Raw genomic sequence first — 42,646 nt, 5'->3', positions numbered from 1 at the left:
TACGGGCAGGGCGACGCCGCTATCGGGTAAAACAACGGGTGTTGAAAGCGTGCAAGCGCTGCAGCCTCACGCATGGCAAATCCGGCATGCAGGAGACCATTTGGGGTGGACCGCAGGCCTGAGCCTTATTGGGGTTCTAGCGGGTAATCGTAACCGAAACGGTGTAAGCGGCCAGTGCCGCTGGTGATATCACGTTCCCTCATTGGGTTATCATATTAATAACCTGGTGAGGTAGGTGATTATTGAGGTTTATTATGAAATTGAGTTCGCATTTCCTTTTGGGAAGGATAATCGGATCCCATCGACAGTAGAAATATGGAGAAACAGGCTAACGCCCATATCGAACGCTGTTTTAAATCGCCACTCAGCATGTGCCTTATTGTTAACCAAAATAGATTACCCGATCTGCCGACGCAATGGTCGTTTCACGGTGGGCAATGATCACCTTCGTGATATTGAGCCTCTTGATTGCCTGATTCACGACCGCTTCGCTCTCCTTATCTAGCGCGCTGGTGGCCTCATCCAGGAACAAAATAGCCGGTTTTTTGTAGATTGCCCGGGCGATGAACAGGCGTTGCTTTTGCCCCCCGGACAATCCTTCCCCCAGTTCGCCGATCAAGGTTTCGTACCCCATCGGCATACGTATGAGCACGTCATGCAGATAGCTGGCCCGGGCGCACGCCTCCATCCATGCCTCGTCCACTTCGTGCGAAAAACCGCAGATATTTTCCCGGATCGAGCCGGAAAACAGCTTGTCGTCCTGCATCACGCAGGCGATCATCTTGTGGTAGTTGTTGATGCCAAGCTGCCGGATATCGACGCCGTTCACCTCAACCCGACCCGCATCGGGGGGAAACAACCCGCACAACACTTTCATCAACGTGGTTTTGCCGGCGCCGGACGGGCCTACAATGGCCACGCTCTCGCCCGGCGCCACAGTGATGTCCAGGCCATCAAAGATGGCAGGTGACTGGCTGTCGTAACGATAACTCAGGGCATGGGTCGTCAATCCAACAGGTTGCAGGCCCGCCGTGTAAGGATGGTCGGGTTTACGCTCCTCCCGCGGATGCAGGGCGATATCGGCAATGCGCTCGTTATGCAGGCTCATCATGCGCAGCTGTAGCAAAAACTCTGTCAGCGACCCGATGCGGTCGGAGAACTGCCCGCGAAAGGCACCGAACGCGACGAACATGCCGATGGTCATCTGATTATCGATCACCAGGCTGGCTCCCAGCCATAGAATAGCCACCTGGTCACAGGCGGCTATGAAGCTATTGATCCCGCCAAATAGCATGTCCATTCTGGTGACCCGGAGACCCGTATTGATGGTGTCAATTTCAAGGTTGAGCCAGTGGGCTATGCGACGTTCCGCCATACCCTGCATCTTGACGGTGGCAATACCGTACAGCGTTTCCATAAAATACGAGTCGGCCCGGGCCTCCCTGACCAGCGCTTCTTCGGAAAGCTGGCGGTAATGCCTATAGGTCAGCAGACGCATCAGCACGTAGAGCGCGGTGAACACGAGCACCACCCAAGTCAGCCAGCCGCCATAAAGCATCATCATCACCAGTACGCCAATCACCATGATGCCGTCCATGATGGCTCCAACGATACTGGTAGTGAAGGTGCTGCGCAGCGTATCCAGTGAGCCGAAACGCGACTGAATGTCACCCAGCTTACGCCGTTCAAAGTAGCCCAGCGGCAGGCGCAACAAGTGGGTAAACAACCCGGACTGCCACTGTACGTTGATAAGCGTCGACATGACCAACCCGGACCATGCCCGCACCATGCCAATGGTGGCCCGCAATAGGATGAACATCATCAGTCCGGCACAGATGAGCGTCAGCAATCCGCGATCCCCGGCGGGAATAGCGTGATCCATCACCAATTGCGTGCCGATCGGCATCACCAGGTTGATGGTTTCGAACACCAGAGACAGGCAAAAGATCTTGCCGAGCGCCCCCTTGAGACCATGCACGCTGCCGATCAGCGTGCGAAAGCGAATTTGATTGCGGATGCTGTCAGCAGTGAATTCGCTGCCAGGCCAGGCCTCGAGCGCCACCCCGGTGAAACTGTTCGACAACTCTGTCAGGCTGACGCTCCGGCGTCCGCGCGCCGGATCATGCAGCACTACGTGGTTGCGTTTAACACTGACCAGCACCACGAAGTGGTTGAATTCCCAGTGCAGCAGACAGGGCATTTTCAGGGCGCTGAGTTCGTTGAGATCCAGCGATAGAGCGCGAGTGGCCAGCCCCAGTTGTTCGGCGATACCGGTCAGTCCAACCAGCGTGGCACCGCGTGTCGACAGGTTAAATTGCCGACGCAACGCGATAAGGTCAATGTTTTTGCCATAGTGGCCACAAATCATCGCCAGGCAGGCCAGCCCGCACTCCGATGACTCGGTCTGGTGCACCATCGGGACCCGGTGGCGCAGCCGAAAATCCAGCTGTCTAACCCGCTGTCTGAACGTGGGCTTACTCATTGGCCGGCCCCGTCGCGCTGTGCTTCATGTCGTAAAACGGTGACAGCATCCACTGATAAATCGTCCTTTTTTCCAGAAACAAAGTACTTTGCGCTGTCATGCCGTTTTCCAGGCTCAGACGTTTACCGTCGTAGGCAATGGCCTGTTTCTCCGGCATGACAATCACCTTGTAGTACGGCACGGCGGCGGTCAGTGCCGCTTTGGGAGCCCCTTGGTAGGTCAGCATTTCCTGAGGCGAGGCCGGGACTTTGGAGATAACGGACACGGTGCCGGCGAACTGGCCAAATTTTTCCGCCGGAAAGGCGTCATAGCGCACATTGACCTTATCTCCGGTGGTAATATAGGGGATGGCGTCGTTGGGCACCCAAAGCACCAGAGCATAGTGTTCAATATCTTGGGGAAGTAGCTGCAGCAGGCTGTCGCCTATGTTGACCATCTGACCGACAGTGACGCTCAGAGAGTCGACTCGACCGTCGGCCAGTGCGCGGATGACGATCGCCCCGCCGGCATCGATGTTCAGTAGCTCTTTTTGCAACTCGTAGCGCTGCAACTCCATCTGGTAAATCTGGTTGTCGAATTCGGCGGCCTGGGTTTGAATCCGGCTTTCCAGCGCGGTGATCTGCAGCGCATTCTGTTCGTTCTGGCCAGACAGACTCAGCAGATTATTGTGCTGCTGGTAATACAGTGCCACCTGGTTGGTGAGCTGATCCTTGTTGATCAGCCCCTTGGTCTGATAGTGCCGGTAGTTCTCCATGTTTTCCTTTGCGATACGTATCCCTTCCTGGGCGCGTTCGAGGATGACGGTGGAGCGGGAGAACGCGGCGGTATATTGCGCCTTTTGTTTTTCCAGCATGGTGAGCGTGGCCTGCTTGCTGCTTTCCAGTCGGCTGATAATTTGTGCAATGCGCGCCTGTTGGCTATTGATGTCCCGACGCTGGTTGTCGCTGACCACACCGCTATGGGTACTCTTGCTGACGTCGATCTGGTAAATGGGCGCGCCGGTGGTGATCACCTGCCCTTCGGTGACAAACTGTTTGACCACCACCCCCTGGACGGCGGAATAGACGTTAGCAGCGCGCGGATAGGTGCTGATCTCTCCGGTCACGTTGACCCGTCGGGTATAGGTTCCGGCGATTGCGAAGGTGAGAAAGGCAATGAAAAAAAACAGGCAGAGCCCTGCAGTGAACCAAAAGGGAATACCGGGCAACAGCAATGCCCGCCCACGCCATTTCATTTTCTGATTATCGATCGCTTCCTGGCGAAACATGCTCAGCGTCCCTTAGTGAAGTATAATGAAAAAATTCACACGCTATTAGATTGACAATAAACAATCGAAACTTAAACCTCCTTATTTCCAAAGCTATTTTTTATTTATTTTCGCCATGTTGAATAGGCGCCATCAGGTGTGTCTATGTTGTGTTGGAATAGTGCAATTCCAAAATCAGAATCTTGCATGTATTCTGCTATAACATATGGCTCAACTGAACATTCAATATTGAATACTTTATAAGCCAACCCCAATAAAACCTCGACAATTAATCCCGGACCGGTTAAGACCGAAGTTACGCAATAGTCCCTTGTTATTAACTCGGTCCTCCACGTTAATATTCTGGTTAGATAACACTTGGGCTTGCCACCAAAATAACTTTCAAATATGCAATTATTTTTTTCCAAAAAGCGATACCTTTTCTTCATAGTCCTAAGGATGATCCTTATCGCTTTTGATTTTTGATGAGAAGATATGAAATTATTAAAATAAACACCTTTAAATCTTCTGAGTGATCCTAGCGCCAATAAATTTTTATGAACGTATATTTCACCCAATGGCAATATCATACCCATAGAAAAATCATAGAGATCCAGTTCGATAAGCCTTTTTATTTTTCAAATCCAACCGCATCTACTCCTAACTCATTTTCATCGCAGCTAATCACTGCTTCAGACGGAAGCTCTTCTGAATTTATCTTTTTTAAAAAACACATGGTCTTAAACAATAGAAACGAGTCACTCTCGATAATACCCTCTTCTTCTATATATTTGTTTAATCCATGATATATGTTGTCAGTGTATGGGAGTGTATCAACATCTACATAAGTTCCACCATGTTGGTAGATAATTAAAAGCCTGATTATGTCACTTGCACTGGCAAGATTACATCTTAATATAATTTCATAATAGTAATACTTAATGAAATCGTCAGAATCGTTGCAGAAAAGTTCCGTTATACTCTTTTTTATAAAACCTCTACAATCAAACCATGAGTCTTCTATAGCCATTGGCTGCCCCTGATAAGGGATCTCATTTTTTATCAAAAAATCAATAACTAGCTCATCAAAAGAAAAGCCCTCCTTTATTTTTGGGTATATATAATTAAAAGCTGAGTTTTTTATTTTTAACTCAGCACTTACTTTATTATTGATTTTTTTGGCGATGACAAAGTCTTGTATGGCGTTGCTCAGAAAATGGCACAATGAAGAGCCTTTTTCATACCAAAAGAAGATCTCCTTATCTTTATTTGTCTTTTTCCATATATCGATATAATGAGTATTCACTTCATTTAAGTCACCGATCCATACAAAATGCAGGATATTTGGAACTGATAACCTTTCTATCTTTGACAAATCGACACCCAATATTCCATGGCCCATTTAAATCACCACGCAAAATATAGTATAAAAGAATTGAATGATTCAATACTGGACTATGGCTCAGCTAAATAAATAAACCATGACCATAACAATGACACAAATAGAGCAAAACAGTAAATCACCGGAAAAATTTCTCAATGAGTCCAAATAGTCATTGCTGTTCTTATTTAGTTTGTTAATGGCATCGTTTTCGTTCTCAGCTTCTACTTCAACATGATGCTTTCTGAACCCCTTCTGCTTCATATCTTTAATTATTTCTCGTGTAACCACTTCCTTTCTCAGCACCCTTGATTCATCGCTCTTTATAAAAACAACATATTTATTCATCATATACCCCATAAAAGCACAGAATTTTACTTCTGTGCTGGGATTGCAGCTGTTAATTAGCGTTTGGTTCCGGATTCTCTGGCCTCACTCGGGCCAGTGCCATTGCCGCCATAACCATTTCCTGTAGAACTGCCATTCCCCCAGAAACCGCTGGCGCCGGAACCGCTGCCATAAGGGCTGTTTTTTGACAAGAATGACTGGAGCCCGCGGTCACCGCCGTTCTTTCCACCACGACCAGAAGAACCAGAGCCTCCGTTATCAGACGATCTTTTTCCACTCCCATCACGATCCTGCCATCCACCCGACACCGCATCGAATTGGCTGCTTAAAATTTCCTTCATAAATATTCTCCTATGGGTTTACTGGTTTTACAGTCATTAAAAATAGCTGTAGTGGCAAAAGTAAAACACACTAATAACAATCCATAACCATCCTGTATTTCATGAAAAAAACCAATAAGCAAAGTGCATTCTAAATATTGCAACCAATCATATTAGAATAAAATCCAGAATAATATACCTAACCTAATTACACGCAGATATAATCGATTTAATTAATTGAACGCCAAACAATCTCAACGCCCAAGATTAATAACCCGATAAAGAAAAGGCGGCGAAACCGCTGCGGGCTGCAGTGACGGCGCACGATCCCGCCCAGCCACATGCCGCCCATCGCCGGCAACAGCGCCAGCAGCGAACCGCCAAGCAGCGCGCCGGGCAGAGCCTGATGCCAGGCTAATCCGGCGGCCAGCGCCAGCGTCGACACGGTGAACGACAGCCCCAGCGCCTGCACCAGCTCATCGCGCGCCAGGCCCAATGCGTTCAGGTAAGGTACCGCCGGTATGACGAACACCCCGGTAGCGCCGGTCAGTGCGCCGGTCAACAGACCGCACGGCGGCCCCAACCAAGGTTCTGCCACCGCGGAGATACGCCAGTCGAGACGGGTAAAGCCCAGCAGCGCGTAGCCGACCAGGCAAGCGCCCAGCGCCAGCGGCGCCAGGCGGCCGTCGTTGGCGGCGATCGCGCCCGCGCTCAGCAAGGTGCCCGCCGTGACGCACAGCATCATCGGCCAGAGCCGACGCCACAGCGCGCCCAACCGCGGCCCGCACAGCAACTGCCACAGGTTGGTGATCAGCGAAGGCAACAGCAGCAGTGCTGCGGCCTGCCCCGGCGGCATCATCAGGCTGAGCAGCCCCATCGACACCGTCGGCAACCCCAGGCCGATCGCCCCTTTGACCGTGCCAGCCAGCGTAAAAACGCCCGTCAGGGCGATAATCTCGAGTAACGTCAGCGACATGCGTCTATCCTTATGGCGAATCTACGGCCCGATTGTGGCCAGTGCCGCATCGCGGCACAATGCGGCAATGGCAGAGCCTGCCTGCGGCAAAGACAGAGGAAGAACGCATGCATTTTGACTTTATCGATCTGCGGCTATTGGTGGCGGTGCTTGAAACCGGCAGCATCACCGCCGGCGCTGAGCGCATCGGGCTATCGCTGGCCGCCGCCAGCGCACGCATGCGCGGGTTGGAGCAACAGGCCGGCGTTGCGCTGCTGACGCGAAATCCGCGCGGCGTCCAGGCGACGCCGGCCGGTGAACGCCTGTTGCAACACGCGCGTTTGCTGTTGCAGCAGCGCGACCGGCTGCGGGGTGACATGGCCGAGTTCGCGCCGGGCCAGCGCAGCCAATTGCGTATCGTCGCCAATACCGTCGCCGCCGACGCGTTTTTACCGGAGCTGCTGGCGGATTTTCTGGTGCTGCACCCGTACACCGACATCGCGCTGGAGGAGCTGCCCAGCCCGGCCATCGCGCAGGCGATCGCCGAACAGGCGGCGGATATCGGCATCGTGGCCGATCACGCCGATCTGCGCGGGCTGACGAGCTACCCTTTTCGTCAGGATCGTCTGGTGCTGGCGCTGCCGCCGGGGCATGCGCTCGGCGGTCGCCACCGGGTCAGTTTCGCGGATACCCTGCCTTATGATTTTATCGGCCTGCCGGAAGAGAGCGCGCTGCAACAGCATCTGGAGCAACTGGCGATGCGCAGCGGCGGCCCGATGCGGCTGCGGGCGCGCGCCGGTCATTTCGACGCCATCTGCCGTATGGTGCTGCGCGGCGCCGGGTTGGCGGTGGTACCGGAAGAGAGCGCCCGGCGGCTGCCGGAGATCCAGCGCAACGCACTCGCGCTGACGGACGATTGGGCGACCCGGCGTCTGTCGCTTGTCGTGCGTGAACTGGCGCAACTGCCGTTGCCTGCGCAGCGGCTGGTGGCGTTCCTGTGCCAGGAGGGAGAATGACCTTACCGACGATCTGACAACTGACTCGCGATCGGCACCTCTGCTGCGCCATTTGGCGTTTCGATGCCAACAACGACGAAGGGCGCATCACGCGCCCTTTTAGTTGATTAGCGGGAGTGGCTGAACTTATTCGTCCTTCAGCCCGCGGTTGATCAGCATCGGCTCGATGCTCGGCTCTTTGCCGCGCCAGTCGATGTACAGCTTTTCCAGATCCTGGCTGTTGCCGCGCGACAGGATCATGTCGCGGAAGCGCTGGCCGTTCTCGGCGGTCAGGCCACCGTGTTCGGTGAACCACTGGAAGGCGTCGTCCGCCAGCATTTCCGTCCACAGATAGGCATAGTAGCCCGCAGCGTAGCCGTTACCCCAGATGTGCTGGAAGTAGCTGGAACGGTAGCGCGGCGGCACGTAGCTGAGATCGACCTTGTCTTTTTGCAGCGACTCGGCCTCGAACTTGTCCACGTCCTGCTGCGGCTGGTCGGCAGTCAGCATGTGCCAGTGCATGTCCAGCAGCGCGGCGGACAACAGCTCGGTCATGCTGTAACCCTTGTTGAACTTGTCGGCCTTCTTGAGCTTGTCGACCAGTTCCTGCGGCATCGCCTCGCCGGTCTGGTAGTGCTTGGCGAAGTGGCTGAACACTTTCGGATCGCTGACCCAGTGCTCGTTGAACTGCGACGGGAACTCGACGAAATCGCGCGCGGTGTTGGTGCCCGACAGGCTCGGATATTCCTGATCGGCAAACATGCCGTGCAGCGCATGGCCGAACTCGTGGAACATCGTGACCACATCGTCATACGACAGCAGCGCCGGCTGCCCCGGTGCCGGTTTGGTGAAGTTGGCGACGTTGTAGATCACCGGCTTGGTGCCGTTGAGCTTCGACTGATCGACGAAGTTGCTCATCCAGGCGCCGCCGCCCTTGTTGTCGCGCTTGAAGTAGTCGGTGTAGAACAGCGCCAGCGACTTGCCGTCCTTGTCGAACACCTCGTACACCTTAACGTCCGCTTGGTAGACCGGAATGTCCTTACGCTCTTTGAAGCTGATGCCGTACAGCAGGTTGGCGGCGTAGAACACGCCGTTGTTCAGCACGTTGTTCAGCTCGAAGTAAGGCTTGATCTGCGACTCGTCCAGATCGTACTTGGCTTTGCGCACCTGTTCGGCGTAGAACTGCCAGTCCCAGGTTTGCACCTTGAAATCGCCTTTTTGCCGGTCGATCACCGCCTGGATATCCGTGGCCTCACGCTCGGCGCGCGCGGTGGCCGCCGGCACGATGTTGCGCATGAAGCTCAACGCCGCATCCGGCGTCTTGGCCATCTGGTTTTGCAGTTTCCAGGCGGCGTAGTTCGGGTAGCCCAGCAGTTTGGCCTGCTCAGCGCGCACCTTGGCCAGGCGGGAAAGGGTCTGGCGGGTATCGTTGCCGTCCCCGGCCTCGGCGCGCGTCCAGGAGGCATCGAACAACGTCTTGCGGGTGTCGCGATCTTTCAGGCTCTGCAGCAACGGCTGTTGCGTGGTGTTCTGCAACACCAGCAGCCACTGTTTCTCCAGCTTGCGTTCGCCGGCCGCCTGCGCCGCCGCGGCCAGTTCGCCTTCCGACAGGCCGTCCAGTTTCGCCTGGTCGGTAATCGCCAGCGCGCCGTTTTTGCTCGCCGCCAGCAGTTTGTTGGTGAACTGGGTGCTCAGCGTCGCCGCTTCCTGGTTCAGCGCCTTCAGCTGGGCCTTATCTGCGTCCGACAGGTTGGCGCCCGCCAGCTCGAAGTTCTTGTAAGTCACTTCCACCAGCCGCCGCGACTCCGGATCCAGCTTCAGCGCATCGCGATCCTGATAAATGGCTTTGATGCGGGCGAACAGCTTGCCGTTGAGCATGATATCGTCGTTCAACGCCGCCAGCTTCGGCGAGGTCTCTTCATCCAGCTTTTGCAGCGCGTCGCTGGTATTGGCCGAGGTCATGGCGCCAAACACGTTCATCACCCGCGTCAGCAGTGAACCGGCCTGCTCCAGCGCCACCAAGGTATTCTTGAAAGTAGGTTTGGCAGGATTGTTGGCGATCTTCTCCACCTCTTCCCGTTTTTGCTTGATGCCCGCTGCGATCGCCGGCGCGTAGTCGCCTTCCTTAATCAGGTTGAACGGCGGTGCCTGGAACGGCAAACGGCTTTGATAGAAAAAGGGATTTTGGGTCTTTTGTTTGCCGTGCTGATTGGCTTCACCGGTCACGATTGCCTCCTTCGCCTGGCCGCTGGGCAGCGCGCTATGGTCGGCGAGAGGTTGGGTTTCTGCTGCCTGTGCCTGCGAGCCCAGCGCCATGCCGATCGCCAGCACCAATGTGGATAAACGCATCAAATCGAAACTCCTCCATGTTCACGGAATAAGGTCTCGGGGAATGGCTCCCTCTGAGTCACCTCCTAGCTTAGGCGCAGTTGGCAGTTTGAGCAAAAACAAGTGATTAGAATACTCATCCCACGATGATTAGCCCCCGAGGTGTATTGAGCCTGGTTGATATTCTTCTCTCCAGGCCGTGAGCCTTGCATGTTAAGCCCTGCGCCAATGACTTCACGTCTCTCCCACCCTTTCCCGCTCAATAACCAGATAAAGACAGCGGCGTTAGACGCCTCGAGACTGGGAGTGAATGCGGCTGCATCAGCGCGCCGCCGGATAAACCACTTTTCCATCCACATAGGTGCGATAAATATTGCGATCGTCCCCCAGCGTCATCAGCACGAACCCTTGCTCCGCCGGCGTGGCGCTGTTGGCGTGACGTAGCTGCTGCAGCGGCGTCACCGCCGGATCGAGCACCACGAAATCCGCCTCTTTGCCGACGTTGAAGTTGCCTATTTTGTCGTCCAGCGCCAGCGCGCGGGCGCCGCCCAACGTGGCGTGATAAAACGCTTCTGCAGCGGAGAGCCGGTAATGCTGCAGCTGGCCGACCTTATACGCCTCGCCCAGCGTGCGCAGCATATTGAAGGTGGTGCCGGCCCCCACGTCGGTGCCGATGCCGAGCTTCACCCGCTTGTGCCAGGCCTGCTGCAGGTTGAACAACCCGCTGCCGAGAAACAGGTTGGAAGTGGGACAAAACGCGATCGCCGAGCGGGTATCGCACAGGCAGTCCCACTCTTGCTCCTCCAGGTGCAGGCAGTGGGCGAACACGCTTTTGCCGCCGGTCATGCCGTAACGGTGGTAAACGTCCAGATAGCTGCGGCTTTGCGGGAACAGCGTTTTCACCCAGGACACCTCCTGCGGGTTTTCGCTCAGGTGCGTCTGCAGCCAAACGTCCGGGTACTCCTCGCGCAGCCGCTGCACCTGCGCCAGCAGCGCCGGCGTGCTGGTGGGCGCAAAGCGCGGCGTGATGGCGTAACCGAGGCGGCCTTTGCCGTGCCAGCGTTCGATCAGCTCACGCGTCTGGCGATAACTCTGTTCCGGCGTTTCCAGCAGCGCTTCCGGCGCATGACGATCCATCATCACCTTACCGGCGATCAGGCGCATGTTCAGCGCTTGCGCCTGGCTGAACAGCGCATCGACCGACTGCGGATGCACGGTGCCGAACACCAGCGCGGTGGTGGTGCCGTTACTCAGCAACTGTTGCAGAAAAAAGGCCGACATCTCATCGGCGTATTGTTCGCAGTCATAACGGCTTTCTGTCGGGAAGGTGTAATTGTTTAACCACCCCAGCAGCTGGTCGCCATAGGCGCCAATCATTTCGGTTTGCGGGTAGTGGATATGGGTATCGATAAATCCCGGCACGATCAGTTTGTCACGATACTCCGTGACCGCAAAACCCGGCGGCAGCAGCGCCTCGCCCTGCAGCCAACTGCCGAACCAGACGATGACGCCGTCATTCAGCAACAGTAAACCGTCGGGAACATGCCGCAGGTGTTTGTCGAGCTGTTGCGGCTCTTCCACACAGGCGGCGATATCAAAAAAATTGCCACGAATAGCCGTGGTGAATTGCAGTGTCACTATTTTCTTCCTTGTTGACGACCAACCCTATCACCCGCGTAATAACCTGCGTCGGTGAGGTCATGCTGTTTGTTACGCGAATGCAAAAAGCGGTTTTAAGCATAGCAAGCCGCATGCCAGTGAATAGATGTAAATACCTTTTCTTTTAAAAACAGAGTGATATTAATTTATTGATAACGATTAAACGGTAAAAGGAATAAAACCGGCGCCAACCTTCGGCGGCAGGAAAATAGCAACCGGTTGCCCGGCCAAAATAATCCCGCCGCTGCACCAATAACGGGCAGATGCCCCACTGCGCTTGCTTCAACGCATTGTAAAGGGGGATGCCCGCGTTGGCTCCAATGCAGCAAACTTGAAACGATAACCATTCTCAATTATCATCCGCGCATCTTTTTGACCAGCAATGCGAAAAACATGTACGCCACCGCTTCCGCTCCGCACGCCGCCTTGTCGCGCCTCTACACCACCCATCACGCCTGGTTGCAAGGATGGTTGCGTCGGCGGCTGGGCTGCGCTTTCGACGCGGACGATGTAGCGCAGGACACCTTTATGCGCCTACTGAAAAGCGACGCCGCGGCGACCCTGCGCGAGCCGAAAGACTTTCTGGTCACCGTTGCCAAGCGGGTGATGGTCGACCTGTTCCGCCGCAGAACGCTGGAACGCGCCTATCTGGAGATGCTGGCGCTGATCCCGGAAGGCTATGCCCCGTCGCCGGAGCAGCGCCAGAGCCTGCTGGAAGGCCTGCAGCAGATCGACGCCATGCTCGACGGCCTGGGGCCGAAGGTGAAGCAGGCCTTTCTGTTGTCGCAGCTCGAAGGCCTGGGCTATGCGGAGATCGCCGGGCGCCTCGGCGTTTCGGTCAGCTCGGTTAAGAAATACATGGCCAAGGCCACCGAGCATTGCCTGCTGTTCAACCTGGAAAACGACGTTTTCTCATGAGCAACACCATCACCCCCGAGCAGCGTCAGGCGCTTAAGATGGCCGCGCAGTGGTATGCCCTGCTGTGCGATGAGCACGTCACCGACCGCCAGCGCCAACAATGGCTAGCCTGGCACCAGCAGCACGAAGACCACCGCTGGGCCTGGCAGCGCGTCGAAGCGTTGCAGAGCCAGCTGCAGGGCGTGCCGGGCAAGTTCAGCTACCGCGCGCTCGATCGCGCCGGCCGCCAGTCGGCGATCGAGCGCCGCACCCTGCTGAAAAGCCTGCTGCTGTTGCTCGGCGTGGGTGGCGGCGGCTTCTTCTACCAGTCACCGCTCGGCCGGGAACTGCGTGCCGACTACCGCACCGCCACCGGCGAAATCAAACCCATTGTGTTAAGCGACGGCACCCAGCTGGTGCTGAACACCGCCAGCGCGGTGGACGTGCATTACGACGATCGCCAACGGCTGATCCGCTTGCACGCCGGGGAGATCAGCCTGGTTACCGGACGCGACGCCCGGCCGCTGTGGGTGCAAAGCCCGCAGGGGGCGATGCGCGCGCTCGGCACCCGCTTTTTGGTGCGTGAGAGCGGCGGCGAGACGCGCCTGACGGTGCTGGAGCATGCGGTCGAAGCGCAGTTGGCGCAGGATGACCGCCAAAAAAGCCGGGTGGACGCCGGTGAACAGATAAGCTTCAGCGCCACGGCCTTCGGCGACAAGCGACCGGCCGAAGCGGAAGACGGCTGGCTACGCGGCGTGCTGAGCGTCAGCCAGTGGCGGCTGGAACGGGTGATCGCCGAACTGGCGCGCTACCGCCGCGGCCACCTGAGCTGCGATCCGGCCGTTGCCGGTCTGCGCGTCAGCGGCAGTTTCCCGCTCAACGATACCGATCGCGCCCTCGCCCTGCTCAGCCAGACGCTGCCGGTGCGCCTGCAGAGCTTTACCCGCTATTGGTTGCAAATCGTCCCCGCCTGAATGCTTTAAATGAAAATGATAAAAAATCGCATTATTGATTGTCCCTTTCGCTTCGCTCATCCGACTCCCTGAAAAACACTGCAGCAATAAATAAAAAATGATTCAGGAGAAGGTATGAACAACGTTTGGGGAAAACGGGCTACACCGCTGGCCGTGGCCATTGGCCTGGCCTTCGCCGCACCGCTGACGGCGAGTGCCGCCGCAGCCTATCACATTCCGGCCGGTGAATTGGACGCCGCGCTGAACGCGTTCGCCGCGCGCGCCGGCATCGCGCTCTCGGTGGACGGCGCGCTGACCGCCGGCAAACGCTCGCCGGGCCTGAACGGCAGCTACGGCGTCGACGACGGCCTGAATGCCCTGCTGGCGGGCAGCGGCCTACAGGCCAAAGCGCTCGGCAACAACGGTTACACGCTGACCACGCTGCCGCAGCCGCAGAAGGAAGATGACATCACCGTGGTCGGCGACTGGCTGGCGGAAGGCCGTCAGATCGACGTGTTCGAGCATCCCGGCGCGCGCGACGTGGTGCGCCGCGAAGCGTTCGCCAAAACCGGCACCACCACCGTGCGCGAAGCGTTGAACCGCGTGCCGGGCGTGGTGGCACCGGAAAACAACGGCACCGGCAGCCACGACATGGCGCTGAACTTCGGCATTCGCGGCCTCAACCCGCGCCTCGCCAGCCGCTCCACCGTGCTGATGGACGGCATCCCGGTGCCCTTCGCCCCTTACGGCCAGCCGCAGCTGTCGCTGGCGCCGGTCTCGCTCGGCAATATGGATGCAATTGACGTGGTGCGCGGCGGCGGCGCGGTGCGCTACGGGCCGCAGAGCGTCGGCGGCGTGGTCAACTTCGTCACCCGCGCCATCCCGAAAACCTTCGGCATGGAGGCCGGCATGCAGGGGCAGCTCAGCCCGACCTCGCGCCAGGATCACCCGAAAGGCACCGGTAACCTGATGATCGGCGGTACCGCCGACAACGGCCTCGGCGCGGCGCTGCTCTACTCCGGCACCCGCGGCAGCGACTGGCGCGAGCACAGTTCGACCAAGATCGACGACGTGATGTTGAAAAGCCGCTACGCCCCCAACGAGGTGCACACCTTCAACAGCCTGCTGCAATACTACGAAGGCGAAGCGGACATGCCGGGCGGCCTGAGCCGCGCGGACTACAACGCCAACCCATTCCAGTCGACGCGCCCGTACGACAAGTTCTGGGGCCGCCGCCAGTTGGCGAATTTCGGCTATCAGTATCAGCCGGATCGACAGCACAAGTTCGACGTGCAGAGCTTCTACACCTACACCCTGCGCAGCGGCTATCTGGATCAGGGCAAAAACCTGACGCTGTCGCCGCGCGAATACTGGGTGCGTGGCGTGGAGCCGCGCTACAGCCAGAGCTTCCGCTGGGGGGATTCGGCGCATGAGGTCGGCGTCGGCTACCGCTACGTCAGCGAATCCACCCACGAGCTGCGCTACACCAGCAAGGCCAGCACCGGCAGGTTGCCGTCCACCGCCAGTCCGTACGATCGCGATACCCAGTCCGGCACCGAGGCACACGCCTTCTATATCGACGATCGCATCGACATCGGCGACTGGACCATCACGCCAGGCATGCGCTACGAGTACATCAAGTCGTATCAGAACAACTACATCAAGAACAACCGCCTCGACGTCAGCTATAACGCACCGCTGCCGGCGTTGAACGTGATGTATCACCTGAACGAATACTGGAACCTGTACGCCAACACCGAAGGCTCCTTCGGCACCGTGCAGTACAGCCAGATGGGCAAAGCGGTCGACAGCGGCAAGATTGAACCCGAGAAGGCACGCACCTGGGAGCTGGGCACCCGCTACGCCGGTGACGCGCTGACCGGCGAGTTCGGGCTGTTCCTGATCAACTTCAACAACCAGTACGACTCTAACCAGGTGACCGACAGCGTAACCGCGCGCGGCAAAACCCGCCATGCCGGGCTGGAAGGCAGCCTGCGTTACGATCTGTCGCAGCTGACGCCGAAACTGGACGACCTGACCGCCTACGCCAGCTACGCCTACGTCAACGCCACCATCCGCGAAGACGGCGGCTACAAGGGCAACCAGGTGCCGTTCTCACCGAAGCACAAAGGCACGCTGGGGCTGGACTATACGCCGGGCAACTGGGCGTTTAACCTTAACGGCGAGTTCCAGTCGAGCCAGTTCGCCGACAACGCCAACACCGTGGCGGAAAGCGCCGACGGCAGCACCGGCCGCATTCCCGGCTATATGCTGTGGGGCGTGCGCGCCGCCTATGATTTCGGCCCGGAAATGGCCGGCCTGAATCTGGGCGTCGGCGTGAAAAACCTGTTCAACCATGAGTATTTCACTCGTGCCTATGACGACAACAACAAAGGTCTGTACATCGGCCAGCCGCGCACGATTTATCTGCAAGGCTCGGTGAAATTCTGACCCTCGGCGGCGGGCGCGGCTAATCGTGCCCGCCGCCTCATTTGTAACGTGACATTGTCACCAACCCCGATCTTTCCATCTTGCCCAAGCGGCGAAAAATAAGTCGCTTCTGCCGCCAATGCGCGTAATATCGACGATCCGCCCATAATTTATGGGCGCGGATTTTTTGCCGTTCTGGCCTGAAAAGCGAGGGAAAATAAGATGAATCATAATGACCTTTCTCAGTGCCGCGTGGACACCGACCGTTTGTTGATTGCCCCCTTTACCGCAGCAGACGCCGACGATGTTTACCAGGCGATCACCCCCACTCTGACGCGTTTTATGGCCTTTGAGCCGGAGGCGTCGCCGGAAGATTTCGCCAACGTCTGGCAAGGCTGGCTGCCGCTGATGCGCGAAGGCGAAGAAGTGATCTTCGTCGCCCGTCGGCGCGAAGACCGGCAGTTCGTCGGCGTCGGCGGCGCGCATAACCTGCGCAGCCGCACCCCGGAGCTGGGCATCTGGGTGAAAGAGGGCCTGCACGGCCAGGGCTACGGCCGCGAAATCGTGCAGAGTATCGCACGCTGGGCCAGCGAACGCTTTCAGCCGCCGCACCTCGTCTACCCGGTGGCCGAACAGAATACCGCCAGCCGCCGCCTGGCCGAGTCGCTGGGCGGTGTACTGGCCGGGCGCTGCGAACGCGTCAAGTATGACGCCGTGGTGTACCACTTGCCTCCCCAGCGCTGATCCGGCTCGATTTGACCTTTTTTTCTCTCCGCCGCGATAACCGCTGCCACTGCCTGCGGGTTTGTGCTAATGATAGTGGTATGTAGGGTAAAAACAGTTGAGGAACAGCAACATGATTATTTTTGTTACCGGCGCCACCTCCGGTTTCGGCGAGGCCATCGCACGCCGTTTTATCCGTGAAGGCCATAAGGTGATCGCCACCGGGCGCCGCCTTGAGCGCCTCGAAGAACTGCAGGACGAGTTGGGCGAAGCGTTGCATATCGTGCGGCTCGATGTGCGCAACCGCGCCGCCATCCAGCAGGCGATCGACGCGCTGCCGGCCGAGCTGCGCCAAATCGACGTGCTGGTGAACAACGCCGGGCTGGCGCTGGGGCTGGAGCCGGCGCACAAAGCCAACGCCGATGACTGGGAAACCATGATCGACACCAACGCCAAAGGGCTGGTGAACATGACCCGTGCGCTGCTGCCGGCCATGGTCGAGCGCAACGTCGGCCACGTGATCAACATCGGCTCCACCGCCGCCAACTGGCCCTATGCCGGCGGTAACGTGTACGGCGCCACCAAGGCGTTCGTCAAGCAGTTCAGCCTGGGCCTGCGCGCCGATCTGCACGGCACGCGCATTCGCGTGACCGATATCGAGCCGGGCCTGGTGGGCGGCACCGAGTTCTCCAACGTGCGCTTCAAGGGCGATGACGGCAAGGTCAACAAAACCTACGAAGGTGCCGAGGCGCTGACGCCGGAAGACATCGCCGAGTCGGTGTTCTGGGTCGCGACCCTGCCGGCGCGCGTCAACATCAACACGCTGGAAATGATGCCGGTCAGCCAGTCCTTCGCCGGGCTGAACATCCACCGCGGCGCTTAAAGCCTGACGGCGGGGGGGCGTCTCCCGCCGTGTTTCCTCAGGCCGCGCGCCAGCCGGAAACGATAATCAGCATGCCCGCCAGTGCCACCCCGGCGCCGACCCAGTCCAGCGCAGACAGCTTCACCCCGTCCACCACCCGCAGCCACAGCAGCGCCGTCGCCACATACACGCCGCCGTAAGCCGCGTAGACTCGCCCGCTGGCCGCCGGATGCAGCGTCAACAGCCAAACGAACAGCATCAGGCTCAATGCCGCCGGCAGCAATAGCCAGGCGCTGCCCTGCTTCTTCAGCCAGAGATAAGGCAGGAAACAGCCGATAATTTCGGCAAGCGCAGTGGCGAAAAACAACAGCGTGGTTTTTAACATCGGTCGCAGTTTTCTCTCGATAAATTAAACGAAACGGCGCTTGGCTGGTGAATTCCAGGAGCGCGGTGGTATATTTGTCACCACGCCTGCGGGCGAGGTAACGCCAGTGCCGCCATCATCAGGCGCACTCACTCATAAGGATGAAACGATGAAAACATTTTCGACCCAACGACTGCTGCGCGGGATGCTGCCGGTCGCCATACTGGCCGTCATGGGCGCCTGGCAGGCGCCGGCGCTGGCCGCCACCTGCACTCAGGGCAGCACCTGTGTCACTGTCGATGGCAAAGGCAGCGGCGCGATGAGCACCGAAGAGGCGCGCCAGAGCAAAGAGCAGTGGAATGATACCAAATCCCTGCGCCACAAGGTTAACACTCGCGTCGAGAAAGAGTTCGACAAGGCCGATCGCGCCGCGGATGACGAAGATCGCTGCAACGACAGCAACAACGTCAACGCATATTGGGAGCCGGACACCCGTAAATGTCTGGATCGCCAGACCGGGCGTCGGATTATTCCTTAATCCGCCTGCGGCGGGCGAGCAGGCGTGAAACTCGGCCGCCGTTGCTGCTATTCTGTTACAGGAAGTCCATTGTCAAATAAGGATGACGCGATGAAAAAAACGCTGATATTAACCGCGGTGCTGTTGGCCGGCGCCCCATTGGCGGCCCTGGCCTCCTGCGAAAGCGTGAAAGCGGACATTTCGCAAAAAATCGTCAATAACGGCGTTCCGGAGTCCGGCTTCAAACTGGAGATCGTGCCTAACGATCAGGCCGATCAAGCGGGCGGACAGGTGGTCGGCCACTGCGAAAACGACACCCAGAAGATCGTCTATACCCGCCTGAACAACGGCGACGATCGCGGTGACGCGGCGCAGACCGGCACCAGCCAGGACACCTCCAACACGCAATAAGCCGCATCGGCTACCCAGGGCGCGCAACAGCAGCGCCCTTTCCTTTTCCCTTACGCCTGCTCCGCCTCTTCCTCTTCGCCCTGCGGCCGACAACGCGCCGGGATCAGCATCGCCGCCGCCAGCGCCAGCAACGACACCAACGCAGAAACCAGGAACACCCAGTGCAGCGAAGCCGCCACTTGCTGGGTCAGCTGCGCCAGCGCTTCACTCCCCATGCTATGCCGCACCGCCGGTTCCATCAGCCGCTGTACCGGATCGTCCGTCTCCGGCAAACGCCACTGCAGGTTGAGGTTCAGCGTGGCCCCCAAAATGGCGGTGCCGATGGCCGAGCCCACCATGCGGGTAAACACCGTACAGGCGGTGGCGATGCCGCGAATGCTGTAATGCGCCGCGTTCTGCACCGATACCAAGAACGTGGTGTTGCACAGCCCCATGCCGGCGCCGACCATAAACGCCGCCACTCGGCCCCACAGCAGGCCACCTTCCGGCTGCAGCATCAGCAGAATCAGGCCGCCTGTCACCAGCAGCAGTGCCCCCAAAAGCGCCGTGGCGCGATACGAGGTCATCAACATCAGGCGACCGCTCAGCGTGCTGGCCAGCGGCCAGCCTATCGACATCAGCGCCAGCGTCGTGCCCGCCTCCAGCGGCGAACCGCCCATCACGCCCTGAATGAAGGTCGGCAGGAAGGCGCTGATGCCCATCATCGCCGCGCCAATCACCAGCCCGCCGATGTTGCCTGCGACGATCACCCGGCTTTGCCACAGCGCCAGCGGGAACAACGGTTCGACCGCGCGCCGCTCCTGGCGGATCAGCAGCGCCAGCGATGCCGCCGCCAGCGCGAGCAACGGCACCACCCACCATCCCAGGCTTTCCATCTGCAACAGCGCCAGCAGCAGCGCGGAGACGAACAGTGTCAGCCAGGCGGTGCCGGCCAGATCCAGCGCGTGCCGCCGCAGCAGCTGATGCGCCGGCAGATAGCGCCAGAGGAAGAACATCGCCAACAGGCCGATCGGCAGATTGACCCAGAACACCAGCGCCCACGGCAGGTGCTGCACGATAAACGCCCCCAACAGCGGGCCGATGATCGCCGATACGCCCCACACGCTCGACAGGTACCCCATCACCTTCGGCCGCTCGGTGGCGCTGTAGATGTCGCCGATGATGGTGGAGGCGATCGGCATGATGGCGCCGGCGCCCAGCCCCTGCAGCAAACGAAAGCCGATAAGCCAATACATGTCGGGAGCGAAGCCGCACAACACCGATCCCAGCAGGAACAGCGTGGCGCCGAAGAAGAACACCCGCTTGCGGCCGTAGAGATCCGCCAACCGGCCGTAGATGGGGATGGTGATCGCCTGCGACAGTAAATAGACCGCGAACACCCAGCCCAGCAGCGAGAAGCCGCCGAGATCGCCGATGATGGTCGGCATGGCGGTGGCGACGATGGTAGCTTCGATCGCCGACATGAACATCGCCAGCATACAGGCGATCAGAATCAGCGGGCGGTGGGCAACGGGTGGGGACGAAACGTGATTTGTCATGGCGTTATGCAGGCTTCCTGGCGTTTTTATTTTCTCTAAGTATACCAGCAAGCACCTGTGCCGCGCTTATCCGCCCTCACATCCTGCCGTTGCCGGCGAGGCATCGCACCATTTGGACCAATTGTTACGTCGTAACGTAAAAACAGACTTCTCGTTGGTCCGCAGTTTAATAAAGATTCACTGGTCATCGGCCGGAGCGCCAAGCACAATGCGCTGATGACCCTTTGATTTTTCTCACGACGCCGCCCACGCATGAAAAGATTGGTCCACCTGCACCACTATCGCGCCCTGTTGCGCAGCCTGTTTATCGCCGTGTTTATCGGCGTCGCCGCCGCCCTGGCGGTATGGCTGTTCCACCGCTCGATGATCGGCCTGGAATGGCTGCTGCTCGGCAACGCCGACGGCAGTCTGGTGGCCGCCGCCGCCGCACTGCCCGGCTGGCGGCGTGCCTTGACCCCGGCGTTGGGCGGCCTGGCGGCAGGCCTGTTGCTGTATATCCACCAACGCTATCGTCACCAGCGGCCGGCGGCGCCCACCGACTATATGGAAGCGATAGAAACCGGCAACGGCAAGCTGGACACCGGCGCCAGCCTGGTGAAATGCCTGGCGTCGCTGTTGGTGGTATCGAGCGGCAGCGCCATTGGCCGCGAAGGCGCGATGATCCTGCTGGCGGCATTGGTGGGTTCGCTCTTCGCCCAGCGTTTTACGCACGAGAAAGAGTGGAAACTGTGGGTGGCCTGCGCCGCCGCCGCCGGGATGGCCAGCGCCTACCATGCGCCGCTGGCGGGCAGCCTGTTCATCGCCGAGATCCTGTTCGGCACCCTAATGCTGGCTTCGCTCGGCCCAGTGGTGATCGCCGCGGTGAGCGCGCTGCTGATGACCAACCTGCTCAACGGCGGCCAGGCACCGCTCTATCTGGTGACGCCGCTCCCCGCGCCCTTGCCGACGCAATACCTGCTGATTGCGCTGGTCGGCGTGGTGGCCGGCGCCGGCGGGCCGCTGTTTTTATGGACGATGACCGCCACCGGCCGCGCCTTCCGCTCGCTGCGCCTGAAACCGCCGTTACAGCTGGCGCTGGGCGGGCTGATCGTCGGGCTGCTCTCGCTGTTGTTCCCGCAGGTATGGGGCAACGGCTACAGCGTCGTGCAGGCGCTGCTGATCGCGCCGCCCGGCGTGCTGCTGCTGGGCGCGATCCTGGTGTGCAAACTGTTGGCGATCCTCGCCAGCAGCGGCTCGGGCGCGCCCGGCGGCGTCTTTACCCCGACGCTGTTCGTCGGTGCCGCGCTCGGTTCGATGATCGGTCAGCTGTTTGGCCTGTGGCCGGGCATGGATGCGGCAGTGCCGCTGCTGCTGGCGCTGACCGGCATGGCCACCCTGCTGGCCGCCACCACCCATGCGCCGATCATGGCGGCGCTGATGGTGTTTGAAATGACCGGCGAATACGCGCTACTGCCCGGCATTCTGCTCGCTTGCGTGATCGCCACCACCGTGTCGCGCGGCCTGCGGCCGGTATCGGTGTACCATTCGGCGCCGCCGCCCAAACGTGAGGCTTAGAACTCGCCCTGCCGTAGGATTTTCCTGAACTGCGGGCACTGCAGGTGCTCGGGTTCGGGGCAATCGGCCATATGGCGCAGCCCGTCGCGCACCTGCATCAGTCTCTGGATATGGCGATCCAGCTCATCCGCCCGCGCCGCCAGCAGCCCGCGATCGAGCGCTATCTTGCCCCGTTCGTCAAACAAGGCGCTCATCTCATCCAGCGTAAAACCGGCCAGGCGCGCAAGCGCGATCAGCCGAAGTTGGTCGATCACCCCGGCGTCGTATTGGCGACGTAAACCGTGACGGCCAATCGACGCAATCAGCCCCTTTTTCTCGTAATGCCGCAGCGCGGAAGGCGCGACCCCGCTCAGGCGCGCCACCGTACCGATATCCCATTCTTTTGCCATTGACTTGAAGTCGACTTTAAGTTGCACACTGTGCGCACATTATCACGTCACTGAGCTAAGGACACCCGTATGACCCCCGATTTGTTACTGCGCATCCTGTTAACCGGCGCCGGCGCCACCCTCTGCATGGATCTGTGGGCGTTGCTGCTGAAGCGGCGCTTCGGCATCCCCTCCCTCGATTACGCGCTGGTGGGGCGCTGGTTTCTCGGCATGTTCGACGGCCGATGGTTCTACGCCACTATCGTCACGGCGCCGCCGCGCAGGGGAGAAAGAAAAATGGGTTGGGTGCTGCACTACGCCATCGGCATCGCGTTTGCTTTTATCCCGCTCGGTTTGGCCGGCTCGGGCTGGTATGCGGCGCCGGACCTGCGGGTTGCGTTGTTGAGCGGCTGGCTGAGCCTGGCGGCGCCGTTTTTGGTGATGCAGCCCGCGCTGGGCTTTGGCGTGGCGGCGGCCAAGACCGCCAACCCGCACAGAGCGCGGCTCCTCAGCCTGCTAACGCACACGGTGTATGGGCTCGGCTTGTTGATCGCCGCCCGGCTGCCGGTGATGCTCTGCGCCTGAGTGCGATTTGTGCCCCCCTTTCGCTACCGAATGCTGCGCAACAGCCTCTGAGCACGCCGGCGACCGACAGCAAAGCCGCCTGACGGTGACAATCTCAATGCCGGGGCACCAGGCAAGCGTTGCCGAGGTGACCGGGCGGCATCGAACCAGGTGACAACGCTCGGGCCAATTGCTCACCGTCAGGCGCGTGATAAGTGCATCGGTATAATGCGCAAGGCGCATTGTGGTTTCTCAGGTTAGCCGGCGCAGCACGACAGCTGCGCCACGTCTTTACTGAAGGTTTGCGCGGCGAGTTTCAGCCCCTCCACCATTGTCAGATAGGGAAACAACTGTTCGGCGAGTTCTTGCACGGTCATGCCCGCGCGCATCGCCAACGCGGCGCTTTGAATCATTTCCCCCGCTTCTGCGGCTACCGCCTGCACGCCAATGAGCCTGCCGCTGCCCGCCTCGACCACCAATTTGATAAATCCGCGCGTGTCAAAATTAACCAATGCGCGGGGCACGTTATCCAACGTCAGCGTGCGGCTGTCGGTTTCAATCCCGGCACGGCGGGCCTGCGCCTCGGTGACGCCCACCGTGGCCACTTGCGGATCGGTAAAGACCACCGCCGGCATCGCATCAAGATTCAGGCGCGCTTCGCCGCCGGTCATGTTGATCGCCGCACGCGTCCCGGCCGCTGCCGCGACGTAGACGAATTGTGGCCGATCGGTGCAATCACCGGCGGCATAGATATTCGGCGCGCTGGTGCGCATGCCGGCGTCGCTCTCAATGGCACCGCGCTCGTCGCATTTCACGCCCACCCGCGCCAGATTCAGGTCGTGGGTGTTGGGTGATCGTCCGGTCGCAACCAGCAGCTGATCGGCCCGCACTTGGCCCTGGTTCGTCTCAAGCACGAATTCACCGCCGATAAACGATACCCGACTCGCCAACCTGTGCTCCAGCACGTCGATGCCTTCGGCACGAAATGCGGCTGTCACGGTTTCCCCAATGGCCGGATCGCCGTGAAAGAACAGCGAGTGGCGCGCCAGAATCGTCACCCGGCTGCCCAAACGGGCAAAGGCTTGCGCAAGCTCAACCGCGACCACCGAGGAACCTATCACCACCAGCCGCTCGGGGATCGCGTCGCTGGCCAGCGCCTCGGTCGACGTCCAATACGGCGTAGCTTCCAGGCCAACGATCGGCGGCACTACGGTGCCAGACCCAGTGGCTATCAAACATCGGTCGAATGACACCTCCCGCTCGCCGCCGGCCGACAGCGCCACCGCAAGCGTATACCCGTCGCTGAAACGCGCCGCGCCCTCAAGGACGGTGATGTTCGGGTTCGAGGCCAGGATGCTTTCATATTTGGCATAGCGCAGTTCATCAACGCGGCCCTGCTGCTGGGCGAGCAAATGTGGACGATCAATCACCGGCGCGCTCGCGCTGAGGCCCGCCTCAAAAGGGCTCCTTCGCCGCAAGTGAGCGACCTGTGCCGCGCGAATCAGGATCTTGGACGGCACACAGCCGATGTTGACACAGGTGCCGCCGATCGCACCACGCTCGATCAGGGTGACTCTCGCACCATTTTCGACCGCCTTCAGCGCCGCCGCCATAGCGGCGCCCCCGCTGCCAATCACTGCGATCCGCAATGCGTTGTTCTCCCTGGCGCGGTAGCCCGCTCTCGTCACGGCGGCGGCCAAGGTGTCGGCGCTGACGCCGTCATCGACCGTCACCTCAACCCGCGTATTGGGCCAGAAAACCGCAGCCGAGCGCACGCCGGGCACGCTCTCAAGCACCTGCCGGACCCGCCCGGCGCAGGCAGCGCAAGTCATTCCGTCAATCGTCAGTGTGATCATTGGCGTGCTTGCGTCTTTCATTCTTGTTTCTCCGTTCAACAGCGTCTTCATGGTGGACTCCGATCGGCAAAACAAACGCCAGCGGCTGCACTCTTTTAAATCTCGGATGAATGGCGTACCTTACTCCCGTACTTAAGTACGGAGTCAAACGGCATGCACAACGATGTTGAAAACCTGACGATCGGCGCACTGGCCAAGGCGGTTGGTGTCAATGTGGAAACGATCCGTTTTTATCAGCGCAAGGGGCTGCTGCCCCAGCCGGACAAGCCTTATGGCGGCATTCGCCGCTATGGCGATGCGGATGTGGCGCGGGTGCAATTCGTGAAGTCGGCCCAGCGATTGGGCTTTAGTCTGGGTGAGGTCGCCGAACTGCTCAGGCTCGAAGACGGGACGCATTGCGAGGAAGCCAGCCATTTGGCCGCACGCAAACTCAATGACATACGAGAGCGGCTCGCGGATCTGGCGCGCATGGAGGCCGCGCTGTCGCAGCTTATAGGTGCATGTCGCACCCGCAATGGCTACGTTTCCTGCCCGCTGATCGCCGCATTGCAGGCGGGCGAGCCCATCGGCAACGCGGCATCTTAGCGTAAGGAAAACCGTTTCTTGCCGCCGCCACGAACAACACGAAACGCTCCACCAGGGCGGCATCCGCCAGCCCGGTTCAGGGTTCGCGCGTTTTCTGTTGTTCCCTGTTAGCGCAACAGCGTGGAGACATCAAGGTAGTGCGCCAGTTCGCGCTGCTCCGCGCGCGGCAGATATGGGATCTCCCCCAGCAGCGGCGCGGGAATGCGCTGCTGCAACGCCGCGATGGTTTCGGCGTAGTGCGCCAACCCCGGGTTGATGCGGTTGGCTACCCAGCCCAGCAGCGGCAGACCGTCGTTGATGATCGACTGCGCGGTCAACAGCGCATGGCTGACACAGCCCAACTTGATGCCCACCACCAGCACCACCGGCAGCTGTTCCTGCACCACCCATTCGGCGTAAGGCCGCAGATCGTTCATCAGCACCCGCCAGCCGCCGCTGCCCTCCACCACCACCGTATCGGCTTTGGCTGACAGATCCCGCAGACCGCTGCTCATCACGCCGTAGTTGATGTCTTCGGTTGCATGCGCATGAAACACCTCATCCAGACAGGTGATGGGGTTAATTTCTTCGTATGACAGCGGCAAGGTTGAGGATGCCTGCAATACCAAAGCGTCTTTATTGCGGATGCCCTCGCTGGTTTCCTGGCAGCGCGCGGCGATCGGCTTGTAGCCGGCCACCGAGCGGCCGCCGGCGGCCAACGCCTGCATCAGCCCGCGGGAAACCACGGTTTTACCGACGTCGGTATCCGTGCCTGTAACAAATAAACGCTTCAACATGAATAAAATGCCCCGGAATGCCCCGTTAACAATGTGTCGCCGCACCGGCGGCGAGGAAGTCGAACGGGAAAATTCTAGGGGATGCCACGACGTTAGGGCTTGAGGTAGCTCAATCTTTTGCGGAATTATAAGAAGTTCTGATGTTAGCCTTGCAGCAACTGCACCAGCAGCGAACCGTTGTACAACGCCTCTTTCACCAGCGCCGCGCCGGGCATGGTGCCCTGATTGAAGAACTGCGTGGCTTCAACCTTCACCTGCTCGCTGTAGGCCGGCAGCGCCTGCTGGCGAATGCAGGAAGCGATGGCCGGGTGCAGGATCTCCGCCGCGCGGTTAAGCGGCGAGCCCACCAGGATCTTCTCCGGATTGAACAGGTTGACCATGATTGCCAGAATGCGCCCCACGCTGTGGCCGACGCCGAGAATGATGTCTCGCGCCAGCTGATCGCCCGCCAACGCGGCGTCGCACAGCGATTCGACGGTCAACGGCGCGCCGTGCAGGCTGGAGCTCATCGAACCGTTCAGCCGCTGCTGAGCGATCTCCAGCATGTTTTCAATGCTGGCCACGGTTTCCAGACAACCGTGGTTGCCGCAGTAGCAGCGCTTGCCGTAAGGATCGACCTGGGTATGGCCGATCTCCACCACGCTGTGGCTACCGGCGTGCAGCACGTGGCCACCGGTGATCACCCCGGCGCCGACGTTATGGTCGATCACCACCTGAATCACGTTCTGGCAGCCGCGCGAAGCGCCGTACAGCGCTTCGGCCATGGTCCAGGCGCTGATGTCGTGTTGCAGGTAGACCGGCAGACCGGTGCGGGTTTCCAGCGCCGGGCCGAGCGGCATCTCCAGCACGTCGTAAAACGGCATGCGGTGTACCACGCCGGACTGCACGTCGATAATACCCGGCAGCGTAATGGCGATCGCCGTCAACCGTTCCAGCTTGCTTTGGTGGCGAATAAAGAACTGATCGACTTCGGTCAGGATGCGTTTCAGCAGCGGTTCGGGGTGCTCGGCCGCCAGCGGCAGTTGCTCCTCCACCACCAATTTACTGCTGAGATCGCGCAGCGCCAGCGTGATGCTGCCGCGGCTGATGCGGGCGGAAAGGTAGTGCCAGGCCTCGGTGTCCAGCACCAGGCCAACCGCCGGCCGGCCCCGGCTGCCGATCTCCTGGTACTCGGTTTCCTTGACCAGATGGGCTTCCAGCAGCTCGCGCACGATCTTGGTGATGCTGGCGGGCGCCAGCTGCGCGCGTTTTGACAGTTCGATGCGCGAAATCGGGCCCAGCTGATCGATTAGCCGATAAACCGCCCCCGCATTGGTCTGTTTGATTTGATCGATATGCCCAGGCTGCCCAACCGCAATCACAAACCTGCTCCTACTATTTTTCGCGCTTCTAAATAAAGACTAGGGGGTATGGTGGGGCTTTTGTCATAAAGCGTCAACTATTTGATTCGTTATGTGATTTGCTGCACAAATTCCTCGCGATTCCAGCGTGAATTGCGCTTTATTTGCCCAGCCGCGGCGTCATTTCAGCATCAACGCCATCAGCGCTTTCGCCGCAGCGGTCAGCGGCCGCCGACGATGATGCACCAACCAAACCTCAGTGGTGGCGTCCGGCTCCGCCAACGGCAGATAGCGCACGCCATCCACCCGCACCCGGGCGAAAGAGGCCGGCAGAATGGAAACGCCCAACCCGGCGGACACCAGGCCGATGATGGTCATCGCTTCCCCGACCTCCTGAGTGATATACGGGGTAATGCCGGCCTTGCCGAGCAGCAGCAAAATTTCGTCGTACAACGCGGTACCCACTTCACGCGAGAAGAACACGAACGGCTCCTGCGCCAGATGTTGAAAACGCAGCGCGCCGCCCGGCGTTTCCGCCAGCGGGTGCCCCTCCGGCAGCACCGCCACCAGCGGTTCGCGCAGTAGCAGCTGGTAGTTGAGCGCCTCCGGCAGCCGCGTGTTGCGCATCACCCCCAGATCCAGCTCACCATTCAGCAGCGGTTCGATCTGCTGCTTGGTGTTGATTTCGCGCATCTTGATGTGCACCTGCGGGAACTGCTGGCGGAAAGCGCGCAGGCTGCGCGACACCACGCTGATAAAAGGCGCCGAAGAGGTAAAACCGATGGTCATTTCCCCCAGTTCGCCGCGCTCCAGGCGAGCCGCCTTTTCCGCTGCGCGCCCAACCTGATCGATCACCTGATAGGCTTCTTTGAGGAACATCTCCCCCGCCTGCGTCAAACTGACGTTGCGGTTGTTGCGCGCCAGCAGCCGCGCGCCGACCATCTCTTCCAGCGCCTGGATTTGTTGGCTGAGCGGCGGCTGGGAGATACGCAGCCGCTCGGCGGCGCGGCCAAAGTGCAGCTCTTCCGCCACGGCGATAAAGTAACGCAGGTGTCTCAGCTCGATATTCATATTTTAAACGTCTTAATTGCAATTATTAATATATTAGACAAAAACTCCCTGCTCCCTATCATTTTCTCATTCTGTGAAGTGTCTGTTATCTCCCCGAAGTTCGGTAAGGAAACGCTGTGACAACCCCTGTGCGTTCTGCGGCCGTGATGCCGTCGACGCTGGCCGCCAACGATGACGCGGCCGCTGCGCCAAAAGTAAAACGCGCCACCCTCAACCACAAACTCCCCTATATTGAACGCGGCACGCCGCAGTTTATGCGCGTGACGCTGGCGCTGTTTTCCGCCGGGCTGGCGACCTTCGCGCTGCTCTATTGCGTGCAGCCGATCCTGCCGGTGCTGTCACAAGATTTCGGCGTATCGCCGGCGGAAAGCAGCCTGTCGCTGTCGGTCTCCACCGGCCTGCTGGCGATCGGCCTGATGTTCACCGGGCCGCTGTCCGACGCCATCGGCCGCAAATCGGTGATGGTGGTGGCGCTGCTGCTGGCGGCGGTCTGCACACTGATCTGCGCCTTTATGACCAGCTGGCACGGCATTTTGCTAATGCGCGCGCTGATCGGCCTGTCGCTGAGCGGCGTGGCGGCGGTCGGCATGACCTACCTCAGCGAAGAGATCCACCCGAGTTTCGTCGCCTTCTCGATGGGGCTGTATATCAGCGGCAACTCGATCGGTGGCATGAGTGGCCGTCTGGTCACCGGGGTGCTGACCGATTTCTTCTCCTGGCGCGTATCGCTCGGGGTCATCGGCCTGTTCGCCCTCGCCGCCGCCTGCATGTTCTGGCGCATCCTGCCCGCCTCGCGGCATTTTCGCGCCAGTTCGCTGCGCCCGCGCACCCTGCTGATCAACTTCAAGTTGCATTGGCACGATAAGGGGCTGCCGCTGCTGTTCGCGGAGGGCTTCTTGCTGATGGGCAGTTTCGTCACCCTGTTCAACTACATCGGTTATCGTCTGCTGGCAGATCCTTACCACCTGAGCCAGGCGATCGTCGGCCTGTTGTCGGTGGTGTACCTCACCGGCTCCTACAGTTCACCCAAGGCCGGCGCGCTCACTTCGCGCTTCGGACGCGGCCCGGTGCTGCTGGCTTCGATCGTGATTATGCTGATCGGGATTCTGATTACCGCACTGCCGCAGGTGCCGGCGATCTTTATCGGCATGATGCTGTTCACCGCCGGTTTCTTTGCCGCCCATTCGGTAGCCAGCAGCTGGATCGGTCGCCGCGCGCGCCGCGCCAAAGGCCAGGCGTCGTCGCTGTATCTGTTCTGCTATTACGTCGGCTCAAGCGTGGCCGGCACCCTCGGCGGCGTGTTCTGGCACAGTTTCGGCTGGAACGGCGTGGCGGCGTTTATCAGCCTGATGCTGCTGCTGGCGCTGCTGGTGGTGCATTACCTGAAACGCCTGCCGGAAGCGGCCCGCCTCTGAAAAGAAAAAGCCGCGGTGGTTTGCCGCGGCTCGTCATGTCAGTGCCTGTGATTATTGGCCGGTTTTCCAGCGGGTGCGTAGGGACTCCACCGCCTTGTCCGTTTGCGGCTCAGTCAAGTAACGTTGCCGGAACAGGATGGTTCCCCCCATCCCCGGCAGGCTTTCGTTGAGATCCAGCTGCCTTTTCAGCTCGGGGGCCCCGCCGTCGACGGTCCAGGCCGGTTCGCTGGCGGCAGGCGTGCCCACTTTATACAGCGCCACCCCGGCATAGAGCCGGACCGGCGTGCCCTTCACCACCTCGGCCCACCAGTGGGCCAGCACATCGTAGCGGACAATTTCACGGTCAAAAGGCCAATACAGCTGCGGCGCGATGTAATCAAGCAGCCCCAGTTTGACCCACTGGCGCGTATCGGCATAGGCCGTATCGTAAGATGGCGTGCCGGCCCGCGTCGCCGAGCCGTCAGGATCGTCCGCCTTGTTTCGCCATACGCCCGCCGGGCTGACGCCAAACGCAACCGCGGGCTTCAACGCTCGGACGGTGGTTGAAACCTGTTTTATCAATTGCAGCGTGTTGTCCCTGCGCCAGGCGGCTTTGTCTGCAAATCCTTTTCCGTATGCGCGATACGTTCGTTCATCATCCAGCGGCGATTGCGGCGTTTCGTAATAGAAATAGTCGTCAAACTGAATGCCGTCGACATCATAGTTTTTGACAATTTCAGTTACCACGCTGGTGATCCAGTTGCGCACGTCGGGCAGACCGGGATCGAGTACGAAGCGCTCGTTGGCGGTGCGTATCCAGTCGGGATGCAGCGCATAGACGCTAGCCGGCGGTGACTGCAGCGTATGATTGAGTGCATCAATCGTTTGTGGGCGGGTATTCATGGAAACCCGATAGGGATTCAGCCAGGCATGCACTTTGATGCCGCGCCGGTGCGCTTCTTGCAGCATAAAGGCCAGCGGATCGAAACCCGGATCCTGGCCCACGGTGCCGGTCAAGACTTCTGACCAGGGCAAGATATTTGAGCGCCACAGGGCCGTGCCGTCCGGTTTAACCTGAAAATACACCGCGTTAATCCCGGTTTTCACCATCTCGTCCAGCGCGTCCGTCAGCCCCTGTTTCTGCAGGCGAACCCGCTCTTGCGCGGTTTCCGCTTTCAGGGAGGCCGCCGGCGGCCAGTCCAAGCCAATGACCGTGGCCAGCCAGATGCCCCGCATCGGTGTTATCGGTGGTGTCGGCTGCGGGGGCTTCTCCGGCTCGGGCGGCTTGGCGCATCCGCTCACGCCCAGCATTGCGGCCATCAACAGCCATCCGCCTAATTTTTTTGCGCCTGTCGGCATCCTGGTTCTCCTTCCGTGAGTGACGGTTATCCCATGTCGTTGCGTACAGAGCAATAAACTGCCCGATTTCTCAATGCTATTTCGCTGCCGGCGTCGCCCTGTTCAGACGACGCCGGTGTCCTTATCCCATTACCAGCTCAGCCCAGTCCCGCGAGGGAACGCCACCTTGCCCGTATTGGTTTCCACATCGTAGTCATGCCAGGTGTTGACCGGCAATTTGCCCTGCGGTTTGATTTTGCCCGTCAGCACCTGCGCCAAAGAGGCCATCGAAGGGCCACGCCACACGCCGCTGTCATAACCGTAGTAGGAGTAGGTTGCGACGGCCGCCTCCACCTCTGCGGCATAGTTCACGATATCGTAAGGTGCGCGCAGTGAGAGGTGAACGCGTTTTTTCCCCTGTTCGGCGGCGTACTTCAACCATCCCGGATAGGGGCTGCTGTCATTACCCACTCCGGTTGCGGAGGTAACGACCCCATCCTGTTCAGCAGGCGTAAAGCGGGTTGAGAGGGTTCCGAGCAAGAACACGTCGCAGCCGGCAATATGTTCCCTGATCTGGGCGTCGCTCAGCTCCGTTTCCTTCGCGGCAACGACGTTCTGATACCCCTCCTGCGCCATCACGCGCGCAATGCCGTTGGCCTGCTCGCCCCACGGCGTCAGAATAAAGTAGCGCAGCGCCTTGTCCTTTAACGGCAACAGGCTGTGGCGGTTGATAACCACGGTAATGGAACGATCGGCGATGCGTTTTTCCAGCTTGTGCGCTGACGACGCAGCGTCGTTGGAACACGGCCTATCGCTATGGCCCATCAGGCTATGGCGTAATTTCAGGCGCAAAATTCGCTCGACCGAGGCATCGATATCAGCCTCGCTGAGGTGCCCCGTTTTCACTCTGTCCGCAAGGTACCGGATCAACGCCGGCAGCAGGCTCGCCTGGGCCGGCGAGGCGATGCTGACAGGCATCAGGGCAATATCCACCCCGGCGGCAAAGACGTTTTCAGCCGCCGCTTGCTGGCTGAAATGCTCGGCAATCGCGCCCATATCCAGCGCATCTGAAATCGTTACGCCCGCATACCCCAATTTATTGCGCAGGATCTGGGTCTGAATTTCATGCGACATGGTGGCCGGCACCGTGATTTTTTCACCGCTGCGGGTGTCTATCTGGAGGTTATCCAATGCCGGGTACTGAATATGCGCAGTCATGACCATGTCCGGCGCCGCGCAGCGATCGATGGCCTGCTTGTAAGGGGCGATATCGATGGCAAAGGCCTCTTCCCGCGTGCGATCGACGCGCGGCAGACCGCTATGCGAGTCGGTGGAGGTGCTGCCATGGCCGGGGAAGTGTTTATACGCGGTGATCAGCCCCTGGTGTTTCATGCCCGCCACCATTTTCTCTGCCAGACGAGAAACAGTGTTCTTATCATCGCTGAAGGCGCGAACGTTAATCACCGGGTTGAACGGGTTGGTGTTGACATCCACAACCGGGGCAAAGTTGGTATTGATATGCAACGCGCGCATATCCTGGGCCATCAGCTTGCCCTGTTCAACGGCGAGCTGTTCATCCGCGCGCCCTTCAATCGCCGCCGCCAGCGCCATATTGCCGGGGAATGAGGCATAGTCGCCGCGCGGCAGCCGGAAAACGTTACCGCCTTCGTTATCCGTGCCAATAAACAAACGAATGCCCGCGTGGGTTTTCATCGCGGCATACCAGGCCGTCAACCTTTTGATCTGCTGCTTGTCTTTAAGATTATTGGCGAACAGGATCACCCCACCCACGTGGTTATCGGCGATCAGCTTGCCAATGGCTTCATCGGGAACGGTCATATCCTGATTGCTGCTACCGTTCTGATCCCAGTAGCGAAAATCCAGCATGATTTTTTGCCCGATCTTCTCTTCCAGCGTCATGTTTTTGACTTTCTGTTTAATATCCACAGTAAACCTCCGTTTAAAGCACCCGTTAATGACAGAAGAAAAGATAACCCCAAGGGCTCATAGCGTCCTGCCATTCTGTTTGTTCCAGTGATTGGACAACGGCGATCGGAAAATGGATTAAACAAAACACAAACGCACGGGAGAAAATCCATCAATGAATCAAAACACTACGCATACCGGGTGTATTGCGTGCCCTGCTACCAGAGGCCGCTATGGCGCATTTTCCGCTGATAAGCCGGGTGGCCAGTGAAGCTGCCCCTGGCCCAGAGGCCGATGTTGCCCCCAGTCTGTCGTTCACCTATAGTATGTTGTAACTAAAATAGGAACGCGCGATGAACAAATACGATGTGATCGGCCGGATGAATGCCTGCTTTATCGAGCTGGAGCAAGCGCTGGGCGCGTTGCAGCAGCAGATAACCCCGCTGCGGTTGCTGGCGGCGCGGGTGTTCAGCCTGCCGGAGATAGAAAAAGGCCAGGAGCATCAGGCCATCTCGCATATCGCGGTCGAACAGCATGTGGGGCAAGCGGCGCGCGATCTGGCGTTGGAGCACTATCAGCGGCTGTTCATCCACCACAACCGGGAGAATGTCAGCAGCAAGGCCGCCGTGCGCCTGCCCGGCGTCATTTGCCTGGCGGTGGAGCAACCGGAATATCAGGCGTTGCAAACGCAGTTGGCGCTCATCAATCGCTTGAAGGGCGAACTGGAGCAGATCATCACCGTCGATTCCGGCCTGGCACCGGAGCAGCGTTTCGAGTTCGTACACACCCATTTGCACGGGCTGATCACCCTCAGCGCCTATCGCACTCTCACCGCGCTGACCAATCCCGACTCCGTGCGTTTCGGCTGGGCCAACAAGCACATCATAAAAAACGTCAAGCGGGACGATATCCTGGCACAGCTGGAGAAAAGCCTGAAAGCCGGCCGCGCGGTGCCGCCGCACAGTCGTGAACAGTGGGCCGCCCTGGTCAGCCGCGAACTCGACGATGTCAGCCGTCTGCCGCAGCACGCAACGCTGAAAATCAAGCGGCCGGTGAAAGTGCAACCCATCGCCCGCGTGTGGTATCAGCAACAGCAAAAGCAGGTGCAACACCCCTGCCCGCTGCCGCTGATCGCCCTGTGTCAGGTGGAAAGCGGTGCCACGGTGCCGAAGATCGGCGAACTGCTCAACTACGACGCAGAATCGGTGAAACACCGTTATAAACCCGACGCCAGGCCGTTGCGGCTGCTGGTGCCGCGCCTGCATCTGTATACCGACGCCGCTACTCGCTGAGGGCATACACCCGCAGGCGGTGGCCGTCCGGATCCAGCGCCACGAAGGTATAACCGAACTCCATCTCCGTCGGCGTTTGCTCGATGGCCAGCCCGCGCTCGCGCCACTGGTTATAGCGCGCCTCCACCTCTTGCGGATCCTGGCATAAAAAGCCCAGTTCCCCGCCGCCGCCGGTCAGCGTGGCGACGGGTTTTACCCCCTGTTTGGCCCACATCCCCAGCTTGAAGCCGTTGTTGAGCACGAACAGGGCGAATCCTGGGGAAAGCTCCACCGGCGCCTGTCCCAGTAAACGTTGATAAAAGGCGGCGCTGTTCAGCGGGTTGTCGACGTAAAGCAGCGTCATGCTGGGAAGGGTCATCGGTCTGTCCTCTTGGTGATGGGAACCGGCCGGTTCCCGATAGAGACAGACTAAGACGTGCAGCTGACAGTTTATGGCAGCAGTACGCCGTTATTGCTCCGCAATCCCCTCGCTAACGCGCCACTCTTTCAGCAGCCGCCGCCGGCCGCGCGGATAACGCTGTTCCAGCGGCGCAGCGGCCTGGATGCGATCGAGACGGAAATGGCGGAAGGCCTGACGCTGCTCGCACCAGGCAACCAGCATCTGAAACTGATCGAAGAAACCGAGCGCAAACGGCCACAGCAGACGTTCGCTGTGCCGCCCCGCCAGATCGAGATAGTGAATATGCAGCTTGCGTTCGCGGCGGATGGCATCACGGATCAGCACGCGCATCTCGTCCGACACCTGCGGCGCCTGAGCCGGCGCGATTAACAGCGTGTTGGCCTCCAGTTCTTCCCGCAGCGCCGGCGGCAACACGTCGGCGATTTTGGCCAGCGCCTGGCCCGCCGCGTGCGCCAACTGGCTGTCGCCACGGCGGCTGACCCAACGCATACCCAACACCAGCGCTTCGATTTCCGGTTGCGAGAACATCAGCGGCGGCAGCATAAAACCGGGGCGCAGCACATAGCCGACGCCCGCCTCGCCGACGATCTCCGCCCCCTGCTGCTGTAACGTGGCGATATCGCGGTACAGCGTGCGCATGCTGATCCCCAGCGTCTGCGCCAGCGCATGGCCCGCCACCGGATAACGGTGGCTACGCAACAGCTGCATCAGATCGAGTAAACGTTGCGTGCGCGACATATCACGGCTCCCTGCATAACGCGGTTTGGACAAAATCGGCAAAGGCCCGCGCCTTGGCCGAGACGAAATGGCCACCGGGGAACACCGCCCACAGCGCCAGCAGCGGCAGTTGCCAGTCCGCTAATACCGCGATCGCCGCCCCGTTTTGCAGCTCGCTGCGGAACATACCTTCGCTGGCGATAGTGGGCCCGAAGCCCGCCAATACCAGCTCGCGCACGCACTCGGCCGCATTGACCCGCATGCGCCCCGGCAGCCGCAGCGCGCGCTGTTCCCCTCCGCGGCTGAAACGCCACTGTTCCCCGCCGCCACGGCGATGGTAGATCACCATCTCGTGCTGCAACAGATCTTCCGGCCGCTGCGGCATACCGGCGGCGGCAAAATAGCCGGGCGTACCAATCACGCATTGCTTTACCTCACCCAGTTTGCGGGCGGTAAAGCCGGAATCCTCCAGCTCGCCGATACACAGGGCAATATCGATGCCCTCTTCAATCAGCGACAGGTTGCCGTCATCCAGCAGCAGATCGACGCTCAAACGCGGGTTGGCGCGCATAAACGCCGTCAAATCAGGCAAGGGAACGATGCGGGCAAACACCGCCGCCGAGGCGACCCGCAGCCGGCCGTTCAGCGTCTCGCCGGCGTTCTGCACCAGCGCTTCGGTTTCCGCCAGCTCGTTCAGGATACGCCGGGTGCGTTGATACAGCTGCTGCCCTGCATCCGTCGGCTGCAGGCCGTGGGTCGAGCGCAGCATCAGGCGCGTACCGAGCTGCTGTTCCAGCCGCGCCACCGCTTTCGAGACCGCCGGCTGCCCCACGTGCAGCCGCCGCGCCGCCGCGGTAAAAGAACCGCTCTCGTAAACGCAGGCATAGGTTTCGTAATCGGCAAATTTACCCATAACATTCCTTAATGGAATAACGGTTAGCATCTATTGCAGTCTACACGCGCCATTTCGGAATGGGCAAGATGAGCACAACCCTCATTCCCGTCAGGAGAACGCATGACACTGCAAGACAAACTCGATGCCTTCAAAGCGGAGTTCGAAGCCGGCCAACTGCCGTTCACACTCGCAGAACAAGAGCACGCGCTGATGCGTGAGGCGATCCAAACACAGATCGCTTCCGGCATCGCCGAACGCACGCTGAAGCTCGGCGACGCCGCGCCCGACTTTACCTTGCCGGACAGCGAAAATCGACCATGTTCTTCCGCGGCGCTGTTGGCGAACGGGCCGCTGGTCGTCAGCTTTTATCGCGGGATCTGGTGCCCCTACTGTTCGCTCGATCTGCAGGCGCTGCAGGCCGCATTGCCCGCCATCACGCAGCACGGCGCGCAACTGTTGGCCGTTTCGCCGCAGAGTGCGGCGCATAACCGCCAGGCCGCGCGCGATCACCATCTCACCTTTCCGCTGCTCAGCGATGCCGGCAACCGCCTGGCGGCCCAATTCGGCCTGCGTTACCGCCTGCCGGACGCGCTGATCGCCCTGTATCAACAGCGGCTCGGCCTCGATCTGGCACAATTCAACCAGGATGACAGCTGGACGCTGCCGCTGCCGGCGCGGTTCGTCATTTCCCGCGATGGCCGTATTGCCTATGCCGAAGCGCACGCCGATTACACCCGGCGGCCGGAGCCGCAGGCGCTGTTATCGGTGCTGGAGAGATTGGCTTGAAAAGACGGGGCGCAACCGCGCCCCATTTAGGCATGACGTGATTACTTCTGCATGCTGCCGACCATCGCTTCCGGCCGCACCCACTCGTCGAACTGCGCTTCGGTCAGGTAGCCCAGCTTCAGCGCCGCGGCTTTCAGCGTCAGCCCTTCCTTGTGCGCTTTCTTGGCGATTTCCGCCGCCTTGTCATAGCCGATGTGGGTATTGAGTGCCGTTACCAGCATCAGCGACTCGTTCAGCAACTGGGTGATGCGGTCGCGGTTCGGTTCGATGCCCACCGCGCAGTGCTCGTTGAAGCCCTGCATGCCATCGGCCAGCAGGCGAATCGACTGCAGGTAGTTGTGGATCACCATCGGGCGGAACACGTTCAGTTCGAAGTTGCCGGAAGCGCCGCCAATGTTCACCGCCACATCGTTGCCCAGCACCTGGGCGCACAGCATGGTCATCGCCTCGCACTGGGTCGGGTTGACCTTGCCCGGCATGATGGAGCTGCCCGGCTCGTTCTCCGGGATAGCAATTTCGCCGATGCCGCAGCGCGGGCCGGACGCCAGCCAGCGCACGTCGTTGGCGATTTTCATCAGCGAGGCCGCCAGCCCTTTCAGCGCGCCATGCCCCTGCACCAGCGCGTCGCAGGTCGCCAACGCTTCGAACTTGTTCGGGGCGGTAACGAACGGCTGATGGGTCAATTCCGCCAGCGTTTTAGCCACGCGCACCGCGTATTCCGGATGGGTGTTCAGGCCGGTGCCGACCGCCGTGCCGCCCAACGCCAGCTCGGCAATGTGCGGGATACTGTCCTCGATGTGCTTCAGGCTGTGTGCCAGCATCGCCGCCCAGCCGGAGATCTCCTGCCCCAGGGTCAGCGGCGTGGCGTCCTGCAGGTGGGTGCGGCCGATTTTTACGATATCGCGGTAGGCTTCGGCCTTGTCGCTCAGCGTTTTGTGCAGCACTTTCAGCTCGGGGATCAGGTGTTCGCGCAACGCGATCACCGCCGCCACGTGCATCGCGGTGGGAAACACGTCGTTGGAGCTCTGGCTTTTATTGACGTCGTCGTTCGGGTGCACCTTGCGCTCTTCGCCACGCACGCCGCCCAGCAGCTCGCTGGCGCGGTTGGCCAACACTTCGTTCATGTTCATGTTGGTCTGGGTGCCGGAACCGGTTTGCCAGATGGACAGCGGGAACTGGTCGGCATGGCGATCCGCCAGCACTTCATCGGCGGCGTTGATGATGGCGGCGCCCCGCTCGGCCGGCAGCAGCCCCAGATCCACGTTAACCTGCGCGGCGGCACGCTTGGTCAACGCCAGCGCGTGGATCAGTGCGGTCGGCATCTTTTCGGAGGAAATGCGGAAATGCGCCAGCGAGCGCTGGGTCTGCGCGCCCCATAGCTTGTCGGCCGGTACTTCGATGGGGCCCATAGAGTCTTTTTCGATACGAACGCCTGCCATCATTGTCTCCTTAGCATAATTCCTAAAAATGTAGGGTTAGGCCGGCGCGTTACCCCCCGCCGACACACACTCCCAGTATAGTGACATAATAACTATTCGCATTAAGAGAGTTATCTCACAGCACGTTTCATCTCTTTTACCCATTAATACCGAGGTTATTCTCCGCCGGCTTTGGCGCAGATTACGCCACGTCGAAATAAACGGCGGCGCCTGAGTCTGGATAAATAAAAGCGCGGCTGAAATTAACGCGGATGGCGCGAATTGAAATTATTGATGCGCTGCGCCTGCAAATGATTGAGCTCATCGATACGCTGCTGCTGCAGGTGATTGATCTCATCATAGGCGTCCTGCCGTTCATTATGGCGATAGACCCCGGCCGCCACCGCCCCGGCGCTGCTCGCCAAAGGATGCGGCGCGGCGTAAACCGCCGCCGGCGCGGGCGCAACGACGATCGGCGCCGGCGCAATCACTACGGCGCGCGGAGCCGCATAGGGGTAAGTGACGATCACCGCCGCCTGGGCGGCGCCGGTGCAAAGCCCTAACAGCAACAACAGTTTTTTCATGCTATAGACCTCTCATTTTCGTTAAATCGACGGCTTGCCGGCTACGGTAAAGAGGTCTGCCGCTCAGGTTTAAGCACTGCGTGTGATCGCCCGGCGCGGTGCAAAAATAATAATAAGAGAATGGCTCAGGCGGTAAAAATTAAATTCAAACGACATATTTTGACATGGTGGGAAATAAATAACGGCTCTGGAAAGTCGCGTTCTCGATAATAAATTATTGCCCCGCGAAATAATCGGCAGACGGGCCCGTTTTGCCGCCAATCAGCTCGCCATCCCGTCGGCCCGCCATTTGAGGCGCCGATCGTTATCACGCTATACTTTGGCCGCTTTGCCGGGCGCGACGTTATCCGGTGTTATTTTGATCGCGCCCATGATTTTTCCTGCCGACGCGGGCGTATGATGGTCGTCGGCACAGATTTAGGTAATCGCATAAAATCAGTAAGTTATTGGCCGAAAATACGGCAATGACGCAAAGGACGTTTATCGACATGCAAAAAATGACCAACGCGGTACAGAATTACGCCTGGGGCAGCCACGATGCGCTGACCCGTCTTTACGGCATCGCCAACCCCGATAACCAGCCGATGGCCGAACTGTGGATGGGCGCGCATCCGAAGAGCCCTTCCCACGTGCAGAGCGCCGACGGCGAACTGCGTTCGCTGCGCGATCTGATCGATGAAGACCAGCCAAAGCAGCTGGGCGCCGACGTTGCCAGCCGCTTTGGCGAGTTGCCTTTCCTGTTTAAAGTGCTCTGCGCCGATCAGCCGCTGTCGATCCAGGTTCACCCCAGCAAAGCGGCAGCCGAGATCGGCTTCGCCAAAGAGAATGCCGCCGGCATCCCGCTGAACGCCGCCGAGCGTAACTACAAAGATCCCAACCACAAACCCGAGCTGGTGTTCGCCCTGACGCCGTTTCTGGCGATGAACGGATTCCGCGAACTGGCCGATATCGTTTCCCTGCTGCAGCCTATCGCCGGCGCGCACCATGATATCGCCGCCTTCCTGCAGCAGCCGGACACCGCGCGCCTGTCTACCCTGTTCGCCAGCCTGCTGACAATGAGCGGCGAGCAAAAATCGCTGGCGCTCGGCGTGTTGAAAGCCGCGCTCAATAACCAACAGGGCGAGCCCTGGGATACCGTGCGCTTTATCGCCGGTTTCTACCCGGACGACAGCGGTCTGTTTTCACCGTTGCTGCTGAACGTGGTGCAGCTCGAACCGGGCGAAGCGATGTTCCTGTACGCCGAAACGCCGCACGCCTACCTGAAAGGGGTGGCGCTGGAGGTGATGGCCAACTCGGATAACGTGCTGCGCGCCGGCCTGACGCCGAAATTCATCGACGTGCCTGAACTGTTGGCCAACCTGCAGTTCCGCCCGCAGCCGGCATCCGGTCTGCTGACCCAACCGGAGCAGCGCGGTAATGAGCTGTTCTTCCCGATCCCGGTGGAGGACTTCGCCTTCTCGCTGCACGATTTGACCGCCGTGCCGCAACCGCTGGCGCAACGCAGCGCGGCCATCGTGTTCTGCGTCGCCGGCGAAGCGACGCTGGAAAAATCGGGGCAACGTCTGACGCTCAAACCGGGCGAATCCTGCTTTATCGGCGCTTTCGAATCACCGGTAAATGTCAGCGGCAGCGGTCGCATCGCCCGGGTTTATAACCAGCTGGCCTAACCGTTGATAAATTTCAGCAAATTGCTTGCTGAAAGCGAGAGCTGCCCCCACAATTAAGCGCCTGCGGGCGCTTTTTGTCGGCCCGTGTTTGCCCCCCTCCCTCGCAGCGGAGGGTTATAAGAAAAAAGGATGAAACAGAGCTATGAAAAAATCGTTAGTCGCTGTCAGCGTCATTGTGGTTCTTGGCGCAGCATGGACCGGGGCATCCTGGTACACCGGGAAACTGATCGAACAGCATATGGGCGAAGTCGTCGACAACGCCAACGGCCAGCTGAAGGCTTACCTGCCGAAGGCCGGCGTTAAGCTGAGCTATGAAAATTACCAACGCGGCCTGTTCAACAGCCAGGTGCGCCTGGTACTGCGCGCCGACGGCAACGACGCCGCCAACGGCGCAGAATTGAAGCCCGGTGATGAAGTGGCCTTCCTGGAAACCATCGACCACGGCCCGTTCCCCTTCGCTCAGCTGAAGAAATTCAACCTGCTGCCGAGCATGGCGTCGGTGCATACCCAGCTGGAAAACACCCCGGCGGTGAAGGAACTGTTTGAGATCACCAAAGGCAAATCGCTGTTTACCGCCGATTCGCGCATCTCATACAGCGGCGATACCGCTTCCGCCATCGACATTATCCCGCTGGACTACCAGAAGGATAAATCCTCGCTGAAATTCAGCGGCGCCACCCTCAACGCCGACGTATCCAGCGATCTGAAGACCATTGCGCTGGACGCCAACAGCGATAACATCGCGGTGAGCAGCCCGAACGCCTTCGGCCAAAACGAACAGATCACCTTCCAGGGCTTCAACCTGAAAGGCACCAGCAACGAGAGCAAGTTCGGCGTGAAGCTCGGCGATCAGACGATGACGCTGAAGCAGTTCAAACTGGCTGTTGACGGCAAAGATGCCGTGGCACTGGACGGTTTCAACCTGGTGAGCAAGTTCGGCGAGCAAGGCAGCAGCAACATCGGCGGCCAGATCGACTACACCATGGACGCGCTCAAGGTGCAGGGCAACGACTTCGGCGCCGGCAAACTGACGCTGAAAATCGACAACGTAGACGGCAAGGCGTTGAAAGACTTCGCCGATAGCTACAACCAGCAGGCCATGGCGCTGCTGCAGCAGGGTGAGAATCTGGACCCGGACGTCTACGAACAGCAAACCACCGAACTGCTGCAAAAGTACCTGCCGCTCTTGCTGAAAGGCAATCCGAGCATCAGCGTCGCGCCACTGAGCTGGAAAAACAGCAAGGGTGAAAGCACCTTCACGCTGGATCTGGCGCTGACCGATCCGAGCAAAGCCGGTGCGCAGGCCGAATCGCCGGACCAAATGGTCGCACGCGTGGTGAAAAAGCTGGATCTCAGCCTGACTATCCCGGAGGCGATGGCCACCGAAGTGACCGCGCAAACCGCACTGCTGCAAGGCTACAACGCTGAAGACGCACAGAAACTGGCGCAGCAGCAAGTGCAGGGTCTGGCGGCGATGGGCCAGATGTTCAAACTGACCACCCAGAAAGACGGCGTGATTGCGAGCAAGTTCCATTATGCCGACAACCAGGTTGATCTGAACGGCAACAAGATGTCGCTGCAGGAGTTCATCGGCCAATTCGGCCTGTTGGGCGCCCCGGCGGAAGACGGTGAGCCTGCGCAGGATGCGGAACCCGCTCCGGCACCGGCGCAGTAATCGCCTGAAAGCCTGATCAAGGGCCCCCTGC

The 42,646-nt window shown here is 59.7% G+C and carries 39 protein-coding genes; 16 read left to right on the top strand and 23 right to left on the bottom strand.

The window, feature by feature from the left end:
- Positions 1-382: 382 nt before the first annotated feature.
- The 7 genes from BHU62_RS22135 to BHU62_RS22110 form a co-directional block, all read right to left on the bottom strand.
- A complete protein-coding gene (locus BHU62_RS22135; protein WP_073534589.1) occupies positions 383-2,482 on the bottom strand; it encodes a peptidase domain-containing ABC transporter in 2,100 nt (699 codons plus the stop codon).
- Entirely contained in the window at positions 2,475-3,749 is a 1,275-nt protein-coding gene (locus tag BHU62_RS22130; RefSeq protein WP_073534588.1) for an HlyD family secretion protein, read from the bottom strand. The genes BHU62_RS22135 and BHU62_RS22130 overlap by 8 nt, the downstream gene beginning before the upstream one ends.
- A 104-nt stretch (positions 3,750-3,853) precedes the next feature.
- Entirely contained in the window at positions 3,854-4,324 is a 471-nt protein-coding gene (locus BHU62_RS25470; protein WP_236720705.1) for a hypothetical protein, read from the bottom strand.
- A gap of 35 nt (positions 4,325-4,359) precedes the next feature.
- Entirely contained in the window at positions 4,360-5,130 is a 771-nt protein-coding gene (locus tag BHU62_RS25465; protein ID WP_236720704.1) for a TcdA/TcdB catalytic glycosyltransferase domain-containing protein, read from the bottom strand.
- A gap of 60 nt (positions 5,131-5,190) precedes the next feature.
- A complete protein-coding gene (locus BHU62_RS22120) occupies positions 5,191-5,457 on the bottom strand; it encodes a hypothetical protein (protein WP_073534591.1) in 267 nt (88 codons plus the stop codon).
- A 56-nt stretch (positions 5,458-5,513) separates the two neighbouring features.
- Entirely contained in the window at positions 5,514-5,798 is a 285-nt protein-coding gene (locus tag BHU62_RS22115; RefSeq protein ID WP_171971345.1) for a hypothetical protein, read from the bottom strand.
- A gap of 208 nt (positions 5,799-6,006) precedes the next feature.
- A complete protein-coding gene (locus BHU62_RS22110; protein ID WP_073534586.1) occupies positions 6,007-6,753 on the bottom strand; it encodes a sulfite exporter TauE/SafE family protein in 747 nt (248 codons plus the stop codon).
- A gap of 107 nt (positions 6,754-6,860) precedes the next feature.
- Between BHU62_RS22110 and BHU62_RS22105 the strand changes: the two genes are divergently transcribed.
- On the top strand, positions 6,861-7,748 hold the full coding sequence (locus BHU62_RS22105; protein ID WP_073534585.1) for a LysR family transcriptional regulator: 888 nt from the start codon (positions 6,861-6,863) through the stop codon (positions 7,746-7,748).
- Between the two features lie 126 nt (positions 7,749-7,874).
- Here the strand turns inward: BHU62_RS22105 and dcp are convergent, their stop codons facing one another.
- Both dcp and guaD read right to left on the bottom strand, forming a co-directional pair.
- Positions 7,875-10,076: a peptidyl-dipeptidase Dcp gene (gene dcp / locus BHU62_RS22100; RefSeq protein WP_073534584.1), complete on the bottom strand. Its 2,202-nt coding sequence runs from the start codon at positions 10,074-10,076 to the stop codon at positions 7,875-7,877.
- 300 nt (positions 10,077-10,376) lie between these two features.
- The gene (guaD, locus tag BHU62_RS22095; protein ID WP_073534583.1) at positions 10,377-11,693 is read right to left on the bottom strand and encodes a guanine deaminase; all 1,317 of its coding nucleotides are present in this window, start codon (positions 11,691-11,693) and stop codon (positions 10,377-10,379) included.
- Between the two features lie 414 nt (positions 11,694-12,107).
- Between guaD and fecI the strand changes: the two genes are divergently transcribed.
- The 5 genes from fecI (at position 12,108) to ydfG (ending at position 17,600) form a co-directional block, all read left to right on the top strand.
- Positions 12,108-12,632 (top strand): ferric citrate uptake sigma factor FecI, encoded by a 525-nt coding sequence (fecI, locus tag BHU62_RS22090; protein WP_073534582.1) that lies wholly within the window; start codon positions 12,108-12,110, stop codon positions 12,630-12,632.
- Complete coding sequence (gene fecR / locus BHU62_RS22085) at positions 12,629-13,585, top strand: ferric citrate uptake sigma factor regulator FecR (protein ID WP_073534581.1); 957 nt, start codon at positions 12,629-12,631, stop codon at positions 13,583-13,585. Before fecI ends, fecR begins: the two co-directional genes overlap by 4 nt.
- 114 nt (positions 13,586-13,699) lie before the next feature.
- On the top strand, positions 13,700-16,015 hold the full coding sequence (fecA, locus tag BHU62_RS22080; protein ID WP_073534580.1) for a TonB-dependent Fe(3+) dicitrate receptor FecA: 2,316 nt from the start codon (positions 13,700-13,702) through the stop codon (positions 16,013-16,015).
- Positions 16,016-16,216: 201 nt separating this feature from the next.
- A complete protein-coding gene (locus BHU62_RS22075; RefSeq protein ID WP_073534579.1) occupies positions 16,217-16,738 on the top strand; it encodes a GNAT family N-acetyltransferase in 522 nt (173 codons plus the stop codon).
- 112 nt (positions 16,739-16,850) lie between these two features.
- Complete coding sequence (gene ydfG, locus BHU62_RS22070) at positions 16,851-17,600, top strand: bifunctional NADP-dependent 3-hydroxy acid dehydrogenase/3-hydroxypropionate dehydrogenase YdfG (RefSeq protein WP_073534578.1); 750 nt, start codon at positions 16,851-16,853, stop codon at positions 17,598-17,600.
- A gap of 37 nt (positions 17,601-17,637) precedes the next feature.
- Here ydfG and BHU62_RS22065 read toward each other — a convergent pair whose 3' ends face one another.
- Positions 17,638-17,964, bottom strand: a complete 327-nt coding sequence (locus tag BHU62_RS22065) for a YnfA family protein (protein ID WP_004938563.1) — start codon at positions 17,962-17,964, stop codon at positions 17,638-17,640.
- A 148-nt stretch (positions 17,965-18,112) separates the two neighbouring features.
- Between BHU62_RS22065 and BHU62_RS22060 the strand changes: the two genes are divergently transcribed.
- Together BHU62_RS22060 and BHU62_RS22055 are read left to right on the top strand one after the other, a co-directional pair.
- On the top strand, positions 18,113-18,481 hold the full coding sequence (locus BHU62_RS22060; protein ID WP_073534577.1) for a DUF1283 family protein: 369 nt from the start codon (positions 18,113-18,115) through the stop codon (positions 18,479-18,481).
- Between the two features lie 90 nt (positions 18,482-18,571).
- On the top strand, positions 18,572-18,871 hold the full coding sequence (locus BHU62_RS22055) for a DUF1161 domain-containing protein (protein WP_019455911.1): 300 nt from the start codon (positions 18,572-18,574) through the stop codon (positions 18,869-18,871).
- A 50-nt stretch (positions 18,872-18,921) separates the two neighbouring features.
- Here BHU62_RS22055 and BHU62_RS22050 read toward each other — a convergent pair whose 3' ends face one another.
- Positions 18,922-20,409 (bottom strand): MDR family MFS transporter, encoded by a 1,488-nt coding sequence (locus BHU62_RS22050; RefSeq protein ID WP_073534576.1) that lies wholly within the window; start codon positions 20,407-20,409, stop codon positions 18,922-18,924.
- 252 nt (positions 20,410-20,661) lie between these two features.
- Here BHU62_RS22050 and clcB point away from each other — a divergent pair, with 252 nt between their 5' ends.
- A complete protein-coding gene (gene clcB, locus BHU62_RS22045) occupies positions 20,662-21,963 on the top strand; it encodes a voltage-gated ClC-type chloride channel ClcB (RefSeq protein WP_073534575.1) in 1,302 nt (433 codons plus the stop codon).
- Here clcB and BHU62_RS22040 read toward each other — a convergent pair.
- Positions 21,960-22,352: a helix-turn-helix domain-containing protein gene (locus BHU62_RS22040; protein WP_073534574.1), complete on the bottom strand. Its 393-nt coding sequence runs from the start codon at positions 22,350-22,352 to the stop codon at positions 21,960-21,962. The genes clcB and BHU62_RS22040 overlap by 4 nt on opposite strands.
- A gap of 69 nt (positions 22,353-22,421) precedes the next feature.
- Here BHU62_RS22040 and BHU62_RS22035 point away from each other — a divergent pair, with 69 nt between their 5' ends.
- Positions 22,422-22,916 carry a DUF2938 family protein gene (locus BHU62_RS22035; protein WP_073534573.1) on the top strand — a complete coding sequence of 165 codons (495 nt, stop codon included), beginning with the start codon at positions 22,422-22,424 and terminating at the stop codon, positions 22,914-22,916.
- A gap of 236 nt (positions 22,917-23,152) precedes the next feature.
- On the opposite strand, the gene merA is transcribed toward BHU62_RS22035, so the two are convergent.
- On the bottom strand, positions 23,153-24,751 hold the full coding sequence (gene merA / locus BHU62_RS22030; RefSeq protein WP_073534590.1) for a mercury(II) reductase: 1,599 nt from the start codon (positions 24,749-24,751) through the stop codon (positions 23,153-23,155).
- A 153-nt stretch (positions 24,752-24,904) separates the two neighbouring features.
- Here merA and merR point away from each other — a divergent pair, with 153 nt between their 5' ends.
- Complete coding sequence (merR, locus tag BHU62_RS22025; protein WP_073534572.1) at positions 24,905-25,336, top strand: Hg(II)-responsive transcriptional regulator; 432 nt, start codon at positions 24,905-24,907, stop codon at positions 25,334-25,336.
- Between the two features lie 107 nt (positions 25,337-25,443).
- On the opposite strand, the gene bioD is transcribed toward merR, so the two are convergent.
- The 3 genes from bioD to BHU62_RS22010 all read right to left on the bottom strand — a co-directional run bounded on the left by bioD (position 25,444) and on the right by BHU62_RS22010 (position 28,523).
- Entirely contained in the window at positions 25,444-26,112 is a 669-nt protein-coding gene (gene bioD, locus BHU62_RS22020) for a dethiobiotin synthase (protein ID WP_073534571.1), read from the bottom strand.
- Between the two features lie 143 nt (positions 26,113-26,255).
- Positions 26,256-27,473, bottom strand: coding sequence for an ROK family transcriptional regulator (locus tag BHU62_RS22015; protein WP_073534570.1), 1,218 nt, complete (start codon positions 27,471-27,473; stop codon positions 26,256-26,258).
- 159 nt (positions 27,474-27,632) lie between these two features.
- Positions 27,633-28,523 (bottom strand): LysR family transcriptional regulator, encoded by an 891-nt coding sequence (locus BHU62_RS22010; protein ID WP_073534569.1) that lies wholly within the window; start codon positions 28,521-28,523, stop codon positions 27,633-27,635.
- A 146-nt stretch (positions 28,524-28,669) separates the two neighbouring features.
- Here BHU62_RS22010 and BHU62_RS22005 point away from each other — a divergent pair, with 146 nt between their 5' ends.
- Entirely contained in the window at positions 28,670-29,938 is a 1,269-nt protein-coding gene (locus BHU62_RS22005; protein ID WP_171971346.1) for an MFS transporter, read from the top strand.
- A gap of 51 nt (positions 29,939-29,989) precedes the next feature.
- Here the strand turns inward: BHU62_RS22005 and BHU62_RS22000 are convergent, their stop codons facing one another.
- Positions 29,990-31,276, bottom strand: a complete 1,287-nt coding sequence (locus BHU62_RS22000; protein ID WP_073534567.1) for a glycoside hydrolase family 10 protein — start codon at positions 31,274-31,276, stop codon at positions 29,990-29,992.
- 129 nt (positions 31,277-31,405) lie between these two features.
- Positions 31,406-33,202: a glycoside hydrolase family 3 protein gene (locus tag BHU62_RS21995; protein ID WP_073534566.1), complete on the bottom strand. Its 1,797-nt coding sequence runs from the start codon at positions 33,200-33,202 to the stop codon at positions 31,406-31,408.
- A 332-nt stretch (positions 33,203-33,534) separates the two neighbouring features.
- Between BHU62_RS21995 and tus the strand changes: the two genes are divergently transcribed.
- Positions 33,535-34,473 (top strand): DNA replication terminus site-binding protein, encoded by a 939-nt coding sequence (gene tus / locus BHU62_RS21990; RefSeq protein ID WP_073534565.1) that lies wholly within the window; start codon positions 33,535-33,537, stop codon positions 34,471-34,473.
- Here the strand turns inward: tus and BHU62_RS21985 are convergent.
- The 3 genes from BHU62_RS21985 to BHU62_RS21975 all read right to left on the bottom strand — a co-directional run bounded on the left by BHU62_RS21985 (position 34,463) and on the right by BHU62_RS21975 (position 36,503).
- Positions 34,463-34,831, bottom strand: coding sequence for a VOC family protein (locus BHU62_RS21985; RefSeq protein WP_073534564.1), 369 nt, complete (start codon positions 34,829-34,831; stop codon positions 34,463-34,465). The two genes, tus and BHU62_RS21985, sit on opposite strands and share 11 nt — an antisense overlap.
- A gap of 90 nt (positions 34,832-34,921) precedes the next feature.
- Positions 34,922-35,611 (bottom strand): helix-turn-helix transcriptional regulator, encoded by a 690-nt coding sequence (locus BHU62_RS21980; protein WP_073534563.1) that lies wholly within the window; start codon positions 35,609-35,611, stop codon positions 34,922-34,924.
- Between the two features lies 1 nt (position 35,612).
- Positions 35,613-36,503: a LysR family transcriptional regulator gene (locus BHU62_RS21975; RefSeq protein WP_073534562.1), complete on the bottom strand. Its 891-nt coding sequence runs from the start codon at positions 36,501-36,503 to the stop codon at positions 35,613-35,615.
- 102 nt (positions 36,504-36,605) lie between these two features.
- Here BHU62_RS21975 and BHU62_RS21970 point away from each other — a divergent pair, with 102 nt between their 5' ends.
- Positions 36,606-37,271: a peroxiredoxin-like family protein gene (locus BHU62_RS21970; protein ID WP_073534561.1), complete on the top strand. Its 666-nt coding sequence runs from the start codon at positions 36,606-36,608 to the stop codon at positions 37,269-37,271.
- A 41-nt stretch (positions 37,272-37,312) separates the two neighbouring features.
- Here the strand turns inward: BHU62_RS21970 and fumC are convergent, their stop codons facing one another.
- Together fumC and BHU62_RS21960 are read right to left on the bottom strand one after the other, a co-directional pair.
- On the bottom strand, positions 37,313-38,710 hold the full coding sequence (gene fumC, locus BHU62_RS21965) for a class II fumarate hydratase (RefSeq protein WP_073534560.1): 1,398 nt from the start codon (positions 38,708-38,710) through the stop codon (positions 37,313-37,315).
- 242 nt (positions 38,711-38,952) lie between these two features.
- On the bottom strand, positions 38,953-39,273 hold the full coding sequence (locus tag BHU62_RS21960) for a hypothetical protein (protein ID WP_073534559.1): 321 nt from the start codon (positions 39,271-39,273) through the stop codon (positions 38,953-38,955).
- 488 nt (positions 39,274-39,761) lie between these two features.
- Between BHU62_RS21960 and manA the strand changes: the two genes are divergently transcribed.
- Positions 39,762-40,940 carry a mannose-6-phosphate isomerase gene (gene manA / locus BHU62_RS21955; RefSeq protein ID WP_073534558.1) on the top strand — a complete coding sequence of 393 codons (1,179 nt, stop codon included), beginning with the start codon at positions 39,762-39,764 and terminating at the stop codon, positions 40,938-40,940.
- A gap of 142 nt (positions 40,941-41,082) precedes the next feature.
- Positions 41,083-42,615 (top strand): YdgA family protein, encoded by a 1,533-nt coding sequence (locus BHU62_RS21950; protein WP_073534557.1) that lies wholly within the window; start codon positions 41,083-41,085, stop codon positions 42,613-42,615.
- The last annotated feature ends 31 nt before the right edge of the window (positions 42,616-42,646 follow it).

This window comes from Serratia marcescens (assembly GCF_001902635.1).
In the GTDB taxonomy this organism is placed as follows: Bacteria; Pseudomonadota; Gammaproteobacteria; order Enterobacterales; family Enterobacteriaceae; genus Serratia; species Serratia marcescens_F.
This window is presented reverse-complemented; position numbering and strand designations above follow the sequence as displayed.

Coding starts and splice junctions, on each gene's coding strand:
- BHU62_RS22060 (WP_073534577.1), top strand. CDS start 18,113: ATGAAAACATTTTCGACCCAACGACTGCTGCGCGGGATGCTGCCGGTC.
- BHU62_RS21960 (WP_073534559.1), bottom strand. CDS start 39,273: ATGAAAAAACTGTTGTTGCTGTTAGGGCTTTGCACCGGCGCCGCCCAG.
- BHU62_RS22120 (WP_073534591.1), bottom strand. CDS start 5,457: ATGAATAAATATGTTGTTTTTATAAAGAGCGATGAATCAAGGGTGCTG.
- manA (WP_073534558.1), top strand. CDS start 39,762: ATGCAAAAAATGACCAACGCGGTACAGAATTACGCCTGGGGCAGCCAC.
- dcp (WP_073534584.1), bottom strand. CDS start 10,076: ATGCGTTTATCCACATTGGTGCTGGCGATCGGCATGGCGCTGGGCTCG.
- BHU62_RS22075 (WP_073534579.1), top strand. CDS start 16,217: ATGAATCATAATGACCTTTCTCAGTGCCGCGTGGACACCGACCGTTTG.
- BHU62_RS22105 (WP_073534585.1), top strand. CDS start 6,861: ATGCATTTTGACTTTATCGATCTGCGGCTATTGGTGGCGGTGCTTGAA.
- BHU62_RS21970 (WP_073534561.1), top strand. CDS start 36,606: ATGACACTGCAAGACAAACTCGATGCCTTCAAAGCGGAGTTCGAAGCC.
- BHU62_RS22000 (WP_073534567.1), bottom strand. CDS start 31,276: ATGCCGACAGGCGCAAAAAAATTAGGCGGATGGCTGTTGATGGCCGCA.
- BHU62_RS21975 (WP_073534562.1), bottom strand. CDS start 36,503: ATGGGTAAATTTGCCGATTACGAAACCTATGCCTGCGTTTACGAGAGC.
- BHU62_RS22115 (WP_171971345.1), bottom strand. CDS start 5,798: ATGAAGGAAATTTTAAGCAGCCAATTCGATGCGGTGTCGGGTGGATGG.
- BHU62_RS21985 (WP_073534564.1), bottom strand. CDS start 34,831: ATGACCCTTCCCAGCATGACGCTGCTTTACGTCGACAACCCGCTGAAC.
- BHU62_RS22130 (WP_073534588.1), bottom strand. CDS start 3,749: ATGTTTCGCCAGGAAGCGATCGATAATCAGAAAATGAAATGGCGTGGG.
- BHU62_RS22110 (WP_073534586.1), bottom strand. CDS start 6,753: ATGTCGCTGACGTTACTCGAGATTATCGCCCTGACGGGCGTTTTTACG.
- BHU62_RS22055 (WP_019455911.1), top strand. CDS start 18,572: ATGAAAAAAACGCTGATATTAACCGCGGTGCTGTTGGCCGGCGCCCCA.
- BHU62_RS21950 (WP_073534557.1), top strand. CDS start 41,083: ATGAAAAAATCGTTAGTCGCTGTCAGCGTCATTGTGGTTCTTGGCGCA.
- BHU62_RS22035 (WP_073534573.1), top strand. CDS start 22,422: ATGACCCCCGATTTGTTACTGCGCATCCTGTTAACCGGCGCCGGCGCC.
- fecR (WP_073534581.1), top strand. CDS start 12,629: ATGAGCAACACCATCACCCCCGAGCAGCGTCAGGCGCTTAAGATGGCC.
- BHU62_RS22005 (WP_171971346.1), top strand. CDS start 28,670: ATGCCGTCGACGCTGGCCGCCAACGATGACGCGGCCGCTGCGCCAAAA.
- BHU62_RS22010 (WP_073534569.1), bottom strand. CDS start 28,523: ATGAATATCGAGCTGAGACACCTGCGTTACTTTATCGCCGTGGCGGAA.
- merA (WP_073534590.1), bottom strand. CDS start 24,751: ATGATCACACTGACGATTGACGGAATGACTTGCGCTGCCTGCGCCGGG.
- ydfG (WP_073534578.1), top strand. CDS start 16,851: ATGATTATTTTTGTTACCGGCGCCACCTCCGGTTTCGGCGAGGCCATC.
- BHU62_RS21980 (WP_073534563.1), bottom strand. CDS start 35,611: ATGTCGCGCACGCAACGTTTACTCGATCTGATGCAGCTGTTGCGTAGC.
- BHU62_RS22065 (WP_004938563.1), bottom strand. CDS start 17,964: ATGTTAAAAACCACGCTGTTGTTTTTCGCCACTGCGCTTGCCGAAATT.
- BHU62_RS25470 (WP_236720705.1), bottom strand. CDS start 4,324: ATGGGTATGATATTGCCATTGGGTGAAATATACGTTCATAAAAATTTA.
- tus (WP_073534565.1), top strand. CDS start 33,535: ATGAACAAATACGATGTGATCGGCCGGATGAATGCCTGCTTTATCGAG.
- BHU62_RS22050 (WP_073534576.1), bottom strand. CDS start 20,409: ATGACAAATCACGTTTCGTCCCCACCCGTTGCCCACCGCCCGCTGATT.
- bioD (WP_073534571.1), bottom strand. CDS start 26,112: ATGTTGAAGCGTTTATTTGTTACAGGCACGGATACCGACGTCGGTAAA.
- merR (WP_073534572.1), top strand. CDS start 24,905: ATGCACAACGATGTTGAAAACCTGACGATCGGCGCACTGGCCAAGGCG.
- fecI (WP_073534582.1), top strand. CDS start 12,108: ATGTACGCCACCGCTTCCGCTCCGCACGCCGCCTTGTCGCGCCTCTAC.
- clcB (WP_073534575.1), top strand. CDS start 20,662: ATGAAAAGATTGGTCCACCTGCACCACTATCGCGCCCTGTTGCGCAGC.
- fumC (WP_073534560.1), bottom strand. CDS start 38,710: ATGGCAGGCGTTCGTATCGAAAAAGACTCTATGGGCCCCATCGAAGTA.
- BHU62_RS22040 (WP_073534574.1), bottom strand. CDS start 22,352: ATGGCAAAAGAATGGGATATCGGTACGGTGGCGCGCCTGAGCGGGGTC.
- BHU62_RS25465 (WP_236720704.1), bottom strand. CDS start 5,130: ATGGGCCATGGAATATTGGGTGTCGATTTGTCAAAGATAGAAAGGTTA.
- fecA (WP_073534580.1), top strand. CDS start 13,700: ATGAACAACGTTTGGGGAAAACGGGCTACACCGCTGGCCGTGGCCATT.
- BHU62_RS22135 (WP_073534589.1), bottom strand. CDS start 2,482: ATGAGTAAGCCCACGTTCAGACAGCGGGTTAGACAGCTGGATTTTCGG.